Origin of the sequence: Streptomyces panacea (genome assembly GCF_040560175.1) — a bacterium.
Taxonomy (GTDB): Bacteria; Actinomycetota; Actinomycetes; order Streptomycetales; family Streptomycetaceae; genus Streptomyces; species Streptomyces panacea.
Genome location: NZ_JARJHW010000047.1, coordinates 1 through 43,919, shown reverse-complemented (window position 1 = coordinate 43,919; position 43,919 = coordinate 1). Strand labels below are relative to the sequence as shown.

53 protein-coding genes and 2 pseudogenes are annotated in these 43,919 nt (G+C 69.2%); 34 read left to right on the top strand and 21 right to left on the bottom strand.

The window, feature by feature from the left end:
- Window positions 1-363: pseudogene (locus P3L51_RS14335) on the bottom strand (hypothetical protein); the annotation flags it as partial.
- 10 nt (window positions 364-373) lie between these two features.
- The gene (locus tag P3L51_RS14330) at window positions 374-628 is read right to left on the bottom strand and encodes a MoaD/ThiS family protein (protein ID WP_354605573.1); all 255 of its coding nucleotides are present in this window, start codon (window positions 626-628) and stop codon (window positions 374-376) included.
- Window positions 629-1,028: 400 nt separating this feature from the next.
- On the opposite strand from P3L51_RS14330, the gene P3L51_RS14325 reads away from it, so the two are divergent.
- The 5 genes from P3L51_RS14325 to P3L51_RS14305 all read left to right on the top strand — a co-directional run bounded on the left by P3L51_RS14325 (window position 1,029) and on the right by P3L51_RS14305 (window position 6,473).
- On the top strand, window positions 1,029-1,868 hold the full coding sequence (locus P3L51_RS14325; protein ID WP_354605572.1) for a winged helix-turn-helix transcriptional regulator: 840 nt from the start codon (window positions 1,029-1,031) through the stop codon (window positions 1,866-1,868).
- A gap of 24 nt (window positions 1,869-1,892) precedes the next feature.
- Window positions 1,893-2,915: a LacI family DNA-binding transcriptional regulator gene (locus P3L51_RS14320; RefSeq protein WP_354605571.1), complete on the top strand. Its 1,023-nt coding sequence runs from the start codon at window positions 1,893-1,895 to the stop codon at window positions 2,913-2,915.
- Between the two features lie 179 nt (window positions 2,916-3,094).
- Complete coding sequence (locus P3L51_RS14315) at window positions 3,095-4,168, top strand: S1C family serine protease (protein ID WP_354605570.1); 1,074 nt, start codon at window positions 3,095-3,097, stop codon at window positions 4,166-4,168.
- A gap of 128 nt (window positions 4,169-4,296) precedes the next feature.
- Window positions 4,297-5,055 carry a response regulator transcription factor gene (locus tag P3L51_RS14310; RefSeq protein WP_354605569.1) on the top strand — a complete coding sequence of 253 codons (759 nt, stop codon included), beginning with the start codon at window positions 4,297-4,299 and terminating at the stop codon, window positions 5,053-5,055.
- The gene (locus P3L51_RS14305; RefSeq protein WP_354605568.1) at window positions 5,052-6,473 is read left to right on the top strand and encodes a sensor histidine kinase; all 1,422 of its coding nucleotides are present in this window, start codon (window positions 5,052-5,054) and stop codon (window positions 6,471-6,473) included. The genes P3L51_RS14310 and P3L51_RS14305 overlap by 4 nt, the downstream gene beginning before the upstream one ends.
- A 76-nt stretch (window positions 6,474-6,549) precedes the next feature.
- Here P3L51_RS14305 and P3L51_RS14300 read toward each other — a convergent pair whose 3' ends face one another.
- The 9 genes from P3L51_RS14300 to P3L51_RS14260 form a co-directional block, all read right to left on the bottom strand.
- Window positions 6,550-7,488 carry a phosphatidylinositol-specific phospholipase C gene (locus P3L51_RS14300; protein ID WP_354605567.1) on the bottom strand — a complete coding sequence of 313 codons (939 nt, stop codon included), beginning with the start codon at window positions 7,486-7,488 and terminating at the stop codon, window positions 6,550-6,552.
- A gap of 120 nt (window positions 7,489-7,608) precedes the next feature.
- Window positions 7,609-7,848: a helix-turn-helix domain-containing protein gene (locus P3L51_RS14295; RefSeq protein WP_354605566.1), complete on the bottom strand. Its 240-nt coding sequence runs from the start codon at window positions 7,846-7,848 to the stop codon at window positions 7,609-7,611.
- Window positions 7,848-8,432, bottom strand: a complete 585-nt coding sequence (locus P3L51_RS14290; RefSeq protein WP_354605565.1) for a DUF2975 domain-containing protein — start codon at window positions 8,430-8,432, stop codon at window positions 7,848-7,850. Before P3L51_RS14290 ends, P3L51_RS14295 begins: the two co-directional genes overlap by 1 nt.
- A 97-nt stretch (window positions 8,433-8,529) precedes the next feature.
- On the bottom strand, window positions 8,530-9,495 hold the full coding sequence (locus P3L51_RS14285; RefSeq protein ID WP_354605564.1) for an alpha/beta fold hydrolase: 966 nt from the start codon (window positions 9,493-9,495) through the stop codon (window positions 8,530-8,532).
- A gap of 295 nt (window positions 9,496-9,790) precedes the next feature.
- Window positions 9,791-9,982, bottom strand: coding sequence for a hypothetical protein (locus P3L51_RS14280; RefSeq protein WP_354605563.1), 192 nt, complete (start codon window positions 9,980-9,982; stop codon window positions 9,791-9,793).
- Between the two features lie 164 nt (window positions 9,983-10,146).
- Complete coding sequence (locus P3L51_RS14275; RefSeq protein WP_354605562.1) at window positions 10,147-10,503, bottom strand: hypothetical protein; 357 nt, start codon at window positions 10,501-10,503, stop codon at window positions 10,147-10,149.
- A gap of 244 nt (window positions 10,504-10,747) precedes the next feature.
- The gene (locus P3L51_RS14270) at window positions 10,748-10,942 is read right to left on the bottom strand and encodes a DUF397 domain-containing protein (protein ID WP_354605561.1); all 195 of its coding nucleotides are present in this window, start codon (window positions 10,940-10,942) and stop codon (window positions 10,748-10,750) included.
- A 170-nt stretch (window positions 10,943-11,112) separates the two neighbouring features.
- On the bottom strand, window positions 11,113-11,307 hold the full coding sequence (locus P3L51_RS14265; RefSeq protein ID WP_354605560.1) for a DUF397 domain-containing protein: 195 nt from the start codon (window positions 11,305-11,307) through the stop codon (window positions 11,113-11,115).
- Between the two features lie 13 nt (window positions 11,308-11,320).
- On the bottom strand, window positions 11,321-12,172 hold the full coding sequence (locus tag P3L51_RS14260) for a Scr1 family TA system antitoxin-like transcriptional regulator (RefSeq protein ID WP_354605559.1): 852 nt from the start codon (window positions 12,170-12,172) through the stop codon (window positions 11,321-11,323).
- Between the two features lie 198 nt (window positions 12,173-12,370).
- Between P3L51_RS14260 and P3L51_RS14255 the strand changes: the two genes are divergently transcribed.
- From P3L51_RS14255 to P3L51_RS14215, 9 genes and pseudogenes are all read left to right on the top strand, one after another.
- A complete protein-coding gene (locus P3L51_RS14255; protein WP_354605558.1) occupies window positions 12,371-12,835 on the top strand; it encodes an ATP-binding protein in 465 nt (154 codons plus the stop codon).
- Between the two features lie 161 nt (window positions 12,836-12,996).
- Complete coding sequence (locus tag P3L51_RS14250) at window positions 12,997-13,638, top strand: helix-turn-helix domain-containing protein (protein ID WP_354605557.1); 642 nt, start codon at window positions 12,997-12,999, stop codon at window positions 13,636-13,638.
- Window positions 13,635-14,372 carry an SRPBCC family protein gene (locus tag P3L51_RS14245; protein WP_354605556.1) on the top strand — a complete coding sequence of 246 codons (738 nt, stop codon included), beginning with the start codon at window positions 13,635-13,637 and terminating at the stop codon, window positions 14,370-14,372. The genes P3L51_RS14250 and P3L51_RS14245 overlap by 4 nt, the downstream gene beginning before the upstream one ends.
- 126 nt (window positions 14,373-14,498) lie before the next feature.
- Window positions 14,499-15,071 carry a dihydrofolate reductase family protein gene (locus P3L51_RS14240; protein ID WP_354605555.1) on the top strand — a complete coding sequence of 191 codons (573 nt, stop codon included), beginning with the start codon at window positions 14,499-14,501 and terminating at the stop codon, window positions 15,069-15,071.
- A 127-nt stretch (window positions 15,072-15,198) separates the two neighbouring features.
- Window positions 15,199-15,636, top strand: coding sequence for a nuclear transport factor 2 family protein (locus P3L51_RS14235; RefSeq protein WP_354605554.1), 438 nt, complete (start codon window positions 15,199-15,201; stop codon window positions 15,634-15,636).
- Window positions 15,637-15,645: 9 nt separating this feature from the next.
- A pseudogene (locus tag P3L51_RS35990) lies at window positions 15,646-15,699 on the top strand (hypothetical protein); the annotation flags it as partial.
- Between the two features lie 189 nt (window positions 15,700-15,888).
- Entirely contained in the window at window positions 15,889-16,461 is a 573-nt protein-coding gene (locus P3L51_RS14225; RefSeq protein WP_354605553.1) for a hypothetical protein, read from the top strand.
- Window positions 16,462-16,549: 88 nt separating this feature from the next.
- Window positions 16,550-17,041: a helix-turn-helix domain-containing protein gene (locus P3L51_RS14220; RefSeq protein WP_354605552.1), complete on the top strand. Its 492-nt coding sequence runs from the start codon at window positions 16,550-16,552 to the stop codon at window positions 17,039-17,041.
- Window positions 17,034-17,399: a DUF4180 domain-containing protein gene (locus tag P3L51_RS14215; protein WP_354605551.1), complete on the top strand. Its 366-nt coding sequence runs from the start codon at window positions 17,034-17,036 to the stop codon at window positions 17,397-17,399. The genes P3L51_RS14220 and P3L51_RS14215 overlap by 8 nt, the downstream gene beginning before the upstream one ends.
- Window positions 17,400-17,457: 58 nt before the next feature.
- Here P3L51_RS14215 and P3L51_RS14210 read toward each other — a convergent pair whose 3' ends face one another.
- From P3L51_RS14210 to P3L51_RS14200, 3 genes are read right to left on the bottom strand one after another with little or no spacing between them, the layout of a single operon-like run.
- Window positions 17,458-17,889, bottom strand: coding sequence for an SHOCT-like domain-containing protein (locus P3L51_RS14210; RefSeq protein WP_354605550.1), 432 nt, complete (start codon window positions 17,887-17,889; stop codon window positions 17,458-17,460).
- 36 nt (window positions 17,890-17,925) lie between these two features.
- Window positions 17,926-18,186, bottom strand: a complete 261-nt coding sequence (locus tag P3L51_RS14205; protein WP_354605549.1) for a hypothetical protein — start codon at window positions 18,184-18,186, stop codon at window positions 17,926-17,928.
- Window positions 18,183-18,545, bottom strand: a complete 363-nt coding sequence (locus P3L51_RS14200) for a DUF2089 domain-containing protein (protein WP_354605548.1) — start codon at window positions 18,543-18,545, stop codon at window positions 18,183-18,185. The genes P3L51_RS14205 and P3L51_RS14200 overlap by 4 nt, the downstream gene beginning before the upstream one ends.
- Window positions 18,546-18,742: 197 nt before the next feature.
- On the opposite strand from P3L51_RS14200, the gene P3L51_RS14195 reads away from it, so the two are divergent.
- A complete protein-coding gene (locus P3L51_RS14195; protein ID WP_354605547.1) occupies window positions 18,743-19,297 on the top strand; it encodes a hypothetical protein in 555 nt (184 codons plus the stop codon).
- A gap of 82 nt (window positions 19,298-19,379) precedes the next feature.
- Window positions 19,380-20,237, top strand: coding sequence for a DUF4097 family beta strand repeat-containing protein (locus P3L51_RS14190; protein ID WP_354605546.1), 858 nt, complete (start codon window positions 19,380-19,382; stop codon window positions 20,235-20,237).
- A 137-nt stretch (window positions 20,238-20,374) separates the two neighbouring features.
- Here P3L51_RS14190 and P3L51_RS14185 read toward each other — a convergent pair whose 3' ends face one another.
- On the bottom strand, window positions 20,375-22,195 hold the full coding sequence (locus P3L51_RS14185; RefSeq protein ID WP_354605545.1) for a bifunctional metallophosphatase/5'-nucleotidase: 1,821 nt from the start codon (window positions 22,193-22,195) through the stop codon (window positions 20,375-20,377).
- 231 nt (window positions 22,196-22,426) lie between these two features.
- Here P3L51_RS14185 and mshD point away from each other — a divergent pair, with 231 nt between their 5' ends.
- The 13 genes from mshD (at window position 22,427) to P3L51_RS14120 (ending at window position 34,394) form a co-directional block, all read left to right on the top strand.
- Complete coding sequence (mshD, locus tag P3L51_RS14180) at window positions 22,427-23,347, top strand: mycothiol synthase (protein ID WP_354605544.1); 921 nt, start codon at window positions 22,427-22,429, stop codon at window positions 23,345-23,347.
- Window positions 23,348-23,444: 97 nt separating this feature from the next.
- On the top strand, window positions 23,445-23,873 hold the full coding sequence (locus P3L51_RS14175; RefSeq protein WP_354605543.1) for a GntR family transcriptional regulator: 429 nt from the start codon (window positions 23,445-23,447) through the stop codon (window positions 23,871-23,873).
- Window positions 23,870-24,778, top strand: a complete 909-nt coding sequence (locus P3L51_RS14170; RefSeq protein WP_354605542.1) for an ABC transporter ATP-binding protein — start codon at window positions 23,870-23,872, stop codon at window positions 24,776-24,778. Before P3L51_RS14175 ends, P3L51_RS14170 begins: the two co-directional genes overlap by 4 nt.
- Window positions 24,775-25,731: an ABC-2 membrane transporter-related protein gene (locus P3L51_RS14165; RefSeq protein ID WP_354605541.1), complete on the top strand. Its 957-nt coding sequence runs from the start codon at window positions 24,775-24,777 to the stop codon at window positions 25,729-25,731. The genes P3L51_RS14170 and P3L51_RS14165 overlap by 4 nt, the downstream gene beginning before the upstream one ends.
- A 228-nt stretch (window positions 25,732-25,959) precedes the next feature.
- On the top strand, window positions 25,960-28,185 hold the full coding sequence (locus P3L51_RS14160) for an RNA degradosome polyphosphate kinase (protein WP_354605540.1): 2,226 nt from the start codon (window positions 25,960-25,962) through the stop codon (window positions 28,183-28,185).
- Window positions 28,172-29,257, top strand: a complete 1,086-nt coding sequence (locus P3L51_RS14155) for a CHAD domain-containing protein (RefSeq protein WP_435594444.1) — start codon at window positions 28,172-28,174, stop codon at window positions 29,255-29,257. Before P3L51_RS14160 ends, P3L51_RS14155 begins: the two co-directional genes overlap by 14 nt.
- The gene (locus P3L51_RS14150; protein ID WP_354605539.1) at window positions 29,254-29,703 is read left to right on the top strand and encodes an NUDIX hydrolase; all 450 of its coding nucleotides are present in this window, start codon (window positions 29,254-29,256) and stop codon (window positions 29,701-29,703) included. Before P3L51_RS14155 ends, P3L51_RS14150 begins: the two co-directional genes overlap by 4 nt.
- 234 nt (window positions 29,704-29,937) lie before the next feature.
- Complete coding sequence (locus P3L51_RS14145) at window positions 29,938-30,165, top strand: hypothetical protein (protein ID WP_354605538.1); 228 nt, start codon at window positions 29,938-29,940, stop codon at window positions 30,163-30,165.
- Window positions 30,143-30,670, top strand: coding sequence for a DUF6879 family protein (locus P3L51_RS14140; RefSeq protein ID WP_354605537.1), 528 nt, complete (start codon window positions 30,143-30,145; stop codon window positions 30,668-30,670). Before P3L51_RS14145 ends, P3L51_RS14140 begins: the two co-directional genes overlap by 23 nt.
- Window positions 30,671-30,699: 29 nt before the next feature.
- Window positions 30,700-31,548: a helix-turn-helix domain-containing protein gene (locus P3L51_RS14135; RefSeq protein ID WP_354605536.1), complete on the top strand. Its 849-nt coding sequence runs from the start codon at window positions 30,700-30,702 to the stop codon at window positions 31,546-31,548.
- A gap of 286 nt (window positions 31,549-31,834) precedes the next feature.
- Window positions 31,835-32,122 (top strand): hypothetical protein, encoded by a 288-nt coding sequence (locus P3L51_RS14130; RefSeq protein ID WP_354605535.1) that lies wholly within the window; start codon window positions 31,835-31,837, stop codon window positions 32,120-32,122.
- A 26-nt stretch (window positions 32,123-32,148) separates the two neighbouring features.
- A complete protein-coding gene (locus tag P3L51_RS14125; RefSeq protein ID WP_354605534.1) occupies window positions 32,149-33,051 on the top strand; it encodes a JmjC domain-containing protein in 903 nt (300 codons plus the stop codon).
- A gap of 483 nt (window positions 33,052-33,534) precedes the next feature.
- A protein-coding gene (locus P3L51_RS14120) for an IS5 family transposase (protein ID WP_354605533.1) occupies window positions 33,535-34,394 on the top strand; the annotation gives its coding sequence in 2 pieces (ribosomal slippage) (window positions 33,535-33,886 and window positions 33,886-34,394; 861 coding nt in all).
- A gap of 21 nt (window positions 34,395-34,415) precedes the next feature.
- Here P3L51_RS14120 and P3L51_RS14115 read toward each other — a convergent pair.
- Window positions 34,416-34,712, bottom strand: a complete 297-nt coding sequence (locus P3L51_RS14115; protein WP_354605532.1) for a barstar family protein — start codon at window positions 34,710-34,712, stop codon at window positions 34,416-34,418.
- 56 nt (window positions 34,713-34,768) lie between these two features.
- Window positions 34,769-35,665, bottom strand: a complete 897-nt coding sequence (locus P3L51_RS14110) for a phosphotransferase family protein (RefSeq protein WP_354605531.1) — start codon at window positions 35,663-35,665, stop codon at window positions 34,769-34,771.
- 237 nt (window positions 35,666-35,902) lie between these two features.
- Between P3L51_RS14110 and pstS the strand changes: the two genes are divergently transcribed.
- From pstS to pstB, 4 genes are all read left to right on the top strand, one after another.
- The gene (gene pstS / locus P3L51_RS14105; RefSeq protein ID WP_354605530.1) at window positions 35,903-37,036 is read left to right on the top strand and encodes a phosphate ABC transporter substrate-binding protein PstS; all 1,134 of its coding nucleotides are present in this window, start codon (window positions 35,903-35,905) and stop codon (window positions 37,034-37,036) included.
- A gap of 97 nt (window positions 37,037-37,133) precedes the next feature.
- Window positions 37,134-38,132, top strand: a complete 999-nt coding sequence (pstC, locus tag P3L51_RS14100) for a phosphate ABC transporter permease subunit PstC (protein ID WP_354605529.1) — start codon at window positions 37,134-37,136, stop codon at window positions 38,130-38,132.
- The gene (gene pstA / locus P3L51_RS14095) at window positions 38,129-39,202 is read left to right on the top strand and encodes a phosphate ABC transporter permease PstA (protein WP_354605528.1); all 1,074 of its coding nucleotides are present in this window, start codon (window positions 38,129-38,131) and stop codon (window positions 39,200-39,202) included. The genes pstC and pstA overlap by 4 nt, the downstream gene beginning before the upstream one ends.
- A 53-nt stretch (window positions 39,203-39,255) precedes the next feature.
- A complete protein-coding gene (gene pstB, locus P3L51_RS14090; RefSeq protein WP_354605527.1) occupies window positions 39,256-40,032 on the top strand; it encodes a phosphate ABC transporter ATP-binding protein PstB in 777 nt (258 codons plus the stop codon).
- A gap of 242 nt (window positions 40,033-40,274) precedes the next feature.
- On the opposite strand, the gene P3L51_RS14085 is transcribed toward pstB, so the two are convergent.
- Window positions 40,275-41,273, bottom strand: a complete 999-nt coding sequence (locus P3L51_RS14085) for an inorganic phosphate transporter (RefSeq protein ID WP_354605526.1) — start codon at window positions 41,271-41,273, stop codon at window positions 40,275-40,277.
- Between the two features lie 5 nt (window positions 41,274-41,278).
- Complete coding sequence (locus P3L51_RS14080) at window positions 41,279-41,899, bottom strand: DUF47 domain-containing protein (RefSeq protein ID WP_069627297.1); 621 nt, start codon at window positions 41,897-41,899, stop codon at window positions 41,279-41,281.
- 211 nt (window positions 41,900-42,110) lie between these two features.
- On the opposite strand from P3L51_RS14080, the gene P3L51_RS14075 reads away from it, so the two are divergent.
- Window positions 42,111-42,500 carry a metal-sensitive transcriptional regulator gene (locus tag P3L51_RS14075; RefSeq protein WP_354605525.1) on the top strand — a complete coding sequence of 130 codons (390 nt, stop codon included), beginning with the start codon at window positions 42,111-42,113 and terminating at the stop codon, window positions 42,498-42,500.
- Window positions 42,501-42,611: 111 nt separating this feature from the next.
- Here the strand turns inward: P3L51_RS14075 and P3L51_RS14070 are convergent, their stop codons facing one another.
- A complete protein-coding gene (locus tag P3L51_RS14070; protein ID WP_354605524.1) occupies window positions 42,612-42,788 on the bottom strand; it encodes a hypothetical protein in 177 nt (58 codons plus the stop codon).
- Between the two features lie 105 nt (window positions 42,789-42,893).
- Window positions 42,894-43,724 (bottom strand): SCO4651 family lipoprotein, encoded by an 831-nt coding sequence (locus P3L51_RS14065; protein ID WP_354605523.1) that lies wholly within the window; start codon window positions 43,722-43,724, stop codon window positions 42,894-42,896.
- Between the last annotated feature and the right edge of the window lie 195 nt (window positions 43,725-43,919).

The window sequence follows — 43,919 nt, the reverse complement described above, 5'->3', positions numbered from 1 at the left end:
CGGCGCCTGTCCGGCGGCCGGGACCTCGGGCGGCAGCGGGTACGCGCCCGACTGCTGCGGCAGATAGGCCGTGTCGGCGGCGGCCTGGTGCGGGTTCGGCTGCTGGGGCTGCTGGGGCTGACGAGGCTGCTGGTACTGGACCTGCGGCTGGTACTGCGTGTCCCAGGTCTGGCCCTGCCAGGTCTGCGCGTCCTGATTGTTGGCGGGTTCCCGGTACGAGGGTTCCTGGTACGGCTGCTGGTAGGGGTCGTGCGCCTGGGCCGGTCCCGGTACGCCGTACTGCTGCCGCGCGTACTGCTCGGAGTCGTAACTCTGTCCGTATCCGCGGTTCGGATCATGCTGGTTGTACTGGTCGTCGCTCATGCTCTGCTGTTCACCCTCCTGCGAACGGCGGGAGCACTTCGACCGTGCCGCCCTCGGCAAGCCGTACGGTCTCATGCCCGCGGGTCCCCACGGGGTCACCGTCGACCAGGAACGAACACCTCTGGAGTACACGGACCAGCTCACCCGGGTGCTTCTCACGCGCCACGTCGAGCGCCTGAGCCAGATTCTCGGCCGTGTACGGCTCCTCGGCCAGGCCCGCCGCCGCCTTGGCCGCGGCCCAGTAGCGGATGGTTCCCGTTGCCATCGCGACTCCTTCCGCTAATTTCTCGGCAATATTCCCGTTGGATTCCGTCGGATTCCGTCGGCCCTCCATGATGGCCGATCCCCAGCCCCGCCACGGCATCGGCGCCCTTCGGGCCGCGCCCGGGATCGGGCCCGCGAGGAGATGACCCGCTGTCCGCACCCTCTGACACTGAGCATCTGTGGGTTATTCTGCTCCGGAAGAGGATCCGGGCAATGTAGCCCCCGGGTCCTTTTGCGCTTTCCGCCCCCAGGGCGCGGGACGGTCAGCGGTGCCACATACGCCCCCACTCCCTCCGGGTGTGGGAGGTGCCCCCTTGCAGGGACCGAGGAGGAACCGACGTAATGGGCGAGCCAATGACGCAGACACGTGAGAATTGTCCGACCCGGGCAGGTGGGCGGCGATGAGTTCTCTGCTGCTGCTCACGAACGCCCTCCAGCCGTCGACGGAGGTGCTGCCCGCTCTGGGACTGCTTCTGCACCACGTGCGGGTGGCCCCGGCCGAGGGTCCGGCCCTCGTCGACACTCCCGGTGCCGACGTCATACTGATCGACGGCCGGCGCGATCTGCCGCAGGTGCGGTCGCTGTGCCAGTTGCTGCGCTCCACCGGACCCGGCTGCCCGTTGGTCCTCGTGGTGACGGAGGGCGGCCTCGCCGCCGTCACCGCCGACTGGGGCATCGACGACGTCCTGCTCGACACCGCGGGCCCGGCCGAGGTCGAGGCGCGGTTGCGGCTGGCCACCGGACGCCAGCAGATCTCGACCGACGACTCGCCGATGGAGATCCGCAACGGTGATCTCTCGGTGGACGAGGCGACCTACAGCGCGAAGCTGAAGGGCCGGGTCCTGGACCTGACCTTCAAGGAGTTCGAGCTGATCAAGTACCTGGCGCAGCACCCCGGCCGGGTCTTCACCCGGGCGCAGCTGCTCCAAGAGGTATGGGGTTACGACTACTTCGGCGGTACGCGGACGGTCGACGTGCACGTACGGCGGCTGCGCGCGAAGCTCGGCCCCGAGCACGAGTCGCTGATCGGGACGGTCCGCAACGTCGGTTACCGCTTCGTCACGCCGGAGAAGGTCGAGCGCGCGGCGGAGGAGGCGAAGGCGAAAGCCGTCGCCGAGGCCACCGCCAAGGCGAAGGCGGCGGGGTCCGCGGGGCCCGCGGACGGCGCCGATGACGACACGACTCACTCGGCCGACACGACCGAGGTGCGAGAAGGAGCCGTACGGCCTGCCGGGCGGTAGGTCACCACGCGTAGACTGCCGCGCGTGGCCAAGGTGACGCGGGACGACGTGGCACGACTGGCGGGGACTTCGACCGCGGTCGTCAGCTATGTCATCAACAACGGACCGAGGCCGGTCGCCCCGGCCACGCGCGAGCGTGTACTCGCCGCGATCAAGGAGCTGGGCTACCGGCCCGACCGGGTCGCGCAGGCTATGGCCTCGCGGCGGACCGACCTCATAGGGGTCGTCGTGCCCGACGCGCGGCAGCCGTTCTTCGCGGAGATGGCGCACGCGGTCGAGCAGGCCGCCGCCGAGCGCGGGAAAATGGTGCTCGTCGGCAACTCCGACTACCGCAACGAGCGCGAGGTCCACTATCTGCGGGCCTTCCTCGGTATGCGGGTCTCCGGGCTGATCCTGGTCAGCCAGGGCCCGAGCGAGCGGGCGGCGGCGGAGATAGAGGCGTGGGACGCCCGCGTCGTACTGCTCCACGAGCGGCCCGAGGGCATCGACGACGTCGCCGTCGTCACCGACGACATCGGGGGCGCGCAGCTCGCCACCCGGCATCTGCTGGAGCACGGCCATCCGTACGTGGCGTGCCTGGGCGGCGTCGAGTCGACGCCGGTCGTCGGTGACCCGGTGACCGACCACGTCGAGGGCTGGCGGCGGGCGATGCGGGAGGCCGGGCTCTCGACGGAGGGGCGGCTGTTCAAGGCGCTCTACAACCGGTACGACGCGTACAACGTCGCGCTGAAGCTGCTGGCCGGGCCCGACCGGCCCCCGGCGATCTTCTGCTCGACCGACGACCAGGCGATCGGCGTGCTGCGGGCGGCGCGCGAGCTGCGGATCGACGTCCCGGGCGAGCTGGCGGTGGCCGGCTTCGACGACGTCAAGGAGGCGGGTCTCACGGACCCGCCGCTGACGACGGTCTCCTCGGACCGCCCGGCGATGGCGCGGGCGGCGGTGGACCTGGTGCTGGACGACGGGCTGCGGGTGGCGGGGTCGCGCAGGGAACGGGTGAAGCAGTTCCCGTCGGCGCTGATCGTGCGGCGCTCGTGCGGCTGCTCCTGATCCCGGGCTCCTGATCCCGGGCTCCTCATCGTGCTCCTGGTCCCGTGAAGTCCTGATCTTGTCCTGAGCGTCTGGAGGCGGCCCTGCGGGGCCGCCTTTATATGGGACATACACGGTTCTGTCGGGCTTCTCACAACGTCTTCAGACTGCTCTCATCCAGCGGGCGGATTGTCGAAGACATGACCGACACCTACCGCGGCGGCGGCGACGAAGACGCGAACCAGCAGCAGGACACCGGCAGCGGCGAGGCATACCCGCCGCAGCCCCCGTACGCCCCCGCCCCCGGCGTCCACCACGCTCAGCCGGGGCACGCGACCTGGGGCTGGGGCGCCGCCGCCCCGGCGCACACGCCCGCTCACGCCCGGCGCGCCAGGCGGCCCGTCGCGCTGCTCGCCGCCGCCGCGTTCGTCGCGGCCGTCGTCGGGGGCGGTACGGCGGCGCTGACCGCGTCGCTGACGGACAACGACACCGCCACCGGTGCGAGCGCCGTCACCGGTACGACCGTCTCGCAGAGCAGCAAGGGCACGGTCGCGGGAGTGGCGGCGGCCGTGTCCCCCGCCATCGTGGAGATCCAGGCGTCGACCGGCTCCGGGCAGTCGACCGGCTCCGGTGTGGTCATCACCAGCGACGGCGAGATCATCACCAACAACCACGTCATCGCGGGCGCCCAGACGGTGAAGGTGCAGCTCAGCACCGGCAAGACGTACACCGCGGACGTCGTGGGCACCAGCCCGGACAAGGACCTCGCCCTGATCAAGCTCCAGGGCGCGAGCGGCCTCAAGACGGCGGCCCTCGGCAACTCCGACAACGTGAGGGTCGGCGACGAGGTCGTGGCGATCGGCTCGCCCGAGGGGCTGACCGGCACCGTGACCAGCGGCATCGTCTCCGCGCTCGACCGGGACGTCACCGTGTCGAAGGACGAGGGGCAGGGCCGGCAGCAACAGCAGCAGGGTGGTGGCGACGGCCAGTGGCCGTTCGAGTTCGGCGGTCAGCAGTTCAACGGCGACACGGGCTCCTCCACGACCACGTACAAGGCGATCCAGACCGACGCCTCGCTCAACCCGGGCAACTCCGGCGGCGCGCTGATCAACATGAACGGCGAGATCATCGGCATCAACTCGGCCATGTTCTCGGCGAGCGGTTCGAGCGGCGGCGACAGCTCGTCGGCCGGCAGCGTCGGCCTCGGCTTCTCCATCCCGGTCAACACCGTCAAGGCCGACCTGAGCGAGCTGCGCGCCGGGAACAGCGACTAGGAACACGCCTGACGTGCGAGGCTGAAGTGTCAGAGACCCCAGTGCCGGTCCCGGTCCTGATCCCGGTCCTGATCCCGGTCCTGATCCCCGTCCCGGTTTCCGAAGCCGTTCAGAGAAAGAGCGACGACATGAGCCCCGCCGAAGGCGATCCGCAACGCGTCCTGATCGTCGACGACGAGCCCGCCGTCCGCGAGGCGCTGCAACGCAGTCTCGCCTTCGACGGGTACGGGACCGAGGTCGCCGTCGACGGTATCGACGCGCTCACCAAGGCCGCCGCCTACCAGCCCGACCTGATCGTGCTCGACATCCAGATGCCGCGCATGGACGGGCTGACGGCGGCCCGCCGGCTGCGCGCCACCGGATCGACCGTGCCGATCCTGATGCTCACGGCGCGCGACACCGTCGGCGACCGGGTCACCGGGCTCGACGCGGGCGCCGACGACTACCTGGTGAAGCCCTTCGAGCTGGACGAGCTGTTCGCCCGGATCCGCGCGCTGCTGCGGCGCAGTTCGTACGCGGGCACGGCGGGCGGCGAGCTGCCGGAGAACGACGTCCTGGCCTTCGCCGATCTGCGGATGGACCTGGCGACGCGTGAGGTCACCCGGGGCACCCGCCGGGTGGAGCTGACCCGTACCGAATTCACCCTCCTTGAAATGTTTATGGCGCACCCGCGTCAGGTGCTGACGCGTGAGCAGATCCTGAAGGCCGTCTGGGGCTTCGACTTCGAGCCCAGCTCCAACTCGCTGGACGTGTACGTGATGTATCTGCGGCGCAAGACGGAGAGCGGCGGGGAGCCGCGGCTGGTGCACACGGTGCGCGGGGTGGGTTACGCGCTGCGCGCCGAGGGCGGGCCGGGCGGCGGCCCGGTCACCGGCGGCGCCGAGTGACCTCGCTCGCCCGGCGGCTGCGTACGCTGCCCCTCCGCTCCCGCCTCGCGATGCTCGTCGCCACCGCGGTCGCCGTGGCCGTGGCGGCGGCGGCCGTCGCCTGCTGGCTGCTGACCCGCGCCCAGTTGGAGTCGGAGCTGGACAACTCGCTCCGCAACACCTCGGCGCCGCCCGGCCTCGTGCAGGACCTGCTGGCCCGGTGCACGCTGGGCGAGACTCCCCCGGACACCGTCACCCCGGGGTTCGCGTACATCCAGATCGTCGGGAGCGACGGCAGCCGGTGCGTGGAGTCCTCCTCGAAGCCGGTGAAGATCCAGTCCTCGGACATCGCCGTCGCGAGCGGGACGGAGCCCAGCGCCCTGCACAGCTCCACCACCGATGACGGCGCCCCGGTGCGGGTCCACACCACGCCGGGCCGCATCGGTCCGCGCGGCGAGAGTTTCGCCGTCTCCATCTCCCGCCCCCTCGGCGAGATCGACGCCTCGCTGAACCGGCTCGCCCTGCTGCTGACCGCCGTCGCCGGCGCCGGTGTCATCGGGGCGGGCGCCGCCGGGCTCTGGATCGCCAGGACCGGTCTGCGGCCGGTCGACGGTCTGACCCGCGCGGTCGAGCACGTGGCACGGACCGAGGATCTGAGCCTGCGCATCCCGGCCGAGGGCGAGGACGAGATCGCCCGCCTGTCCCGCTCCTTCAACTCCATGACGGCGGCGCTCGCCTCCTCACGCGACCGCCAGGCGCAGCTCATCGCCGACGCGGGCCACGAGCTCCGTACGCCGCTGACCTCGCTGCGTACGAACGTCGAACTGCTCGCCCGCAGCGAGGAGACCGGCCGCGCGATCCCGCCGCGGGACCGTACGGCGCTGATGGCGTCGGTGAAGGCGCAGATGACGGAGCTGGCCTCGCTGATCGGAGACCTCCAGGAGCTGTCCAGGCCGGACGCCCCCGACCCGGGCCCGCTCCAGGTCGTCGCGCTGCACACGATCGTGGAGAGCGCCCTGGAACGCGCCCGTCTGCGCGGGCCGGACCTGACGATAGAGGTGACGCTGCGCCCCTGGTACGTACGGGCCGAACCGGCCGCGCTGGAAAGGGCGTTGGTCAACGTCCTCGACAACGCGGTGAAGTTCAGCCCGCCGGGCGCGACCATCGAGGTCGCGCTCAGCACCCAGGGCGAGTTGACGGTACGGGACCACGGCCCCGGCATCCCGCCGGAGGAACTCCCGCACGTCTTCGAGCGCTTCTGGCGCTCCCCGTCGGCCCGCGCGCTGCCGGGCTCGGGCCTGGGCCTGTCGATCGTGGCGCGCACGGTGCAGCAGACGGGCGGCGAGATCGCGCTGCGCCCGGCGGCGGGCGGCGGCACGGTGGCGGCGATCCGTATCCCGGGCGCGGCGACCCCGCCGCCGGGCCAGACCGACGCGTAGCCGACGGGCCGCCCGGGCGGCCCGTCGGCCGGAGCCCCTGGTGCCGGCCCCGGCCGAGTGGGTGCCGTGCGCGGACTCAGCCGTTGTGCCGGATCAGGGAATCCACCAGCCCGCCCCTGGTCTCCGGGAAGTCCAGCGGCACGATGCCCAGCCCGCGCCAGCCGGCGCCGGCCGACCCGTCGAGCAGCGTGTGCACCTGCGGGTTCAGCCGGTCGGAGTTCCAGCGGGGCGGCAGCAGCGCGGCCGTACTGACGAAGTTGATGAACTGCTTGCCCGGCTGCGTCGCGGCCTTACGGAAGTGCGCCTCGATCTTGGGGTACTTGGCGCCGGGCTCGGCCTGGTAGTCGTCCTGGATGTCGAACAGCCCGCCGTCGCCGTACCGCACTCCCGGCAGCCCGCCGTTGTCCGCGAGCAGCACGACCTTGCCGCGCGCCTGACCGAGCGTGGGCAGGTTGCTGTCGAGCCGGAAGAGGGAACGCCAGCCCTTCCCGTCCAGGTACGTGTCGAAGATCCGCCGGAACTCCGCGTCGTTCACCGACGAGTACTCCTGCTTGACGCGCATCAGCACGGTCTCGGAGGGGTGCGCCTGGAGGAAGTTGCGGCACGCGGTCAGGACGTCGTCGAAGTTGAGATTCTGGTAGTACGCGGCGTGGTGGATCGGGAACGCGTTCTCGAACGCCCGGCACCGCACGTCCAGGAACCGGACGCCGGTGTTCAACTGCTCGGCGATGGTGGTCCCTTGGCAGGCGACGTACAGACCACCGCTGCGGGCACCGGAGTTGTGGGTGCCGGGGAGGGTCAGGCTCTGTACGGGGGTGGAGTCGCCGAATCCGGAGAGCCAGTCGGAGGGGGCGAGTGCGCGCCGGGCCTTCGCGCGGGCGGTGTCGGATGCGACCGCCGTGGCGGCGCCCGTACCGACAAGGGCGGTGGCGGAGACGGCGAGAGCGCCGGCGAGTATTCCTCGGCGGCCAAGTCCAGTACTGGTGGGGGAAGTTGTACCTCTGTCTGTGACCATGAGCCGAATTATGTCGTGCACGCATCACACGGAACAGGGCCCATCGCGACGGTGCGCCGAGTGTTCTCGGCCTATCGGCGCACCGCGACCGGCCGCATGAGAGGTACGCCCGGGCACCGCTTAGGGCGTGTCCCGCGCGGCGGGGTCGTGAGTGATCAGGTCCCCCGGCTGGCACCGGAGGACGTCGCAGATCCTCGACAGGGTCGAGAAGCGGATGGCCTTGGCCCGGCCGTTCTTGAGCACGGACAGGTTGACGACGGTGATGCCCACCTGCGCGGACAGCTCGGTGAGCGTCATGCCGCGCTCGGCGAGGATCCGGTCGAGATGGATTCTGATCGCGTGAAGTTCCTCTTCCGGCATCAGATGGTCCCTTCGAGATCCTCTCGCATGCGCACGCCCTCGCCCATGATCCTCCCCATGATCACTGCCGCGAGGCCGGCCAGGACGAGCACCATCGGTCCGGAGACCGTCGGTCCGGAACCCACGATCGGCGCCATGCTTCCGACGAGCCAGGACTGCGACCAACCGACGACGAGGCCGGTCAGCGGCGTACCCAGCGCGACGGACCAGCCGAGGACGGTGAGCCGTCGCGACACCGCGTCGGTGAACGGCCCCTGTTCCAGAACGGCTTTCAGCAGCCGGGAGAAGAGCAGCAGCGCGAGGGAGCCGAACAGCAGCCAGGGCAGTTCGCCCCCGAGGTCGCCGGCCCGCTGCCCCACGGAGGGGCTGTTCTGACAGAGGGTCGCGGCGCTGCTGGACGCTTCCACGCCCTTGCCGACCGGCAGTCCGCCCTCAAGCGTGGCGTTGGCCCAGAAGCCCGTCCGCACGCAGACCGCACCGTCGTCGAGCATGTGCGTGACCCCGGTGCCTATGAAGGCCAGCCCGCAGAGCACCGCCAGTCCAAAGGTCACCGAGGCCAGGGTCCTCGTGAGTCGCGTGTTCATCGCACCCCTCCCTATCGATTTTCGATATGGCCAACACTAGAGGACCATATCGATATTCGACAAGTCCGGGCGGGGTGCCGGTGATTGCGTCCCGTGGTCAGCGCTGCCTGGCGAGCAGGTCCGCGATCTCCTTGAGCACGAGGTCGGGCCGGTCCTTCGGCACCTCATGAGAACTGCCCTCGGCGGTGACGAGCGTGCGGTCGGGCCCGCCCTTGACGAACGAAGCGGCGGCGTCACGCCAGCGCCGGGAGTCCACGGGGGACCCGTCGAACGGGGTCTTCGCCGAAACTATGACCGTCGCCGGGACGGAGTCCGGCCAAGTGACCTTGTGGAACGCCCGGTGCGCCGGGACGAAGCCCTCCGCGGTGGAGATGAGCTGGCGGTTCTCCGCTTTGTCCGGGTCCTTCTTCGCCGCGTCGACCTGCGGCCGGCTCGCGGCCACGAGACGGGGAATCTCCTCGTCGGTGAAGAACGGGGGGAGGTTGGCGTCGACCAGGACCGCGCCGGAGAGCATCTTCGCGTTGTCCCTGGCGAAGTAGTTCGCGACCTCACCGGCCTGGGAGTGGGAGACCAGGGTCACGCTCTCGGTGACACCCAGTTGCTCAAGCCCCGCCTTGAGGTCACTGACAGCGCTCTCGACCTTCCACGGACCGGGCACCACGTCACTCTTGCCGAGACCGGCCCGGTCGTACGTGATGACGGTGGCGCCGGTGTCCGCGTGGATCTTGGGGGCGAGGTCCTTCCACTGCGAGGAGTCCTCGCCGCCGCCCGAGTCCAGGACGATCGTGCGGCCGTTGCCTTGTGTGACATGGAAGGCCAACCGGCGACCGTCATTGGTGATCATGCGCAGCTTCGATACGCCCGACCGGCCGGCTCCCGGTGAGGTGGACGACGTGGCCGAGGACGAGGGCGAGGACGAGGCAGCGTCCTCGGGGGCGGAGTCGTTGTCACCGCAGGCCGTGACGGCACCGGCGGTCAAGGTCAGCAGGGCGAGGGCCGACAGAACGCGGTAGGCGGACCGGTGCTTTCGGGGCGTGTGGGGGGTGGAGGGAGTGCGGGACATGAGTGATCCTTCGGCGGCTGAGGGTGCTGTTGTGCCTGTGGGTCCAATCATTCGGAGACACGGTTGATCACAGAATCCGGCTGGCACCTCTGTACGTGGTGTCGCTGATGCCAGCGAGCGCGCTGGGGTTAACCCCAGCAGAGCCCACCGAGCGATGTACGTCGTGAACGTGCTGATCACGGGGCCGGCGAGCTTGCGGCCCGATCAACAGGGCGCGGATCACGGCGAGTTCCCTGGAGTCCGCCGCCGTGGCGGACTCCAGGGCATTGCCGTCAGCGCGGACTACCGGGGGGAGCTACTTCCCGCCCCCACCGCTCGGGGCGGGGTCGCGCGGCGCCTCGGGGGGCATGGGGCCTCCGTCGTGCTTGCCGCCGTCGCCCTCGGCCGTAACCCAGGGCATGTCCTGCGAGTGCCGGAACGGAACGCCCCGCCACTCCTCGGCGTCCGGCGCGCGCGTCTCATACGTATCGACGGTCTGTGCGCTCATGCGCCGACCTCCTCTTTCGCGAAGGGTCACGCCGTCGTACCGTCGACGGCGTGACCGGTGAACCGCGAGGCTTGAGCCTCGCGGGTTGGCCATCCGCCCCGACCACTTGACCTGTCCAGGGTTCTCACCGGTCGGGGCGGACACTTGATGGGCCGTCGGGCCCGTCAGGCACAAGGGGACGCGGGGCTCACGTCGAGGACCGGATACGGGCGTACGGTCCACTCGATCCATCGCCCCTCACTGCTGAGCGAGAACCCGCACGGCTCCCCGCGATGCAGCGCCGCGACGGCCCCGAGGGACCCGCCGTACCCGGTCCACCGCAGCGCCCGATCCCGTTCGACGGGCACCAACGTGTCCATGAGCGCGCGCACATCGACACGGATCGCGCGGATGGCCTCGGCGGGGTTGGGCATCGAGCAGTGCGAGACGCGGGTGCGGCTGTCGGCGTCGAGCGTTTCGTACACGACCCGCTCGCACCAGAAGGCGGGGAGCGGCGAACCAGGTTGACGCGGTTGACGCATGCCGGGACCTCCTCGGTACGGCGCGGTGGCCGCCCCCTGCTCGTGGCCGGCGTGACGAGCGGCGAGCAGGGGGCAGCCCTTCGAACCGCTCCCAACTGGCGCAGAAGTGAGGAGCGACGCCTCGAAGTTAGCGTTTGCTGTGCGCGCGTATCAAGTGTTTACCCTCTAACGAGTGATACGGAAACGACCAACGGGCGGCCCCACCTGCGCCGGTGGGAACCGCCCGTCGTGAACGCGCCTCGCCTCAGGCGAGGTTGTCGAACTCGCCTTCCTTGGCACCATCGAGGAACGCACGAAGCTTGACCCGGGAAGTGCGGATGACCACGCCGGGGTTGTCGCTCTCACGCATCAAGATCTCGCCGTCGTGCTCGGCCAGTTCGAGGCAGTTGTTGCCGTCAGGGCCGGACGACTTCGTCGACTTACGCCACTGAATGCCCATGGTTCTCACGCCTTCACACTTGATGTGCGCGGATGAGTGCGGTGAACGCTCGGGACCGAGCGTCTCGCACATGACCCGCTCACGCCAGAAGGCGGCGATCGGTTGAAGAAGCACCAACGGGCGGCCCCACCTGCGCCGGTGGGAACCGCCCGTCGTGAACGCGCCTTACCTCAGGCGAGGTTGTCGAACTCGCCTTCCTTGGCACCATCGAGGAACGCACGAAGCTTGGCCCGGGAGGTACGGATGACCACGCCGGGGTTGTCGCTCTCACGCATCAAGATCTCGCCGTCGTGCTCGGCCAGTTCAAGGCAGTTGTTGCCCTCTGCGGTTGTCGATTTCGACGACTTACGCCACTGAATGTCCATGGTTCTCACGCCTTCATAGTTGCTGTGCGATTGCGCGGATGAAGTCCCGTGAACGCTCGGGATCGAGCGAACGCTCCTCGGTCCGGTCAAGTGCTGCGCGGTAGTTCACGAGATGCGTCTCAGCATCCAGGAACGCGGGCCCGGTCGTCGTGTCCGTCTGCACGGTGTCGAGCTGCGGGACAGGGCCGAAGACGTATTGCGTCGAACCACCGGTGTCCACAAACCCTCCAGCCGCAAACGGGATGACCCGGACGGTGACGTTGTCACGCTCGGACTCCTTCAACAGGTAGTCGAGCTGGCCGCGCGCCACCGCAGAGCCACCGAAGGTCATCCGCAGTGCGGCTTCGTGAATCAGAAACATGAAGTCAGGGGGATTCGTCCTGTCCAGGACATCACGTCGCTTCAAACGGTGCGAGAGCTGACGTCGCTGCCTGGTGACGCTCGGCGGAGGTACCGCTTCGGCGAGCACGGCACGTACGTATTCCTCGTTCTGCAACAGCCCAGGCATGTAGAGCATCTGCACGCACCGAATACCCACCGCGTGGTGCTCCAACTCGGCCAGATCCAGCGCACCGCTCGCGAGATCCCCGCGATAGTCCTCCCACCAACCCGTGATGCGCTCCGCCGCCATACCGGCCAGCGCGTCCACGTACGCGGCGTCCGGACACGCGTAGTGGCCGGCCCAGGTCCGCACCCGTTCCGGGCTCACGCCGAAGCGGCCCGATTCGGTGTTGCTGATGGTGGTGCGGTCCGTGCCCAGCACTTCCGCGGCCTGGGTCATGGAAAGGCCGGTGTGCTCCCGGATCTTGCGTAGCTCGGTACCCAAGCGGCGCTGTCGTGCCGTGAGTGCCTTCCTCGGTGCCATCGGCCTCTCCTCTTGTCGGGGCTCAGTCTGGCCTGCCAGCCTCACCACAATCCACTTGGTTACCCATAATATCCAGTCAGGTACCACGCGTTATGGATACAGGCTACTGTCCTCTCAGCACCGCGCCACGCGTCAGCGGCTCGAAGTGCCGCCGCGCAAGCGCGCCCAAGTCCGGACCCCACGTTGGGAGACGACGACATGACGCCTGCCACCCTCACCCCAACTCCCGTACCACCCCCGCCCCCTCACGGCGGTGAGACCTACCGACTCGCCGTGCCCAACACGGCCTCCGCGCCGAAGATCGCGCGAGAATTCCTCGGCACGCTCCTCCGCGTCAGCAGGCACGACGCCCTCGCCGACGACGCCCGCCTCTGCGTAACCGAGCTGGTCACGAACGCGCACCGGCATACACGAACCCACCGGATCGGGGTGACCGTCGCCGTCAACCGGAAGCGGATCACCGTGTACGTGACGGACGACGCGCCCTGGTCCCTGCCCGTACCCAGCACCACCCCCAGGGAGCACGAACTCGGCTGCGGCCAGGGCGTGTTCCTGCTGGACCGCGTCGCCGAGGCGTGGGGGGCGACCATCTACGGGGGCCTCTCCCCCAGCCACAAGGCCGTCTGGTTCACCCTCGCGCGAGCGGGGACGGCCCCCGCGTAATGGTCATGGAACTCACCGGCCCGTACGGGGACTTCGTCCTCATCGCCATCGTCCTCGGCGTGATCGCCGCCGGTATCGCGAGCGACCACGTGTGATCGGGAACGACGACCGACAGGATTTCCTGTCTTGACAAAATTTCTTGTCGGTCCGATCCTGGAGACGTGCTGGACGTCGCTGTGATCGAAGAACCCGCCGCGGCCGAGTCGTCCCTGGACCCGATACGGTCCCGGATCCTCGCCGCCCTGGCCGAGCCCGGCTCGGCCGCCATGCTGGCCGTCCGCCTGGGGTTGCCCAGGCAGAAGGCCAACTACCACCTGAAGGAGTTGGAACGCCACGGACTGGTCGAGCTCGCCGAGGAGCGGCGCAAGGGCAACGTCACCGAGCGGGTGTACCGCGCCACCGCCGCCTCCTACGTGATCTCCCCCAGCGCGCTGTCCGCCGTCAGTCCGGATCCCTCACGCTCTCCCGACCAGCTCTCCGCCCGATGGTTGCTCGCTCTGGGGGCCCGGCTGGTGCAGGAGGTCGGGACGCTGCTGGGCGGCGCCGCGCGGGCCCGGCAGCGGGTGGCGTCCTTCGGCATCGACGCCGAGGTGCGCTTCGCCTCCGCGGCGGACCGGCTGGAGTTCGCCGACGAACTGGCGCAGACGGTGGCAGCGCTCGTCGGCCGCTACCACGACGAGTCCGCACCGGGCGGCCGGAGTCACCGGGTGGTCGTGGGGCTCCACCAGATCCCCGCGTCCCCGCCGGAAGCCGGGGGAACACACCAACACGCACCCGAAGCAGGACAGGAAGACCAACGATGACGCACCCGTTCGAGATCGAACTGGAGACGACCCTCCCGGCGAGCCCGGAAGAGGTCTGGGAGGCCATCGCGACAGGCCCGGGGATCGACTCCTGGTTCATGGGCCACAACGAAGTGGAGCCGCGCGAGGGCGGCGTCGCCTCCATGGACACCGCCGGCCACCGCGAGGAAGCGGTCATCACCGCTCATGAGCCCGGCAAGCGCTTCGCGACCCGTACGCCGCCCGGCGAGGACGGCCGGTTCATGGCCTTCGAGTACCTGATCGAGGGAAGGGATCGCGGCAGCACCGTGCTCCGCGTCGTCCACAGCGGGCTGCTCGGGGACGACTGGCAGGACGAGTACGACGCCCTGCGCCGCGGCTGGCCCTTCCACCTCCACACGCTCCGCGAGTATCTGTCCCACTTCCCCGGACGCGTCGGGGTGCCCGTCTTCGCCATGGCGCCCTCGCACGGGAAGCCGCAGCGGGAGGTACGGGAAGCCCTCGTCCGCGGGCTGTCACTGCCCGTCCCGGTCACCGTGGGCGCCCGGGCCCACGCCGAGCCGGCCGGCCTGGCGCCGCTGGACGGCGAAGTGGTCTGGGTGGACGACGAGCGCATCGGACTGCGTACGGCCCACGGGCTCTACACCTTCCACCACGGGTCCGGCGTGGCGCTGCTGTTCCACCACCTGTTCGGGCCGGAGACGGACGGGGCCGAGTCCGCCTGGCAGGGGTGGCTGAACGACCTCCTCGCCTGACCGCGCGGGTACGCCCGCCGACAAACGCACGACACCGCGACTTCACGACGCCGCGACGCCGCGACTTCACGACTTCACGACGACCGCAAGCAGTCGAAGACCGACACCGGAAAGCAAGGAAATCTCATGCGTACCCTGATCAGCACCGCCTTCATCTCGCTCGACGGCGTCGTGGAGGCCCCGGGCGGCGAGCCCGGCTACCGCAACTCCGGATGGACCTTCAAGGACGTCGAATTCCTCCCCGAGGCGTTCGACATCAAGGGCCGGGAGCAGGAGCAGTCCGCCGCGATCCTGATGGGCCGGGTCAGCTACGAGGCGTTCAGCCCCGTCTGGCCGGACATGGAGGAATTCGCCCACTACAAGAGCGTGCCGAAGTACGTCGTCTCCACCACCCTCACCGAGGACAGGCTCGTCTCGAACTGGGGCGAGACGACGATCCTGGGATCGCTCGACGACGTCGCGAAACTGAAGGAGACCGAGGGCGGCCCGATCATCGTCCATGGCAGCGCCTCCCTGAACCGCGGCCTCTCGGACGCGGGCCTGATCGACCGCTATCACCTGCTCGTCTTTCCGCTGCTGCTCGGCGCGGGCAAGCGGCTGTTCAGCGGCACCGACAAGGACACGCAGAAGCTGAAGCTGGTCGAGCACGCCGCGTACGACAACGGCCTCCAGCTGAACGTGTTCGACGTCGTGCGCTGAGGTCGACGTCCGCGCGGACCCTCCTCGATCAATTCGATTAATCAAGTTTGACTAGCCAGCGCTACGAGCATACGCTTCGAGCCAGCGATCTGGTCAAGCTTGACCAATGAAGCACGGGAGACAGCGCATGCCCCTTCTGCCCGACACCGGTTACACCCCCACCCCTGACGAACTCGCCTCCGTGGCGGCCTGGTTCGCCGCGTACGACGCCCACAGCGCCAAGCGGGACATCGCACGGATGGCGGACGTCGCCGTCTTTCCGCTCAATCTCGTCAGCGACAACGCGGCCGGCGACGGGGCCTCGGCCCAGTGGGACCGGGAGCAGTTCATCGCGACGATGACCCATGTGATGGGCGACAGCGGGGACGGGGACCTCACGTTCGACTCCGTCCGTACGCCCGTCTTCCTCACCTCCGCGATGGTCGTCGTCTTCACCGACTCCACGATGACGACGACCGGGGGCGAGACCCAGCAACTGCGCTACGCCGACGTGCTGATCAAGCGGAACGGCGAGTGGGCGTTCCAGACGATGATCCAGGGCGGCTGGGGCGACAACCTCGGCTGAGCAGCGGGGATCCGGCCCTTCGCCCGGACCTGGGCCCACGAACTCAAGGGCCGTGGCGTCCGGGCGAACGCGATCTCCCCGGGCACCATCGACACCCCGGACTCGACGCCTGGGCCGGATCGGGCGCGCCGCCGAGGGTCCGGACGGCCGTCCGGGCGGGGCCCGAGGTCGGCGCCGACCGGGCCGTACGGCGGCGTTGTCACACCCCGGCGATACCGTCGGACGGTCCGGTCCCTTCGCCGTGGAGTTCCCATGAGTGACGCGTACTCACCCATCCCCGAGCTGAACCTGCTCAAGGAGTTTCACGACCGGCAGCCGTGCCTCTCCGACGGCTTCGAGATGTACGAGTACGGGCAGCCGGACGACGCGCTCATCCACTGGCTGGACATGGCCGGTTCGCGGGACCCGGAGCTGCCGGGCCGCCTCGCGCGGCTCGTTCCCTTCGCCCAGGCCACCGGCTCCGGTTCGTTCTACGCGCTGTGGCGGTGCGACGACCGGGCCGATCTCGCCACCCTGCCCGTCATCCGCTTCGGCGACGAGGGCGACCTCGATGTGGTCGCGTCCGGGCTGCGGGACCTGTTCCGGCTGCTCGCGGTGGACGACGAGTGCTACTCGCCCGACGGCGGGGAGGGCGAGGTGGGACGCGGCGACGACCACGCCGCCTACCTGATCTGGCTGCGGCACGAATTCGGGCTCACTCGGCCCGCGGACCCGCGGGCGATCATCGACGCGGCGACGGAGGAGTACGGAGACCGATTCGCCGACTGGCTGCGGCAGTTCGCGGCGCCCGAGATAGCCGACGAGGTCCGGCGCCCGTTCTCGTAACAGACCACCCTCTACCGGCCTGGTCGCATCACTCCTTATTTTCCTCATGGAACGAAGGATAGGGAAGCTTGAGGTAATATTCGTATGCATGGAGAGCAGTGAGCGCGACCTGTACTCGGTCGGCGAGGTCGCCGAGCGGCTGGGGCTGCATGTGCGGACCGTCCGAAACTACGTACGCGACGGGCGGCTGAAGGCTGTCCGGATCGGCAAGCAGTACCGCATCAGCCGGGCGGACTTCGAGGCCCTGACCAGCCTCCCGGAGACCGGGGAACCCGCGGCGGCGGCCGATATTCCGCGCGTGCGGCACGTCGAGGTGTCGAGCATCGTGCAGATCGAGTCGGTCGGCCCCGAATCGGCGAGCCGGCTCAGCACTCTCATCACGGCGAGCGCGCAGTCCGTACGGGACACGGCGGACTCCCTGCGTATCCAGGTGGTCCACGACAGGGAACGGGCCCGCATGAAGATCGTGATCCTCGGCGGCGCCGCCGACACCGCCGCTCTGCTGAACCTGATCGACGGCGTACTCGGGCCGGGCAACGACCTGCTGCCCACCGAAGGATGGGAGACGGACCGTGCCTGATCTGCTCGTGGAGCACCATGGCGTACAAGTGCTCGTGTGCGACGCCGACGGCGCGTCGATCGGCAGCGTCCAGGACGCGCTCGACCATCTTGTCGGCGCGGCCTTCGAGGGCGCGGAGCTGGTCGCGGTCCCGGCCGGGCGGTTCGACGACAGCTTCTACGACCTCAGCAGCGGCCTGGCCGGCGCGATTCTCCAGAAGTTCGCCAACTACCGGCTCCGGCTGGCCGTGGTCGGGGACATCTCGCACCATCTGCTGGCCAGCGCGGCCCTGCCCGATCTCGTACGAGAGGTGAACCGAGGCCGGGACATCTGGTTCGTCTCCGACCTCGACGAACTCGCGGCGCGGCTCGGCGGCTAGAGGCTGTCCCGTAGGGCGTGTCCGCGGGGTCCCGCCTCGCTCGCACGCCGAGGCCGTGTTATTCGCAGAACACCAGCACCTTGGCACCGGGGTCGTCGACGTCGACGACGACCTCGTCGAGCTGATCGATGAACTCCTCGATCTGCTGCGGCTTCAGCTCGGTGAGATCGATCGGCACGCCCGACTTGGTCAGCGCCGCGTTGACCCGGGTGAGCGCCTGCGGAGGCATGAGGCTCGCGAGCCGGACCCCCGCGCGCAGCAGTTGCAGCGGGATCTGGAGGTTGATCCGGCTCGGCCCGTCGCCACCGCCGTCGTCCTCCGAACTCACCAGCACGCGCAGGTACTTGGGCCGGGATTTCGAGTGGGGCGCCGCCCCGGGCGGCGACTCGGGCCTGTCCCGTTCGAGGGCGGCGATCAGCCGCTCGGCCTCGTCCGCGGTGATCTTGCCCTCGGCCAGCATCTGCAAGACCTGGCGGCGTTGCTCGTTCATGGTTGTTCTCCCTCTCCGACCCATCGGCTCATCGGCTCATCTGACGCTTATCAGCAGGGCAGTTCGGCCCTGTTCGATCTCGAACCGGGTGCCGGGCAGCGCCCACAGCAGTCGCCCGGTGCCACGCAGCGCGCCCACCGGACTCACCCGGGTGGCGAGGCATGCGACCAGTCCGGCCGCCACGGCGAGCGGCAGCAGCGGTGACAGCACCAGCAGCACCGGCAGGACGGGGACGTACAGCCGCAGCCGGCGGCCGTCGGAACGGCGGCCTCGCACCGTCACCAGGTGCGGCATCATCGGGGCTTCTCCAGCTCGGCCAGCGCCTCCTCGACGCTGATCTCCCCCTGCCGCAGGCGGTCGACGACATCGGCGCCGGTGGGCGCCGGGTCGGTGTCGACGAATTCGAGGCGTTCGGCGATCCGGTTCAGCCGGGACTTGATCGTCGGGTAGCTCACCCCGAAGATCCGCTCCATCTCCTTGATCGAACCGTGCGACCGTACGAACGCGGTGACGAACACCTGGTCGTCCACCCCGAGCTGAGCCAGCTGCGGCGTCTCGAACTGCCCCTCCACCGCGATGCCGCTGCCCACGAGGCGGACCCGCTCGACCACGAACGGCTGCCCTTGGGTCAGGTCCGTCAGCTCCTGCCAGTCCACGCGGGACTCCCTTACTCTCAGCAACCTGCCCGTCATTCATTTGTATATTGAGTTTCTTGAACAGTCAACGCACAAAGCTTGAGTTTTCTTATCAGACCTTCAAGAAACCGAACCGCCCCGCATCCCGGCGCGCCGTGGCGCCACCACCCCCCCACAAAGGGTTGCGCATGGCGCCACAATGGTGCCACTATGACGTCATGGACCTCACGCCGTATGTCGACAACCTCCGCCGCGAACTCGCGGTGGCCGCCGAAGCGGGCGGCGACGAAGCCCGCGCGCTGGCCGAGCGGCTCACCGCTCCCCTGGAGTCGGCGACCCGCCTGACGATGCTCAACGTGCTCTCCGCCGCGATGGACGAGATCACCCGTGAACTCGCCCCCGGCTCGGTCGACGTACGACTGCGCGGGCTCGACCCGGACTTCGTCGTGACACGGCCGGCGCGCGAGGAGGCGCACGAGGCATACGAGACGTACGACAGGAGCGGGCCCGCCGAGCCGCTCAGGGCCCCGGCCCCCGCACCCGCCGACGGCGACGACGGCGGCGGCGGCACCGCCCGCGTCAATCTGCGCCTGCCCGCCCACCTCAAGACCCGCGCCGAGGAGGCCGCGAGCCGCGAGGGTCTGTCGGTCAACGCGTGGCTGGTACGCGCCGTGTCGGCCGCGGTCGAAGGCGGCGGCGCCCCGTCACGTACAGCGGAGAAGCCGCGGACCACCCGCACCGTCGGACAGAGCTACACGGGCTGGGTGCGCTAGCCCCAGAGAGCCTCACAGAGCCCCACCGACACCACGCCCCACCAGCGGGGACGCCACCAAGACCCAAGAGGACGGGACCGCCATGCCTTCTTTCGACGCTCCTTTCGACACCCCGCAACCCATCACCGCCACCACCCACGTGGAGGCCGGATCCATCCGGTTCATCGCCGCCGCCCGGCTCGACACCCTCGTGCAGGTGCAGCCCCGCGACCCGAAGAAGGAGCAGGACGTCCGGACGGCCGAGCAGACCGAAGTGCGTTACGTGAACGGCCTGTTGACCATCAAGACGCCCAAGCAGCGCTATCTCGTCGGGCGCACCGGCACCGTCGATGTGACAGTCGACCTGCCCACCGGCTCACAGGTGGAGGTGACCGGCGCCTGGGCCCAGGTGCACGGTGAGGGCCGGCTCGGCAGGGTCCGGGTGAAGACCTCGTCGGGCGACGTCCGCCTCGACACCACCGGGCCGCTGGACCTGGTCGCCTCGCACGGCAGCATCACCGTGGACCACGTCCAGGGGCCCGCCGAGATCACCACCAGCTCCGGCAGCATGCGCGTCGGCACCGTCGACGGCACGGCCGTCCTGAAGAACTCGCACGGCACCACGACCGTCGGCGACGCCCTGGGTGATCTGCGCGTGAGCGGCGCCAACGGCGACATCCTCATCGAGCACGCCGAGGGCTCGGTCACCGCAACCACCGCCCACGGCGCCCTGCGCGTGGACGATGTCGCCCGCGGGACCGTTCAGCTGGAGACCTCCTTCGGCGCCATCGAGATCGGCATCCGCCAGGGCACGGCCGCCTGGCTCGACGCCAGCTCACGCGCCGGACAGGTACACAACACGCTCACCGCCTCCGACAGCCCGGGCAAGTCGGAGGACACGGTCGAGGTCAGGGCCCACACCCGCTACGGCAACATCGACATCCGCCGCGCCCGGTCCTGACCCGCGAGCGCGGCCACATCGACCAGGTTCACCTTCGTCAACCGCTGGGCGGGGACGACGAAGGGCGGCGGGACGTGAATTCCGTCCCGCCGCCCAACCGCCCCGACCGCGCTCGTACGCCGCGGCCGTACCGGTGACTACTTGATGATCGTGATCCGGTCCGTCGCCGGCGGCGCCAGCGGCGCGGTGGCCGTGGAGTTCGCCGCGAGGTAGGCGTTGAACAGGTCCAGGTCGGACGCGGCGACCAGCTTGTTCGTGCCCTGGCCCAGCGCCGCGAAGCCGTCGCCGCCACCGCCGAGGAACTCGTTCATCGCGACGCGGTACGTCTTCGCCGGGTCCAGCGCCGCACCGTTGAGCTTCACCGAGTCCGTGACGATCCGGGCGGCGCCCGTCTTGGTCATGTCCAGGGTGTAGGTGAAGCCCTTCGAGACCTGGAGGATCTTGTTGGACGCCTCGTTGGAACCGCTGACCTGCTGCTGGAGCGCGGTGATGAGCTGCGCGCCGGTGAGGTCGACCACGTTCATCATGTTGGTGAACGGCTGCACGGTGAACGCCTCGCCGTACGTCACCACACCGTCGCCCTCAAGGCCGGACGCCTTGTAGACGAGGTCGGAGCGGATACCGCCCGGGTTCATGAACGCCACCTGCGCGCCGCCCTTGTCGGCCGGGGACAGGCCCGCGAGCTGCGCGTCGGCGATCACGTTGCCGAGCGGCTTCTCCGGCGCGGTGGAGCCGCGGCCGTTGATGTCGGCGGAGATGAAGCCCTGCGGGGCGCCCGCGATCGGCGCGGCGGTCTTGTTCCAGCGCGCGATCAGGTCGGTCATGTCCTGGGCCTTGGCCTGGTTACGGCTGACCACGTGGTTGGCCGACTTCACCTTCGTACGGACGATGTCGTTGGTCCGCAGGTCGTAGGTGAGCGTGGTGTCCGTGTAGACCTTGCCGAACGACGACGCCGAGGTCACCATGCGGTCGTTGCCGTCCGGGTCGGGGACGGTGCACGCGTACGCCTGGTGCGTGTGGCCCGTCACCAGCGCGTCGACCTTGGGCGTGATGCCCTTCGCGATGTCGACGACCGGACCCGAGATGCCGTCACCGGGGCCGGGGCTGTCGCAGTCGTAGTTGTACGAGTCGGAGGCCGGGGCCCCGCCCTCGTGGATGAGCGCGACGATCGACTTGACGCCCTGGCGGTCCAGTTCCTTGGCGTACTTGTTGACGGTCTCGATCTCGTCGTGGAACTTCAGGCCCTTGACGCCCTCGGCGGTGACGATGTTCGGGGTGCCCTCCAGGGTCACGCCGATGAAGCCGACCTTGACGCCGTTCTTCTTCCAGACGGTGTACGGCTTGAGGACCGGCTTGCCGGACTTCTCGTACGTGGCGTTGGCCGCCAGGTAGGGGAAGTCGGCGCCCTTGAACTTCTTGCCCTTCTCGAAGCAGCCCGCCGTCGGGTGACAACCACCCTTCTGGAGACGGGTCAGCTCGGCGGAACCCTCGTCGAACTCGTGGTTGCCCACGGCCGAGACGTCGAGGTCGATCTTGTTGAGCGCCTCGATGGTGGGCTCGTCGTGGAACAGGCCGGACAGCAGCGGGCTCGCGCCCACCATGTCGCCGGCCGCCGCGGTGATGGAGTACGGGTTGCCCTGGCGCGCGGTGCGCAGCGAGCTGGCCAGGTACTCGACACCACCGGCGGCCACGGGCTTGACCGTGCCGTCGGCCTGGATCTCGTTCACGTTGCCCGAGGACCCGGCCGGAGGCTCCAGGTTCCCGTGCAGGTCGTTGAAGGACAGCAGCTGAACGTCCACGGTGCGGGGCTTGGGGTGCCCGTGTCCGTGGCCGTCGCCGCGGCCGGGCGTCCCGGCGGCGGCAGGTGCGGCGGCGGCGAGTGCGCCGAGTGTGGCCAGTCCGGCTACGGCGGCGAGCACCCGCCGGGCCGCGCGGTTTTTCTGCGGTGTCGCTGACATCGAACCCCTTGTTGCTTCCGCTTGTAAGTTCCGTGTGAGGGAGAACAGCTGCGAGCGGCAGCCTAGAGTCCACGCGCGTAGAGCAACAGGGGGGTTCTGGTTACGACCTGGTTGCCAATGCCCGTCGAGCAGTGGTCCCGGGTGAGCGGATACGAACGAGTACGAACCGGTACGAGCGCGTACATGGGCACGTACCCGGGGGAACGCGCGGGTGCGCCGTACCCTCGACGCATGACTGAAACCGCAGCCGTCGATCCGGGCCGGCAGATCGAGACCCTCGACGAGATCACCCCCGAGCAGGCACGGGCCGTCCTCGAACTGCTCGACGCGGCGGCCGGGTCCGACGGGGTGCAGGCCGTCTCCGAGCAGGGGCGGTTGCAGTTGCGTGGGGAGCCGAGGGCCGGGGTGCGGCATTTCCTGTTGACCGTCGGCGGGGAGCTGACGGGGTACGCCCAGCTGGAGGACACCGACCCCGTCGAGGCGCCGGCCGCCGAGTTGGTCGTGCATCCGTCACACCGGGGGCGCGGGCACGGGCGGGCGCTCGGGGCCGCGCTGCTGGCCGCGTCCGGGAAGCGGCTGCGGGTGTGGGCGCACGGCGGCAAGTCGGCCGCCCGGCATCTGGCACAGGTGCTCGGGCTGACCATGTTCCGTGAACTGCGCCAGCTGCGGCGGCCGTTGAAGCCCCTGGACATCGCCGAGCCGGTCCTGCCCGACGGTGTCACCGTCCGTACCTTCGTGCCCGGCCAGGACGACGCCGCCTGGCTCGCCGTCAACGCCGCCGCCTTCGCCCACCACCCCGAGCAGGGCGGACTCACACAGCGCGATCTCGACGACCGTGTCGCCGAGCCGTGGTTCGACCCGAAGGGCTTCTTCCTCGCCGAGCGGGACGGCCGGCTCGTGGGCTTCCACTGGACCAAGGAGCACGCCGCCGAACACCTCGGCGAGGTGTACGTCGTCGGCATCAGCCCCGACGCGCAGGGCGGCGGCCTCGGCAAGGCGCTCACCGCCATCGGGCTGCGGCACCTGGCCGCGCGGGGCCTGCCGACCGCGATGCTCTACGTCGACGCCGACAACACGGCCGCCGTGACGGTCTACGAGCGGCTGGGTTTCGCGACGCACGAGGTGGACCTGATGTATCGGACGGAGTCGTAGGGCCGGCGCTCGCCAAGCACCCGAAGGGGCGGTGGAGTTGACACCGCCCCTTCTTCGTCCCATGCTTTCACTACTTCCCTAGTGAAAGGGTGCTTGCGTGATCGAATACCGCATCGACCGGCGCAGCGGTGTCGCCACGTACCTCCAGATCGTCCAGCAGACCAAACAGGCGCTGCGACTCGGCCTGCTGGAGCCCGGCGACAAACTGCCCACCGCCCGCGAGGTCGTGGAGGCCACCGCCATCAATCCCAACACCGTCCTCAAGGCCTACCGCGAACTGGAGCGCGAGGGTCTCGCCGAAGGGCGCCGCGGGCTGGGGACCTTCGTACGCGGCACCCTCGGCGGCGGCGCCGCCGACAGCCCGCTGCGGGCCGAACTCCGTGCCGAGCTCGCCACGTGGGCCGAACGGGCCCGGGACGGGGGGCTGGAGAGGGACGACCTGTCCGCCCTCTTCGACTCCGTCCTCGCCGAACACTTCACGACGCACACCGGCACGAGCGTCACGAACAAGGGGGAACACTCATGACAGCCGCGGCGATCGAGGCCACCGGCCTCGGCAAGCGCTACGGGAAACGGCGCGGCTGGGCCCTGCGCGACTGTTCCTTCCGGGTGCCCGCCGGCCGTATCTGCGCCCTCGTCGGCCCCAACGGCGCCGGCAAGTCCACGCTGCTCGCCCAGGCCGCGGGAGTGCTCCCGGCCACCGAAGGCGGCATCCGTGTCCTCGGCGAGCGCCCGGCCGATGCCCGCGAACGGATCGCGTACGTCGCCCAGGACAAGCCCCTGTACCGGCAGTTCACGATCCGCGACACCCTGCGCATGGGGCACGAACTCAACCCCGGCCGCTGGGACGCCGAAGCCGCCGAGCGGATCGTCGCCGAGGGACGGCTCGACCTCGGCGTACGCGTCCGTACGCTCTCCGGCGGCCAGCGCACCCGCGTCGCGCTCGCCCTCGCGCTCGGCAAGCGGCCCGAACTGATGCTGCTGGACGAGCCGATGGCCGACCTCGATCCACTCGCCCGCCATCAGCTCATGGGCACGCTCATGGCCGAGGCCGCGACACACGGCACCACCGTCGTGATCTCGTCGCACATCCTCACCGAGCTGGAAGGCACCTGCGACTACCTCCTGCTCGTCGACGACGGGCACATCCGCCTCGGCGGCGAGACCGAGGACCTGCTGACCGCGCACCGGCTGGTCACCGGCCCCGTACGCGACCTGGCGCCGCACACGGTCGTGGACTCGCGCACCACGGGACGCCAACTCACCGCGCTGATCCGCCCCGACGGACCGGTCGGCCACGACTGGCGGACCGTGGAACCATCCCTGGAGGAACTGTTGCTCGCCCACCTGCGTTCCCCGGGCGCGCCCCTCCTGCTGACGCCGAGCGCCGAATCGCGGAGCACCGAGCGGCCAGTGGCGGTGACGGCATGAGCAGCCTGACTCCGCGCGGCCCGGCCTGGGTCGCGGTACGACAGCACCGTCCCGCGCTGTGGACGGCGCTGCTCGTCACGGTGCTCACCGTCGGCTGCCTGGTCGCGGCCCGTATCTGGGTCGGCTCGGCAGGGGCCATGGTGAACTGCGGCAAGGGGTGTGCGTACGGCACAACGGCGAGCGGCTGGTTCCGCTGGGCGGAGAACTACGTCGGCGGCGCCGCCGTCCTGCTGCCGCTCGTCGTCGTGGCGTTCACCGCGGGGCCGCTGGTCGCCCGTGAGCTGGAGTCGGGCATGTACCGACTGGCATGGACCCAGTCGGTGTCGCCCGCCCGCTGGCTCACCGTCCGCCTCGCCGGCGCGGCCGTGATCGCCACGGCGGGTGCCGTTCTCCTGGCCGCCACTTTCCGCTGGAGCAGGTCCTACAGCCAGGATGACGAGTCCCTGTCCATGGCCCGGTCCTGGAGCGATCGCGAGGTCTACCCCGCCCTGGGACTGACCGTTGTCGGCTACGTCCTGCTGGCGGTCGCCGTCGGCGCGCTCGCGGCCGTACTCCTGCGCCGTACCCTCCTGGCGATGGCCGCCGGCCTGGCCGCCACGGGGGGAGTCTCGCTGTTCTTCGCCTGGGTGCGGCCCAACCTGTGGCTGGTCCTCAAGACAGAGGGGGGCGCGGACGCGAGCCCCTTCACCGCGTCGTCCGATCCCTGGATCGTACGAGAGGGCGTCGTCCTCGCCGACGGCAGCCGGATGACCTACCAGCAGTGCTGGGACATGGGTTTCTCGAAGTCTCCGTGCGACCCGGGCTCCACCCCCACGGCCGCCACACACTTCTACGAGTACCACCCCGAGTCGCACTTCTGGCCCCTCCAGCTCGTCGAGACCGGCATCGTCCTCGTCCTGGCCGCCGCGTGCGTCTTCGCCGCGTTCAAGGTATTGGGGCGGCGGCACGGCTGAGTCCGGTACACGTACGGGGTCCCGCCCGCCGCGTGGAGGCGGGCGGGACCCCGTACGACCCCGCCCCGCTTCCCCTGCACGTCATGTCGCCGTTACCGGCCATTCAGACGCGCTTGCGACGCTCTCGGAATGCAGCCCGCTGTGCCCCCCACTCCCAACGGCAGGTTCCGCCTCGCCCCCGCCGGCTCCGACGCGCCTGTCGTGCCTTCCGCGCGGAACAATGGAGGTATGAGCCAGCAGCCTGCCGAGACCCCGGTCCACCCGCAGCCGTCCGTCGGGTCCATCGCCGCACACCGGCCGCACACGGTCAGTGCCGCGGTGTCCGATCTGGAGCCCGATCTCGACGCCGATCTCGACTCGTACGAGCAGGACGACCACGCCGAGGGCGACGAGCTGCCCCAGGGCCGCTTCCTCGACCGTGAGCGCAGCTGGCTCGCCTTCAACGAACGCGTACTGGAACTTGCCGAGGACCCGGCCACGCCGCTACTCGAACGGGCGAATTTCCTCGCGATCTTCGCGTCGAACCTGGACGAGTTCTTCATGGTCCGCGTCGCGGGCCTGAAACGCCGGATAGCGACCGGCGTCGCCACCCGTTCGGCCTCAGGGCTCCAGCCCCGCGAAGTGCTCGACCTGATCTGGACCCGGTCGCGGGAGATCATGGCGCGGCACGCCGCCTGCTTCCAGCAGGACATCTCCCCCGCGCTGGCCGACGAGGGCATCCACCTGATCCGCTGGGGCGACCTCACGGAGAAGGAGCAGGCGCGCCTCTTCACCCTGTTCCGGCAGCAGATCTTCCCCGTCCTGACGCCGCTGGCCGTGGACCCGGCGCACCCCTTCCCGTACATCTCGGGGCTCTCCCTCAACCTCGCGGTCGTCGTCCGCAACCCCGTGAGCGGCCACCGCCACTTCGCCCGCGTCAAGGTCCCTCCTCTGCTGACCCGCTTCCTGGAGGCGTCCCCGCAGCGGTACGTGCCGCTGGAGGACGTCATCGCGGCGCACCTGGAGGAGCTGTTCCCCGGGATGGAGGTCCTGGCGCACCACATGTTCCGGGTCACCCGCAACGAGGACCTGGAGGTGGAGGAGGACGACGCGGAGAACCTCCTCAAGGCGCTGGAGAAGGAGCTCATGCGGCGCCGCTTCGGTCCGCCGGTGCGCCTGGAGGTCGAGGAGTCGATCGACCCGTACGTGCTCGACCTGCTGGTACGCGAGTTGAAGGTGTCCGACGCCGAGGTCTATCCGCTGCCGGGGCCGCTGGATCTGACCGGGCTGTTCGGGATAGCCGCACTCGACCGGCCGGAGCTGAAGTTCCCCAAGTTCATCGCGGGCACGCACCGCGACCTCGCGGAGGTGGAGTCGGCGTCGGCGCCGGACATCTTCGCCGCGCTGCGGGAGCGCGACGTACTGCTGCACCACCCGTACGACTCGTTCTCCACCTCCGTCCAGGCGTTCCTGGAGCAGGCGGCGGGCGACCCGGACGTGCTGGCGATCAAGCAGACGCTGTACCGGACGTCCGGCGACTCCCCGATAGTCGACGCGCTGATCGACGCCGCCGAGTCGGGCAAGCAGGTCCTGGTCCTCGTGGAGATCAAGGCCCGCTTCGACGAGCAGGCGAACATCAAGTGGGCGCGCAAGCTCGAAGAGGCCGGCTGCCATGTCGTGTACGGGCTGGTCGGGCTCAAGACCCACTGCAAGCTCTCGCTCGTGGTCCGGCAGGAGGGCGAGACCCTGCGCCGCTACAGCCATGTCGGCACCGGCAACTACCACCCGAAGACGGCACGGCTCTACGAGGACCTGGGCCTGCTCACGGCCGACCCGCATGTCGGGGCGGACCTCTCCGACCTCTTCAACCGGCTGTCGGGCTACTCGCGGCGCGAGACCTACCGCCGGCTGCTGGTCGCGCCCAAGTCGCTGCGCGACGGGCTGATCACGCGGATCAACAAGGAAGCGGCGCACCACCGTTCGGGCCGCCCCGCCTACGTACGCATCAAGGTCAACTCGATGGTCGACGAGGCCGTGATCGACGCGTGCTACCGCGCGGCGCAGGCGGGCGTACCGGTCGACATCTGGGTGCGGGGCATCTGCGCCGTGCGCCCCGGAGTGCACGGCCTGTCGGAGAACATCCGGGTGCGCTCCATCCTCGGCCGCTTCCTCGAACACTCCCGCATCTTCGCCTTCGGCAACGGCGGCGAGCCCGAAGTGTGGTTCGGCAGCGCCGACATGATGCACCGCAACCTCGACCGTCGTATCGAGGCACTGGTACGGGTCACCGACCCGGCGCACCGCGCGGCCATCACCCGGCTTCTGGAGACCGGCATGGCGGACGACACCGCCTCCTGGCATCTGGGCGCCGACGGGAACTGGACCCGGCACTCCGTCGACGCGGACGGGCAGCCGCTCAGGCACGTACAGGAAATGCTCATTGACGCCCGGAGGCGCCGGCGTGCAGCACCATGAAGCAGACACCGCCGGCTCGGTCGGTACGGCTCAGCCCTCCCAGCCCTCCCAGCCCTCCCAGCCCGACGACGCCTTCGAGGCGACCGCGGGCCAGGTCCTCGCCGGGTATCTGAACACCCGGTGCGGGGACTTCCTGCGCAGCCTGCGGCTGTACGGGGAGAGCGGTTCGGACACGGCGGCGGCCGAGGAGGCGGCGTCGGCGCTGCGCTGTTCGGCGCGGCGGATCGCGGGCAGCCTGCACACGTTCCGGGTGCTGCTCGACCCGGTGTGGGCGGACCAGCTCCGTACGGAACTGGGCTGGCTCTCCGGCACACTCGCCCAGGAGTACGCGTGCACGACGCGGCTGCACCGGCTGGTGTCGGCGCTGGCGCGGCTGTCGGGGGCGGGAACGGTGCCGACCGCCCGTAACGGCGAAGGCGGTACGGCGCAGGCCACGGCTCCGGGGGCGCTGACCGTCGGGGCGTCGCGCGCCGGGGCGCTGCTGGAGCGGCAGTTGACCCTCGCGCGTACGCGGTCGCACTCGGCGGCGCTCCAGGCGCTGGGCTCGTCCCGCTTCCACGCGGTGGCCGACGCCGTCGCCGTCCTGGCCTCCGAGGTACCGCTGGCGCCGGTCGCGGGCGCGCCCGCCGCCGAGATCCTGGCCTCGCCGCAGGGCGCGGCCGAACGACGACTGCTCGACGCGGTCTCCGCACTGCCGCTGACGCGCGCCGCCCACCCGTACAACGCGGAGGCCCTGGTCCACGGCCTCTCCACCCCCGCGGACGGCGAGGCCCAGGACGCACCGTGGCACCAGGTGCGGCTGCTGCTCAGACTCCACCGCTACGCCCAGGAGGTCCGGCACGCGGGCGGCGCCCCGGACCCGGTGCTCGCCGATGCGGGCCGCGCGCTGGACCGGCACCGCGACGCGGCCGAGGCGGCCGCCGCCGCGGCGAACGCGGCCCGTACCCCGCGGATCGCCCCGACGACGGCGTACGCGCTCGGGGTGCTGCACGCGGACCAGCGCCACGAGGTGGAGGCGGCGCGCTACGACTTCCAGCAGGTCTGGGGGCGGGGGGCGGTGACCACGCCATGAGCGGGACGGACGGCACCCGCACCCGCACCGTCCTCGCGGCGGGCTGCGTGCTGTGGCGGAAGTCGCCGTACCGGGCGGACGGCACCGAGATCTGCCTGGTCCACCGGCCGAAGTACGACGACTGGTCCCACCCGAAGGGCAAACTCAAGCACGCGGAGGACGCCCTCACGGGAGCGCTGCGCGAGGTCCTGGAGGAAACGGGCCACCACTGCGCCCCGGGCGCCCGCCTCGGCACGGTCAGCTACCTGGCCAACGGCCGCCCCAAGCAGGTCATCTACTGGGCGGCCGAGGCGACGGACGGCGAGTTCGCGGTGAACGACGAGGTGGACCGCATCCTCTGGCTCCCCCCACCCACGGCCCGCGACCGCCTGACCCAGCCCCGCGACCGCCTGCTGATCGACGCACTGCTGAACTCGCTTCCGGCGAGGCGCACGCCGGAAGCCTGAAGCCCGCCCCCCAGGGGCAGTTTCTGACCTCCTTGACGGAGGTCCGCCCCAGCAGCTCGGCACTGGCCGGCAACGACCTCCGGGCCGCCGTCGCATGTCCTGCGCCGGACCACCGGCGAGGTCTGAGCAACGACCCGAATCGGTGAATCTGCGCAAGTTCATGCAAGTTCCTGTCCTCACCCGCGGGTTCGGCGCAATCTGGGAGGGATTGTCAGCCGCACACCGGAGGTCGTCATGGCGCTGCACCTGCTCGGCAAGGACCCGAACTCCCCCGAAGGCAAGTCCCCGACCGTGTACTACGACGACGTAGCGGACAAGTACCTGGTCCAGGGCTTGAAGGTCCTTGACGAAGCGCGATTGTCCCAGATGGATCTGCCCGACCATGAGACCGTGGTGGAGATCCCCAAGTACATGGTCACGTTCTTTCCGGAGGTCAGCGGTGGCGGCGGAACCTGCGTTTGAGGAACTGTTCCACCTGATCGAGCGGTCGGCGGTGCACCTGGAGATGCGGGACGGCTACATGCGCTCCGATCCGCGTTTCCTCGCCTGGCAACAGGACCGGGACAGCGTCTCGGCCGACAACGATCCGGATCAGCGTCCTTGGCAGGAGTTGATGCGAGAGATCACCGGTCGCGGCGTAGAGATTCGCCGGGCTCGCATCGTCTCCGAACCGGTCAGTGAGTACATCCGGTTCGAGCACCATCTGACGGCCGGCAACACCGCGGGCGGCGAGCAGGTCCGATGGCTCCCCCGCCGCCGGGCTTCTGATCTGTCCCTTCCTGGCAACGACTTCTGGCTGTTCGATGACAGCCTGGTCGTGTTCCTCCACTTCACCGGTGAGGGCGAACTGTCTCCGGAAGGGGACGAGGAACGCACGGCCGATCCGGCGGTCGTACGGCTCTGTTCGGCGGCCTTCGAGGCCGTGTGGGAACGAGCGGTCCCGCACGAGGAGTACAGGCCGTCCTGAATCACGAGTGAAACAGGCAGAGTTCCCCCGTGGCCCCGCCATCGTCCAGCGTTCAGCAAGCCAAGGAAGCCCTCGGATCTCGCCTGCGCGAGATCCGGAAGGACTCCGGCATGACGGCACGCGCCTTGGCGGCGGCGGCCGGGTGGCACGAATCCAAGACCTCACGCATCGAAAACGGCAGGACGCCCCCGTCCGACGCCGACGTCCGTCTGTGGACGAGTCTGTGCGATGCGGAGGATCAGACCGCTGACCTCATCGCGACGGCCCGTGGCATCGAAGGCATGTACGTCGAGTGGAGGCGGCTGGAGAGGGGCGGTCTGAAGCGGGTGCAGGAGTCCGTGCTGCCCCTCTTCGAGAGAACCCGGCGCTTCCGCTTCTACCAGTCGTGGGTCGTTCCCGGTCTACTGCAGACTCCCGACTACACCCGTGCTGTGCTCAACACGGTGGTGGCCCTTCGAAATGCTCCGGACGACGTTGATGCCGCGGTCGCGGCGCGGATGGAACGTCAACGCGTCCTCCGCTCGGGCCACCAGCAATTCGCCATGCTCGTGGAGGAATGGGTTCTCCGCACGATGATCGGCGATGCTCGCGTAATGACCGGCCAACTGGGCCATCTCATCGCGGCGGCATCCCAACCGTCCGTGAGTCTCGGCGTAATCCCCATGGGGACCGAACGTGGCAATGCCTGGCCTGCGGAGTCCTTCTCCCTTTTCGACGACACCCAAGCATCTGTGGAACTGGTGTCGGCCAACCTGACGGTGACGCAGCCGCGTGAAGTCTCCGAATACGTAAGCACGTTCAAGGAGCTGTCCACCATCGCGGTCTACGGAGCCAACGCCCGCGAGCTGATCACCGCCGCGACTGACGCGCTCGGGTGAATCCGCGCAAGTCCGTAGAAGTTCGTTGGGGTCCGCAGCGCCACAGGCCGACCGCACAGCATGGGTTGGGCCGCATTCCGGCCGGCCGGAGCGCGGCCCACGACGCTCAAGGAAAGGCATCGATGAGCTGGTGCGGACACTGGCATGGGTACGGCCCCTGGATCGGGGGCAGGGACGTCTACGGCCAAGAAGGACTACGCCGCCCGGGGGTCCACCCCAACGACGAGCAGACCAGGGCGTTCCTCTCCTCCACGATGCCGCCCATGCAGAGACGGGCCACTGGCTGATGCGCCGGACCCAGACTTCGCCGGACCGCGCGTGGACGGATCTCCCCGACGCCCTGGCCTGGCTGAAGGAGACCCACGGAGCGAACCTGCCCTTCGAGCGTGAGGACGGCAAGCAGGCATACCTCGACCTGCGTACGAAGGTCGGCTACGCGCGGGACGCGCTCGGACGGGGCAGCGACGCCGTCTGGGTCCACTACACCAAGTCCTCGAACCTGGTGTCATTCTCGGTCGTCTGCTGCCCGCAGCGCTTCCTTCCTGAGATCCAGTGCCCACTGCCGCCGCTCTGACCGCTCAGCGGGCGGGAAAGGACGCCATGTCGCTCAGTCTTCTGCTCCCGGAAGCCGGCGTAGCCGACCTCTTGGCCTCGTGGCCTGACGAGCCTCGCGTGTACCAGCGCGACACCACGGAACTCGACCGCACCGTGACCTCGGCGTCTCTCCACGCCTACATCGCCACCGGGTGCGTCCCCGCAAACGAGATCGCCGTGGTGAAGGCCCCCGGCCCGTCCCTCAACCGCGACGCCTTCATGACCAACGGCCGGACCGATCCGGACAAGCTCCGAAGGCTGTATCGCGGCGGGTACACCCTTCGGCTCGGCAACCTTCAGAGGGTCATTCCCTTCATGGCGAGGATTTCGCGGGCCATCCAGAAGGAGACGGGATTCTCGAACTACGTCCACGCGTTCATGACGCCATCGGGAAATCAGGGGCTCCGCCACCACTGGGATCAGCAGATGGCGGTGATCGTGCAGTCGTCGGGAATCAAACGGTGGCAACTGTGGCGCCCAACCGTCACGGCACCGATGAGGGATTTCAATGAATCCTGGCGGGTTTGGCGCGAGAACTACATCCCGGACTGGGAAGCCGCCGGACCGGACATGGTCGTCGACCTCCATGCGGGGCAGTCACTCCTGTTACCGAGGGGCTGGGTACACAATCCGCGTGTGGTGGACGCCAACGAGGACAGCGTCCATCTGACGTTCGCCATCCGGGAGCGCACCCCCATGTGGCTGGCCGAGAGACTGATCACGGGCGCGATCGAGGAGCCCACTTTCCGGCGGATCATCCTGCCCGGCGACATCGGGGGCCCGGCACTGACCGACCGTGTCCGGGAGACTCGCGACGCGCTCGTGGCGTATCTGGCCGCCTTGGACGTGGACGAGCTCGCCCTCGCCGTACGCCGAGCCGCCATGACCGAGCTGGAGTACACGACCTGATCCCTCCGGGCCTGGGCATCGCGACCCGGCGTCGGCTCGTCATGGCCGTCTCCGCTCACCGAACCAGCCCACCCACTGTTGTCAGCCCGCCGTGAGCTTCGTCGCGGGCCTCATCCACTCGCCGATGCCCCTCTTGAGCGCGTCGAGTTCGCCGGTGCGCTGCTCGATCTGCTGGTTCTGATAGGCCACGTCGACCGCGTACCTGCGCCGAGCCGGGGGCGGCGGCCCCGGATGAACGTGCCGCGCGACGAAGAGCATGTGCCTTTTCGGCCCTCGTCGCGCCTTTCCGATGCTTAAGCGAACTTCACTGAGGCAGGCTCCACTGCCGGAAGTGACCTCGCGGATGCACAGACGCATCGGATACGTGGGTCCCGGCAGGCGAATGCTCGCCGCCTGGCGCTGTCGCCGGGGCGCGCGGTCCGACCGGTGGACGGCCACAGCGCTAGAGCGTGTCTCTTTGGTGGGTTGATCAGTTGATCCGATATGCCTGTCCGGTTAGTGATCACCGATGCGATGTGGGACCGGATCGAGCCGCTGATGCCGGCCGATCCGGTCCGTGGACGAAGGTGGGCCGACCACCGCCGAACCCTGGAAGCCATCGCGTGGAAGTACCGCACCTGCTCACCTTGGCGTGACCTGCCGGAGGAACTCGGGCCTTTTCAAACCGCGCACAAACGCCTGATCAGGTGGGCTGTGGACGGCACATGGGAACGAATCCTCGCGGCGGTTCTCGCAGTTGCGGATGCCGATGGCGACGTGGGCTGGACGGTCTCGGTGGACTCCACCGTCTGCCGGGCTCACCAGCATTCGGCCGGAGCCAGGAAAAGGGGGCTTCCGACCAGTTCGAGCCCGAGGATCACGCGCTTGGACGCTCTCGCGGTGGCTTGAGCACGAAGGTCCACTTGGCCGGCGACAGCCGGGCACGGCCTCTGTCCATTCACGTCACGGCAGGCCAGGCTGGCGACGCGCCGGCCTTCGAGGCGGTCATGGCCGGAATCCGAATCCCGCGAAGCGGACTCGGCAGGCCAAGAACCCGCCCTGCGGTCGTCCTTGCGGATCGCGCATACTCCTCCCGCGCGATCCGCGGGCACCTCCGTCGACGCGGCATCCGTGCGGTCATCCCGCAGCCTGCCGACCAGATCGGCCACCGCCTGCGGCGAGGCCGCGCCGGAGGCCGGCCCCCCGGCTTCAACGTCGAGGCATACAAGGTGCGCAATACCGTCGAGCGATGTATCGCCCGACTCAAGCAGTGGCGCGGCCTCGCAATGCGGACGGACAAGCTCGCCATCGCCTACCAGGCCGCACTCCACCTTGCTGCCATTCTCATCTGGACCCGGCGCTGAGCAAGGCGTCCGAAGGATTCGTCAGGCCAACCCGTGCACGATGAGCCGGTTCTGCTCTCCGTCAAAGATGCCGGCCAGGACTTTGGCCTCCCGCAGGTTCCCACCGAAGAGACCCCGCCGGTCGACGTGCACGATCAGAATGTCATGGCTGTCGATTACCTCAGAGATGCCCCGAGTCTCGATCGTGTCCGACCACGCGTCCAGGTTCCGGCCGAACCACTCCGGCAGCCCACATGGCTCACTCACCGCGTCCCAGAAGTCGTTGAGTGTCTCGATCAGTCGACCACGCAGGTCAACGACCAGCTCGCTATCCGTCATCGCAGCAGACTAACCAGCCCGCACCAGGAGGCGCTCACCGGTCAAAGAGACAGGCTCTAGGCGAGGGCCGGCCACGGCGCGGGCGGCGAGGAGGCGAAGAACCGGAGGATGCCGAGCAGGCGGGCGGCCGGGGGCGCCGTCCAGTGGCGTTCGCCCGCGACCGGGGCGGGGTTCCTCAGACGGGCGAGCGCCCAGGTGAGGTGGTGGCGCAGGACGCGGGCCTCCCAGCCGTACGAGTCGTACGAGTCGTACGAGCCCACCGAGCCGCCCCCGCCCTCCCGGTAGCCACCGAGCATCGCCGGGATCCCCCACAGCGGTGTCTTGGCGAACTCGACCGCCGGGTCCGCCCACATCGCGTCCCCCCAGTCCACGATCCCCGAAAGCATCAGCGGCTCCGGGGTCACCAGCAGGTTCTGCGGTGCGATGTCGCCGTGTACCAGGACACGCGGCGGACCCTCGGGAATCCGCTCCGCGAGCCGGTCGAACCAGCCGCCGAGCCACCGCGCGGCCTCCGCGTCGAGCATGCCGTCCGCCAGCAGACCCTCGACCAGCCGGCGCGGGGCGCCGACGTCGGGGTCGTACTCCACCGGGACAGCGGTCAACCCCCGCGTCAACGTCCCCGTCAACCCCGCCGTCAACTCCCCACCCGCGTGCGACACCCGATGCAGCCGGGCCAGCTCCCGCCCCACCTCCCGGTAGACGCCCTCGGCCACACCCCCCACATCCGCGAGGTCCGCCCCCGGCGCCCGCTCCAGCACCATGTACGGCACGTCCGCGTCCGTACGGCTGTCGTCGAAGGTCACGAGCGACGGCGTACGCACCCCGGCCTCCCGCGCGACGGGAATCACCGCCGCCTCTTTCACCAGGTCGGCGACGAACGCCTCCGTACGCGGTACACGCAGCACGAGATCCGGCCCCAGGAGCCAGGCCCGATTCGCGACTCCTGAGGCCATGGGGCGCACTTTCTCGACGCCCACGCCGTGTCGGGCGGCGATCCGGGCCAGAGCCGCACCAGGCTGTCCGTCACGGTTCACCTTCCGTTCACTCCCATCCGTCAGCGGCTTCACCTGATCTGCCTAATTTCGGCCTTACACGGTGACCGGCATACCGCCGGACCCACCAACTCGACGCACGCCGTCGTAGAAGTGCGTACAACCGCACACCGGCGGCTTCTGGAAGGAACACCCGAAGTGAAGCTTCAGCGCAAGAACCGGCTGCGCGCCACCGCGCTCGGTGCCCTCGCCGTCTCCGGCGCCCTGGTTCTCACGGCGTGCGGCTCGGACGACAACGCGAAGGACTCCGGCGACGGCGACAAGACCGCGGCCGCCTCCAGCATCAAGTGCGACGACGCCAAGGGCCAGGTCCTTGCCGCCGGATCGAGCGCCCAGAAGAACGCGATGGACCTCTGGGTGAAGAACTTCCAGCAGGCTTGTGCGGGCGTCGAGATCAACTACCAGCCGATCGGTTCCGGCGGTGGCATCACCAAGTTCACGCAGGGCCAGGTCGCCTTCGCGGGCTCCGACTCCGCACTGAAGCCCGAGGAAGTCACCGCCTCCGAGGAAGTCTGCAAGGGCGGCAAGGGCATCAACCTCCCGATGGTCGGCGGCCCCGTCGCCATCGGCTTCAACGTGCCCGGCGTCGACAGCCTGATCCTGGACGGCCCGACCCTCGCCCAGATCTTCGACTCGAAGATCAAGAAGTGGGACGACAAGGCGATCGCCGAGCTCAACCCCGACGCCAAGCTGCCCAGCACCGCGATCCAGGCGTTCCACCGCTCGGACGAGTCGGGTACGACGCAGAACCTGAACAAGTACCTCAAGGCCGCGGCCCCGGCCGACTGGAAGTACGACGACAGCTCGAAGTCGTGGGAGGCCAAGGGTGGCCAGGCCGCCAGCGGTTCCTCCGGCGTCGCCTCCAGCGTCAAGGACACCGAAGGCGCCATCGGCTACTTCGAGCTCTCCTACGCGACCGCCAGCAACCTGACCACCGTCAAGGTGGACACGGGCGCCGGCGCGCCGGTCGAGGCCACCACGGAGAACGCCTCCAAGGCCATCGCCGCCGCCAAGATCAAGGGCACCGGCAATGACCTGGCCCTGGAGCTGGACTACGCCACCAAGGCCGAGGGTGCCTACCCGATCATCCTGGTGACGTACGAGATCGCCTGCGACAAGGGCAACAAGGCCGAGACCCTGCCCAGCGTCAAGGCGTTCCTCAACTACACCGTCAGCGAAGAGGGCCAGAAGGTCCTGAGCGAGGCCGGCTACGCCCCGCTCCCGACGGAGATCGCGGCCAAGGTCCGCGAGATCGTCCCCACCCTGTCCTGACCCCCGGACGTGACCGGCCCCGCCGAGCGGGGCCGGTCACGTCTTCCGGTGCACCGCCGCCAGGAGCCGCGACCCGGCTCCGCAGACCGGAGAAACGATGGATACAGCAGCCGCACCCAACGACGCACCGCCACCCCCCACCCTTGAGAACAAGGGCGCGAGCAAGGGGCCGAAGCAGCTCGGCGACCGGATCTTCCTGGGTCTGTCCCGGGGGTCCGGTATCACCCTGCTGGTCATCATGGCCGCCATCGCCGCGTTCCTGACCTATCGCGCGACGCTCGCGATCTCCAAGGACGAGACGAACTTCCTCACCACCTTCGAGTGGAACCCGCAGGGCGACCCGCCGTCCTTCGGCATCGCCGTACTCGTCTTCGGCACCATCGTCAGCTCGATCATCGCCATGGTGATCGCTGTCCCGGTCGCCATAGGCATCGCGCTCTTCATCTCGCACTTCGCGCCCCGCAGACTCGCCGCGCCGATCGCGTACCTGGTCGACCTGCTGGCAGCCGTACCGAGCATCATCTACGGCCTCTGGGGCGCCGTCTTCCTCGTCCCGTACCTCGACGGCCTGAACAAGTGGCTCAACGAGTACTTCGCCTGGACGTACATCTTCGAGAAGACCAACGAAGGCATCGCCCGCAACCTGTTCACCGTGGGCATCCTGCTGGCGATCATGATCCTGCCGATCATCACCAACGTCATCCGTGAGGTCTTCCTCCAGTCGCCGAAGATGATCGAGGAAGCCGCTCTGGCCCTCGGTGCCACGCGCTGGGAAGTCATCCGGATGTCCGTGATTCCGTTCGGCCGCTCCGGCATCATCAGCGCCTCGATGCTGGGGCTCGGACGCGCGCTGGGCGAGACGATGGCCGTCGCCGTCGTCCTCTCGCCGAGCTTCCTGCTCTCGTTCCACATCCTCGACGCGGGCGGCGGCACCTTCGCGCAGAACATCGCCGCCAAGTTCAACGAGGCCGACGAGTTCGGCCGGGACGCGCTGATCGCCTCCGGCCTGATCCTCTTCATCATCACACTGCTGGTCAACGGCGCGGCCCGCGCGATCATCGCCCGCCGCAAGGAGTACTCGGGGGCCAACGCATGAGCCACACGCTTCAGGACAAGCGGCCGTCGGTCGCCGAACCTCAAGGCTCGCTCTCCCACGCGCGTATGCCCGGCTGGGCGCCCCTGGCCATCGCCGCCGGCTCCGCCGGGCTGGGCTGCCTGATCGGGGTGGTGGCCGGGCTGGACAGCAAGATCCAGTGGGGTCTGCTCGCCGCGCTGATCTTCATCGGCGGTACGTATCTGATCACCGCCAAGGTGGAAGGCCCCCGGCAGGGCAAGAACCAGGTCGCGACCAGCCTGGTCTGGGTCTGCTTCATCCTGGCCGTCATCCCGCTGCTCTCGCTCGCCTGGACGACCATCAGCAAGGGCGCGGGAGTCGTCGACGGGTACTTCCTGTCCCACTCCATGAGCGGACTCCTCGACACGGACGAGGGCGGCGGCATCTACCACGCGCTGCTCGGCACCATCGAGCAGGTCGCCATCGCCACGCTGATCGCCACGCCGATCGGTCTGCTGACCGCCGTCTACCTCGTCGAGTACGGAAGCGGAAAGCTCTCCCGCGCCGTCACCTTCTTCGTGGACGTGATGACCGGCATCCCGTCGATCGTCGCCGGCCTGTTCATCCTCTCGACGTGGATCCTGATGTTCGACTTCGGATTCTCCGGATTCGCCGGCGCCCTGGCGCTCGCGATCCTGATGATGCCGGTGATCGTGCGCTCCACCGAGGAGATGCTGAAGCTCGTCCCGAACGAGCTTCGTGAGGCATCCTTGGCGCTGGGCGTGCCGCAGTGGCGCACCATCCTCAAGGTGGTCCTGCCCACGGCGATCGGTGGCATCACCACCGGCGTGATGCTCGCGGTGGCCCGTATCACCGGTGAGACCGCGCCCGTGCTGCTGCTCGTGTTCGGTACGAAGCTCATCAACTCGAACCCGTTCGAAGGCGCCCAGTCGTCGCTGCCGCTGTACGTGTTCGAGCAGTACTCGGTGGGCACCGACGCCGCGGTCGACCGAGCCTGGGGCGCGGCCCTCGTACTGATCGCCTTCGTCATGATCCTCAACCTGGTGGCCCGCGGCATCGCCCGCTGGAAGGCTCCCAAGACCGGCCGCTGAGGCCCCGAAATCCGGCTCCGCCGAGCGGGGTCACGCAGAAAGCAGTGATTCAGATGGCCAAGCGAATCGACGTCAGCGGCCTGACCGCGTACTACGGCACCCACCGGGCGATCGACGACATCTCCATGACCGTCGAGCCCCGCTCCGTGACGGCCTTCATCGGCCCGTCCGGCTGCGGCAAGTCCACCTTCCTCCGCACCCTCAACCGCATGCACGAGGTCACGCCCGGTGGCCGCGTCGAGGGCAAGGTCCTGCTGGACGACGAGAATCTGTACGGCGCCAACGTCGACCCGGTCGCGGTCCGCCGCACGGTCGGCATGGTCTTCCAGCGGCCCAACCCGTTCCCGACGATGTCGATCTTCGACAACGTCGCGGCCGGTCTGCGGCTCAACGGCAAGTACCGCAAGAACGAACTGGCGAACGTCGTCGAGAAGTCCCTCAAGGGCGCCAACCTCTGGAACGAGGTCAAGGACCGCCTCAACAAGCCCGGTTCCGGCCTCTCCGGCGGCCAGCAGCAGCGCCTGTGCATCGCCCGCGCGATCGCGGTCGAGCCGGAGGTGCTGCTGATGGACGAGCCGTGCTCGGCGCTCGACCCGATCTCCACGCTCGCGATCGAGGACCTGATCGGCCAGCTCAAGGAGCGCTTCACGATCGTCATCGTGACGCACAACATGCAGCAGGCGGCGCGGGTCTCGGACCGTACGGCCTTCTTCAACCTGTCGGCCGTGGGCCAGCCCGGCAAGCTCATCGAGATAGACGAGACGGAACGCATCTTCGCCAACCCGTCCGTACAGGCCACGGAGGACTACATCTCCGGCCGCTTCGGATAGGCACCGGCGCGAAAGCCGTCCTGCGGTGCTGCATGGCGGTGCCACCGCAAGGCGAAGGGCCCGCCCCCTCTCCCAGGGGGCGGGCCCACACATGTTCTACGGCGTGAGCCGAAGGCCGCGCGCAGCCGAACGCGGGGCTCAACCGCCCGGCACGTTCAGCCGGACGCCGGATTCACGAGCCAACCGTGCCGACCCGGGGGACAACCCCCGGACCCCCGGCCGAAGGCAACCGCCCGGCACGCTCAGCCGAACGCCAGATTCACGAGCCAGAAGCTGACCGCCGCCACCAGCGCCGCCGCCGGCATCGTGATGAACCAGCCCAGGATGATGTTCTTCGCGACACCCCACCGCACCGCGTTCACCCGCTTCGTCGCGCCGACGCCCATGATCGCCGAGGTGATGACGTGCGTCGTCGAGATCGGCGCGTGGAAGATGAACGCCGAGCCGAACATGATCGACGCACCCGTCGTCTCCGCCGCGAACCCCTGCGGCGGATCCAGCTCGATGATCTTGCGGCCCAGCGTCCGCATGATGCGCCAGCCTCCCGCGTACGTACCCAGCGAGAGCATCACCGCACAGGCGATCTTCACCCAGACCGGGATCTCGTCGCCCTGACCCTCGACATCCGCGATGACCAGCGCCATCACCACGATGCCCATCGTCTTCTGCGCGTCCTGGAGACCGTGCCCGAGCGCCATGCCGGCCGCGGAGACCGTCTGCGCGATACGGAAACCGCGCTTGGCCTTGTGCGGGTTGGAGTGCCGGAACATCCACATGATGCCGACCATCACCAGATAGCCGATGACCAGCCCGACGATCGGCGACAGGAACATCGGGATGACGACCTTCTCCAGCACCCCGGTCCAGATCACCTCGGTCCCGCCGGCGAGCGCCGCGCCCACCATGCCGCCGAAGAGCGCGTGGGAGGAGGAGGACGGAAGGCCGTAATACCAGGTGACCAGGTTCCAGACGATCGCCCCGACGAGCGCGGCGAAGAGGATCCCCATCCCTCGCTGCCCGTGCGGCGTGGCGATCAGTCCTTCACTGACGGTCTTGGCGACCCCCTGGCCGAGAAACGCGCCCGCGAGGTTCATCACGGCGGCCATCGCCAGCGCGGCGCGCGGCGTCAGCGCACGCGTTGACACCGATGTCGCGATGGCGTTCGCGGAGTCGTGGAAGCCGTTGGTGTACGTGAAGCCGAGCGCGACACCGATGGTCACGATCAGGGCGAAGGTGTCCACGTGGTTCAGGACTCCTTGACCGCGATTGTCTCCACCGTGTTCGCGACGTGCTCGAACGCGTCGGCGGCCTCCTCGAGCACATCCACGATCTGCTTGAGCTTCAGGACTTCCATGGCGTCGTACTTACCGTTGAAGAGCTGGGCGAGCAGCTTGCGGTGGATCTGGTCGGCCTGGTTCTCCAGGCGGTTGACCTCGATCCAGTACTCGGTGAGGTTGGTCATCGTCCGCAGGTGCGGCATCGCCTCGGCGGTCAGCTCAGCCGCCCGCGCCAGCACCTCGATCTGCTGCTCGACGCCCTTGGGCAGCTCCTCGACCTGGTAGAGGACGACCAGGTCGACGGCCTCCTCCATGAAGTCCATGATGTCGTCGAGGGACGAGGCGAGGTTGTAGATGTCCTCGCGGTCGAACGGTGTGATGAAGGAGGAGTTCAGCTGGTGGAAGATCGCGTGCGTGGCGTCGTCCCCCGCGTGCTCCGCCGCCCGCATCCGTTCCGCGATCTCGGCCCGGGCGGAGGAATCCGCTCCGAGCAGTTCCATGAGGAGCTTGGAGCCCGTGACGATGTTGTCCGCGGACGCGGCGAACATGTCGTAGAAGCTCGTCTCCCTGGGGGTCAGACGAAAGCGCACGGGGGATCCTCGGGTTACATCGGATTCGGTCAGGCTGATGCTAGGCGCATCATCCGGCCACGGCTAACCGGCGTCCATCAGTGTGCTGCATAGGACACGACGATCATGACGTGCCCCTGCCCCCGCGCGCGCGACTGGGTATCATATACCTACCTGGGGTATTTACGCCCCTTTCGGACATCCCTCACGAACACCCCACCAGGAGGACGCGATGACGACCACCGAGGCGGCAGGCGCGGCGACCAGCGACGCGACCTCCGGTACGGCCACGACAGCCGGCACGGTCGGCGACGAGATCGTCACCGACCACGATCGCGGTGTCCACGGCTACCACAAGCAGAAGGACGAGCACCTCAAGCGGCTGCGCCGGATCGAGGGCCAGATCCGCGGGCTCCAGCGGCTCGTCGACGAGGACGTCTACTGCATCGACATACTCACCCAGGTCTCGGCCTCGACGAAGGCGCTCCAGTCCTTCGCCCTCCAACTGCTGGAGGAGCACCTGCGGCACTGCGTGGCGGACGCGGCGGTCAAGGGCGGCGACGAGATCGACGACAAGGTCCAGGAAGCGACGAAGGCGATCGCGCGGCTGCTGCGTACCTGAACCTGCCGAAGGTAGAGGGGCCGGGCCGACGGGTCGAAGGGCCGACGGACAGGTCGGGTCGACGGGGTCGACAGACAGGTCGACGGACAGGACGACCGGCAGGACGACGGTTCAGCGGTAGGGCGATCTCTCGCCGCGGTCCGTGCCCACCTTCAGTACTTCGTCGATCCGGTCCGGGCTGAGCCGCTCACCGTCCGCGGCCGACGCCGCGATCATCAGCTCTCCGCAGAGTTCGATCTCGGCGAGGGCCACGTGGTCCTGGACGGTCTGCGTGCGCGACAGAGCCACGTGCGTTCACCTCTTCCTGCCGGTGTCGTCTTCTTGGCGGTGTCGACTGCCGGCTTCCTAGGGTAAGGAGGATGAGACGTGACGCGCATGGCACGTCCGGACCATTTACACCTTGATCTTCCCGGTGAAGATCTGGTCCTCAGGGGGGAGCCGCACCCCGACGGCGACCCCGAATTCGTACAGCAGGGTGGTCGAGGCCACAGCGACCGTACGCCCCTGATTCCGGTAGCTGAACTGGTGTCTGACCTTGCGCAGCCGCCCCGCGTCGTCCAGATAGGCATCGAACGGTACGACGTCCTCGGCGAAGCCCCGCGCCGCCGCGGCCAGCGCCTCGCGCGCGTACGGCGCCGCCCGCTTCGCGGCCCGCTCGATGTCGGTGACGCCCCGGTAGTGCGACACACGGACGCCGGCCAGCTCCTGCTCGCCGACGAGGACCACGTCCTTCGCGGCGCGCAGCAGTTCGGCGGCGGTCAGCGGATCGGTCGCGCCACCGGTGACCAGATTGCCGTCCGCGAGGGTGGTCGAGTCGAGCATGACCCACTTGTCCTCGGGCACCCCGGCGCCCCGGTTCTTCATATAGAGGGCGGCCGGTGCCAGCAGTTCCGAGATCGGCCGGTGCTCGTCCGTACCGGCCGGGTCCGTCGGCAGCACGACCGAGAGCTGTCCCATCCTCTTACGGAAGTCGTACCGCCCCTCGCCCCTGATGGTCACGCGCGTCCCGCCCGTCGCCATCACCAGTGACGTCTTGGCCTTGGAGCTGCCCGCCCCGACCAGCGCGTCGGCCGCTCCGCGGACCGCGGCCGGATCACCGAGGGGCCGGTCGTCGGCCATCGCACCCTCGCTCCCGGAACAACCGGCGGTCCCGGCCACGACCCCCACCACCGTGACGGCAGCGGCGACGACCGCCACGCCCCTGTGTCTGCGCTGCTGCACCATCGCCTGCCAACCCCCAACGCCTTACCGTTGCTTGCCGTTGTGCTCGCCATTGCCTGTCCGAGAGCCGCCCTGTCCCGATAACGACGCCCCGCGCGCCTCGTCACGCACCGCCCCTGACCGGACACGTACGCGCGAGTACGGTGGACCGGTGCGCGAGCAAGAAACCCCGGACCCTGTCTCTTATACACATCTCCG

Coding starts and splice junctions, on each gene's coding strand:
- P3L51_RS14330 (WP_354605573.1), bottom strand. CDS start 628: ATGGCAACGGGAACCATCCGCTACTGGGCCGCGGCCAAGGCGGCGGCG.
- P3L51_RS14325 (WP_354605572.1), top strand. CDS start 1,029: ATGAGTTCTCTGCTGCTGCTCACGAACGCCCTCCAGCCGTCGACGGAG.
- P3L51_RS14315 (WP_354605570.1), top strand. CDS start 3,095: ATGACCGACACCTACCGCGGCGGCGGCGACGAAGACGCGAACCAGCAG.
- P3L51_RS14310 (WP_354605569.1), top strand. CDS start 4,297: ATGAGCCCCGCCGAAGGCGATCCGCAACGCGTCCTGATCGTCGACGAC.
- P3L51_RS14300 (WP_354605567.1), bottom strand. CDS start 7,488: ATGGTCACAGACAGAGGTACAACTTCCCCCACCAGTACTGGACTTGGC.
- P3L51_RS14295 (WP_354605566.1), bottom strand. CDS start 7,848: ATGCCGGAAGAGGAACTTCACGCGATCAGAATCCATCTCGACCGGATC.
- P3L51_RS14290 (WP_354605565.1), bottom strand. CDS start 8,432: ATGAACACGCGACTCACGAGGACCCTGGCCTCGGTGACCTTTGGACTG.
- P3L51_RS14285 (WP_354605564.1), bottom strand. CDS start 9,495: ATGTCCCGCACTCCCTCCACCCCCCACACGCCCCGAAAGCACCGGTCC.
- P3L51_RS14280 (WP_354605563.1), bottom strand. CDS start 9,982: ATGAGCGCACAGACCGTCGATACGTATGAGACGCGCGCGCCGGACGCC.
- P3L51_RS14275 (WP_354605562.1), bottom strand. CDS start 10,503: ATGCGTCAACCGCGTCAACCTGGTTCGCCGCTCCCCGCCTTCTGGTGC.
- P3L51_RS14270 (WP_354605561.1), bottom strand. CDS start 10,942: ATGGGCATTCAGTGGCGTAAGTCGACGAAGTCGTCCGGCCCTGACGGC.
- P3L51_RS14265 (WP_354605560.1), bottom strand. CDS start 11,307: ATGGACATTCAGTGGCGTAAGTCGTCGAAATCGACAACCGCAGAGGGC.
- P3L51_RS14260 (WP_354605559.1), bottom strand. CDS start 12,172: ATGGCACCGAGGAAGGCACTCACGGCACGACAGCGCCGCTTGGGTACC.
- P3L51_RS14255 (WP_354605558.1), top strand. CDS start 12,371: ATGACGCCTGCCACCCTCACCCCAACTCCCGTACCACCCCCGCCCCCT.
- P3L51_RS14245 (WP_354605556.1), top strand. CDS start 13,635: ATGACGCACCCGTTCGAGATCGAACTGGAGACGACCCTCCCGGCGAGC.
- P3L51_RS14240 (WP_354605555.1), top strand. CDS start 14,499: ATGCGTACCCTGATCAGCACCGCCTTCATCTCGCTCGACGGCGTCGTG.
- P3L51_RS14235 (WP_354605554.1), top strand. CDS start 15,199: ATGCCCCTTCTGCCCGACACCGGTTACACCCCCACCCCTGACGAACTC.
- P3L51_RS14225 (WP_354605553.1), top strand. CDS start 15,889: ATGAGTGACGCGTACTCACCCATCCCCGAGCTGAACCTGCTCAAGGAG.
- P3L51_RS14220 (WP_354605552.1), top strand. CDS start 16,550: ATGGAGAGCAGTGAGCGCGACCTGTACTCGGTCGGCGAGGTCGCCGAG.
- P3L51_RS14210 (WP_354605550.1), bottom strand. CDS start 17,889: ATGAACGAGCAACGCCGCCAGGTCTTGCAGATGCTGGCCGAGGGCAAG.
- P3L51_RS14205 (WP_354605549.1), bottom strand. CDS start 18,186: ATGATGCCGCACCTGGTGACGGTGCGAGGCCGCCGTTCCGACGGCCGC.
- P3L51_RS14195 (WP_354605547.1), top strand. CDS start 18,743: ATGGACCTCACGCCGTATGTCGACAACCTCCGCCGCGAACTCGCGGTG.
- P3L51_RS14190 (WP_354605546.1), top strand. CDS start 19,380: ATGCCTTCTTTCGACGCTCCTTTCGACACCCCGCAACCCATCACCGCC.
- P3L51_RS14185 (WP_354605545.1), bottom strand. CDS start 22,195: ATGTCAGCGACACCGCAGAAAAACCGCGCGGCCCGGCGGGTGCTCGCC.
- mshD (WP_354605544.1), top strand. CDS start 22,427: ATGACTGAAACCGCAGCCGTCGATCCGGGCCGGCAGATCGAGACCCTC.
- P3L51_RS14170 (WP_354605542.1), top strand. CDS start 23,870: ATGACAGCCGCGGCGATCGAGGCCACCGGCCTCGGCAAGCGCTACGGG.
- P3L51_RS14165 (WP_354605541.1), top strand. CDS start 24,775: ATGAGCAGCCTGACTCCGCGCGGCCCGGCCTGGGTCGCGGTACGACAG.
- P3L51_RS14160 (WP_354605540.1), top strand. CDS start 25,960: ATGAGCCAGCAGCCTGCCGAGACCCCGGTCCACCCGCAGCCGTCCGTC.
- P3L51_RS14150 (WP_354605539.1), top strand. CDS start 29,254: ATGAGCGGGACGGACGGCACCCGCACCCGCACCGTCCTCGCGGCGGGC.
- P3L51_RS14145 (WP_354605538.1), top strand. CDS start 29,938: ATGGCGCTGCACCTGCTCGGCAAGGACCCGAACTCCCCCGAAGGCAAG.
- P3L51_RS14130 (WP_354605535.1), top strand. CDS start 31,835: ATGCGCCGGACCCAGACTTCGCCGGACCGCGCGTGGACGGATCTCCCC.
- P3L51_RS14125 (WP_354605534.1), top strand. CDS start 32,149: ATGTCGCTCAGTCTTCTGCTCCCGGAAGCCGGCGTAGCCGACCTCTTG.
- P3L51_RS14115 (WP_354605532.1), bottom strand. CDS start 34,712: ATGACGGATAGCGAGCTGGTCGTTGACCTGCGTGGTCGACTGATCGAG.
- P3L51_RS14110 (WP_354605531.1), bottom strand. CDS start 35,665: ATGGCCTCAGGAGTCGCGAATCGGGCCTGGCTCCTGGGGCCGGATCTC.
- pstC (WP_354605529.1), top strand. CDS start 37,134: ATGGATACAGCAGCCGCACCCAACGACGCACCGCCACCCCCCACCCTT.
- pstA (WP_354605528.1), top strand. CDS start 38,129: ATGAGCCACACGCTTCAGGACAAGCGGCCGTCGGTCGCCGAACCTCAA.
- pstB (WP_354605527.1), top strand. CDS start 39,256: ATGGCCAAGCGAATCGACGTCAGCGGCCTGACCGCGTACTACGGCACC.
- P3L51_RS14075 (WP_354605525.1), top strand. CDS start 42,111: ATGACGACCACCGAGGCGGCAGGCGCGGCGACCAGCGACGCGACCTCC.
- P3L51_RS14065 (WP_354605523.1), bottom strand. CDS start 43,724: ATGGTGCAGCAGCGCAGACACAGGGGCGTGGCGGTCGTCGCCGCTGCC.